This is a genomic window from Acinetobacter sp. AOR41_HL (assembly GCF_027854645.1).
GTDB lineage: Bacteria > Pseudomonadota > Gammaproteobacteria > Pseudomonadales > Moraxellaceae > Acinetobacter > Acinetobacter nosocomialis.
In genome coordinates, this window is record NZ_JAKTHZ010000024.1 from 57,672 (window position 1) to 110,351 (window position 52,680).

Below are 52,680 nucleotides of genomic sequence, written 5' to 3' on the forward strand. Positions count from 1 at the left end.
AATTGATTACGCGCAGACTCATTTACAAATGGTGCTGGTAATAGGGGATCATTCATGAGTAAAGCAATCGTTTCCCTACCTAAAAGAAGGGCTTTAACTGCAGCATCATTTAAGGAGAGGTGAGTATAGTTTTCAAGCCAGTGCGTGATATCTCGACTATACATTTCATAATTTTTTTCGAGTTGTTTGGTATCCCACAAAGAAAAAATTTGCTTAAGCGTTGAGGGTTCGAAATGCTGAATAATACAAATTTTTGCTTCTTTCTCTAGCCCAGCTAAAACAAGCTCCTCACAGGTTTTTTCAAAACTATAAGCTAAATTGTCTGGGCGGATGTAAATACCAGTTTCTAATTCTTTAAAACCAAATTGACGCAGTACACGTTCACGCTTTTTAAGAGCAGTTCGGTCTATACGGCCCAGTGTGCCTGTAAATACAGCAAGATAATGTTGCTGCCATTCTTTAGTTTGTTTAATACCATTTTTACGATTGAGTATTACTTTTGCCCAATCTTTCGTAGAAGGTGAAAGTTGATAAATTCCGCGTTCTACGCTTTCAATCATGCCTTCATTTAATAAACGGGTTGTCGCAACTCGAATACCATTTTCACTTAAGTTAAACAGTTTGGCAGCCACCAAAATTTGTTTAATCGTAAGTTGAGGGTAAGCAGAGGAAAGAAAGAGATCGATAATCAGATGACGTGCGTTGATTTTAGTATTTTTCATTCTGTTTAAATTTTAAATATAAATGACATATGCTTGAAATAATATCATGTTTGTTTGATGTTTTAAGATGGTTTCTTGGCCTGCTTAAGTTTAAGAGCTTTTATTTATAACTAGAAGACGATTTGTTTTTGATTAGATTTTATCTTTTTACGATAGTTAACCTAAGTTTGTCATAATGATGTGATACATTATTGCACTTTAAATAATCGGTCTTTAATTAAAGGCAATAACCAAAATGCTAGAAATGATCTGATATTGAACATGAACTTGGCCAAAATGTTGGTTCGTTCATGATATAAAACAAATTTTTAGACCTTTCTAGTGATTAACTTTTTGAGCAAGTGATGGAAAATTTTGAAGTTATAAAAGCACTATTTCTAGGGTTTGTTGAAGGTTTAACTGAATTTTTACCAATTTCCAGTACTGGCCATTTGATTTTATTTGGTCATATTATCGATTTCCATTCAGATGGTGGTCGTGTATTCGAAGTAGTGATCCAGTTAGGTGCTATTTTGGCAGTATGCTGGTTATATCGACAAAAAATTATTAACTTGATTAAAGGCTTCTTTAGTGGCGATGTAGAGTCGCGTCATTTTGCTTTTAGTGTATTAATTGCTTTTTTCCCAGCAGTGATTATTGGTGTTTTAGCCGTCGATTTTATTAAAAGCGTTTTGTTTAGCCCAATTGTGGTTGCGATCGCCCTCATTGTTGGTGCACTGATTATTTTCTGGGTTGAATCTAGACAGTTTGAGCATAAAACACTAGATGCGACAAAAATCACGTTTAAGCAGGCACTTTTAGTCGGTCTTGCTCAATGTGTTGCGATGATTCCGGGAACTTCTCGTTCAGGTGCGACAATTGTAGGCGGGATGTTTGCAGGTTTATCACGTAAAGCCGCAACAGAATTTTCGTTCTTCCTTGCAATGCCGACCATGTTAGGTGCAGCGACATTTGACTTAATTAAAAATGCTGATGTGTTGACCTCAGACAATATGATTAATATTGGTGTTGGTTTTGTTGCAGCATTTATTGCAGCTTTATTTGTAGTAAAGGCACTGGTACTTTTTGTTGAGCGCCATACGCTACGCGTATTTGCTTGGTACCGTATTGTGCTTGGTGTCATTATTTTGATTGCAGCAATGTTCTTTAACTTATCTGCTTAATCATCAGATTGAATGTAAAAACCTAGAATCTTCTAGGTTTTTTTATGCCTAAAAATAGTTTTAACTTGCTTATTTATACAAAGTACTACCAAGAAACGCTTTTTCCTTTTAGTTTGATTGATATAGTAAATCTTAAATAGCCTGTAAAAAATAAAGCAATGCAACAGAAAGACTTGATGAAAAGTTTGGTAGAGGCTTTTTTATATTTAGCTCCTCAAGAAGGGCTATATCCCACCTATATTTCAAATATCACTCTTATGAGGGTTGATCATTCCACACAGCCTGTTGCTGTATTACAAGAGCCTTCAATTGTTTTAGTCATACAAGGCGTAAAGCGTGGTTATATCGGGAAAGATACTTTTCAGTTTCAACAAGGCCAGTGTTTACTCATCTCGATTGCTATTCCTTTTGACTGCGATACATTGGTTGAAAATGAACCGATGCTGGCAATTGCAATTAAATTTGAATCACAAATGATGGCTGATTTAGCCACTAAAATAAACAAAGAGCAGCAGTTATCTATAGATGAACTTGAAAAAAGAGATATAAAGCTCAGTTGTGGTTTAAATATTATAGAAATGAACTCTGTTATATCTGAAGTTGCTTTACGTTTGTTGCATTTACTTCGTTCTAAACAAGACACTGCAATATTAGGAGAGCAGATAAAACGAGAACTCATTTATCGGGTTTTACAGGCGGGTAGTCGTGATTTAATCGAAAATCTTTCGGCTATGATAAGTCGAAATAGTGTGATTTATACAATTTGTGAAATTATTCAAAGAGATTACTATCATAATTTAACGGTTCAGGAACTTGCTAAACAAGCAGGAATGAGTGTCTCTCTTTTTCATCAAGCGTTTAAGAAAGTCACGAACTATTCTCCATTACAGTACATTAAGATTACTCGATTACATAAAGCACGTGATTTAATCTTAAATAATCAAATGGGTGTTGCGGAAGCTGCCTATCAGGTTGGGTATGTAAGTGCCTCACAGTTTAGTCGAGAGTTCAAACGGCTGTTTGGAGTTCCACCTAAATCTTCAATGAATTAAAGTAAATCAATACATTTAAAATATAAACCAAACATGGAGCATATCAATGAGTCTTCCAACAACCATGAAAATTGTTGAAATTACGGTTCCTGGCGGACCTGAGGTCTTAAAACTTCAAGATTCAGATGTTCCAGTTCCTCAAGCAGATGAAGTGTTAATTGAAGTAAAAGCTGCTGGAATTAACCGCCCAGACGTATTGCAGCGTATGGGCTTATACCCAATGCCAAAAGGTGTTACGCAAATTCCGGGTCTTGAAGTCGCTGGGGTCGTAGTTGCTGTAGGTGATCAAGTGCAACACTTCAAAGTTGGAGACAAGGTTTGTGCTTTAACCAACGGTGGTGGTTATGCAGAGTATTGTACTGTCACTGCAACGCAAGTACTTCCCATACCTGAAAATCTAACATTTACTCAAGCTGCTGCAATTCCGGAAACATTCTTTACAGTTTGGGCAAATCTGTTTGATATCGGCCGTTTAAAAGAAAATGAAACAGCACTGATTCATGGTGGGGCAAGTGGTATTGGGACCACCGCTTTAGCGATTTGCCATGCTTTAGGGATTAAAACTTTTGCTACAGTTGGAAGTGAAGATAAAGTTGAAGCACTCTCTAATTTAACGACTGCAATTAACTATAAAACCCAAGATTTTGAGCAAGAAATTTTGAAACACACCCAAGACCAAGGTGTTGATGCGATTTTGGATATTGTGGGTGGTTCGTATTTCTCGAAAAACTTAAATCTATTAAAGCGTGATGGTCGACTGGTCATTATTGGTTTTATGGGAGGGCGAATTGCAAAAGAATTTGATTTACAAAAACTGATTTTAAAACGTGCAACTATTACTGGCTCAACCATGCGAGCACGTAATAGCCAAGAAAAAGCTCAGATTGCTCAGTCCTTACATGAACATGTATGGCCGCTCTTAGCTCAAGGCAAGTGTTTACCGCAAATCTATAAAACCTATGATTTTTCAGATGTACAAAGTGCCCATGCATGTATGGAGCAAGGTGACCATATTGGAAAGATCGTTTTAGAAATCAATACCTAATTTAATCTGTGACAGTTTAGGTGAACGGCATGTTTGCCTAAACTGAAATTTATAATTATTAATTGTGCCTATTCCTATATAAAAATTGCCAAATTCTATTGGCGTGTTGCATCAGTTTCTTGATCTGAATATACATTTACTAAGAAATAATAACTGGCTTAAAGCTGTTATTTCGTTCTTCAATTCTAAAGGATGGTAACAATGAATACCCCAGCATCAAATGATAAAAATCCGACTCCAGATTTGGCAGAAGATAATGCATTCTTCCCATCACCGTACTCACTGAGCCAATATACATCTCCTAAAACAGATTATGACGGTACGACCTACCCAGCGCCGTATACGGGCAATAAAAAGGTCTTAATGATTGCAACTGATGAGCGTTATATCCAGATGCAAAACGGTAAGTTCTTTTCTACAGGAAACCATCCAGTAGAAATGCTTTTGCCAATGTTCCATTTAGATAATGCTGGTTTTGAAATTGACGTTGCGACACTTTCCGGTAATCCAGCCAAACTTGAAATGTGGGCAATGCCAAAGCAAGAGCAGGTGGTATTAGATACTTTCCATAAATATGCAGATAAACTAAAAAATCCACTAAAACTTGCTGACATTTTAGAAAATGTAGTAGGGGAAAACTCACCATATGCAGCTGTATTTATTCCGGGTGGGCATGGTGTTTTAGCTAAGATTCCACATAGCTTGGATGTGAAAAAAGTTCTGAAATGGGCAGTTGAACAAGACAAATTTATTATTACTTTATGTCATGGACCAGCTTCGCTGCTTGCTGCGGCAGTAGATGAACAGCCTGAAAATTATATTTTTAAAGATTATCAAGTTTGTGTATTCCCTGATTCATTAGATAAGGGGGCAAATATTGATATTGGTTATATGCCGGGAGCTTTACCGTGGTTAGTCGGTGAGAACCTTGAAAAACTCGGTGTGAAGATTTTGAACACTGGTATTACCGGACAATGTCATAGAGATCGTAAATTGCTAACAGGCGATAGTCCGCTTGCTTCTAATAATTTGGGCAAGCTTGCAGCTGAAACATTGTTGGCTGAAGTGAAGGATTAAGTTATTCAATATGTGCGCCCTGCGGGACTCGAATTTAATAGTTAAGATGCTGTTTTGTAATATTATTTTATTTTTAATTATTTTTGATACCGTAACTTGTACCGTAAAAAGTAAAACCCTCAAACAAATAAGGCATCCTATTTAGGATGCCATTCTGTGCTTTTCTATCCAACAGTCTATATCAGATTCAAGCCATCTCGCAATTTTTCTTTTGCCCTCTCCAAATAACATAGAAGGAGGGAAGTAGCCTGTTTTCATCCAGTCATAAATAGTTGACTTTGGAAGGCTGGTTTTTAATTCAACCGCCTTCAAGTCAAGCAAACGACTTTGCTTTTCTGACATCACCCCTCCTTACTTTCCGCTTTAACAAAATCTGCACCTTCTGGATCTATCCCAAAGTGTTTGCAAATTTGGCGTGCTTTTGTTGATCCTGGACCTAATCTGCAAACATGAACCCAATTGGCGTCATGTTTACGTTTCTTAGGCGCATTTTGAAGTGCCATATAATAAAGTTGCTCAAAATCGAGACCATTCATTCCAACACCTCGGCGCTTTTTTCAATGTACCCATTAGCCCATTCTTGTAAGATTTCTTCTTCAACAAAACTTTGTTTTTCAAAGAAACCTAAAGCATTCCACTCTTGCTCTGAGATGTATTCACTTAGCAACACATCTAATTCATGATTACCAACCGCAAAGCCGATAGAGAGCTTTAACCGCACTTTGATAGAATTGAATTCACTCATCCCTCAGCTCCCGATTCAACATCCAACAACATGCTGCCTTCCTCTGGATATTCGCTCATCCAAAAGTAATAGCCTTTGCCGCTGTGCCCATCTTCAAAGAATTTAATAGTTAGTTCAGTTTCAAGTTGATCTAAATCATTTTCACCATCTGGATTTACAAATTCGAGAAGGCTTTTTAGTTGATGACCGCTAAGTGTTATGCTCATTGTTCAGCTCCCGATTCGATTGCTTTAATCATTGCTTGATAAACATCTTGCACCTGACCATTTGTATAGAATCCGTCATGTGCTTCATATCCAGCATTGACCATTTTCTTATTTGCAACTTTCGGCACCAAAACATAACCCTCTGGCACCGCCTGAGCTTTGGCTCTTTCTAGCTCTGCTCTAAGTCTGCCAATTTCACATGCCGCATGGTTACAAATAACACGTAATTCATCTTCGTTATATTCATCTGCATGCATCATCATTAAATGACTTATTTCGGTGCCAAATTGACTATCACCATCGAACACCCAAACAAAACCATCATCTTGTTCAAAGCGTAAATTAACTTCTCTTTCCTTATTCAAATCTGTCATGTCGTCACCCAATTACTGTAAATTTAAAATTCTTTAAGTTAATAGCAGTCATCTTGTTGCAGTGCTGACACTTGGTTCTTGCTCTTTTTTTAAGCTCCTCAAGGTCTTCACTAATCTGCTTTTTCTGCTCTGTAATCTTTGTTTGTTGTCGGGACCAATATTTCATAGTGTCTTTGATCCACATCAGAGGATTTACTTTTGCTCCGCACTTCATGCATGTAAGTTCCAAAGCTTTTGTGTCAATTTCAACTTGGGCATGCTGACACTTACGCAGATTTGTTCTTGGGAAAGGAACTACATTTTCTTCGACATTCAAGACGATGTGATCTTGAAAAGGGTAGTTCATATTCCCTCTGTATTCTTGATCTGTCATGCTGCTGCTCCCAAAATCACTTGTTTCCGCTTGTCCAGTTCTTCTAAGAATTGATCAACACGGTTATTAATTTCTGTTATTACTTTCTCGTCTCGGTATAGGCGCTTTACAAACAAAGGCATTGAAGGGCAGTAGCTAATGAAATCAATCCACTCACGTTCTGCTGCTGAAATCCCGCCCATGCATTGGTAGTAATGCTCTGGTGGTAAAACGCCTTCATAAAGGATTTGAGCTTGCAGCTTTGGCAGTTTGGATTTAACTTCTGTCAAACCATTTGCACCTACTAGGCCGTCGGGGCTATAGCCGAACTTCTCTCCAATAATGAACCCGCATTTACCAACTTCGTGACCTGTCTGCATTTCATAAAGTTCAATTGCCATTGGCTCATGAACATGCCCACGCTCTGTATGAAATCCTGAGAAGCTTTCTTTAGGCTCACCAGTAATCTGCTCACCAATCAACTCATACATGTAAGTGATTGCACCTTTCCCAAATGGGTTTTTACCTGTGCCTTTAGAAAAAACCGCCTCAAGCTCTGAGCAGGTGATTAAACCCGCTCTTGCTTGCAACCATTCAGGTGAACCCTGTTCACAATCAAGTATTAGCATTGCCATTTCCTTGTTTGATCAACTTATTTAATGCAGATTGAGCTTTGGTAAATAGAGACTTATTAATGTTCTCAATTGTCCCGAACTGCTCAAAGAATAGTTGTTGTTGGAACTGGTCAAGACGATCATGTAAGCCTGTTAGCATCTGGATTTGCTCAGGTGTCATCGGGCAGAAAGGCTTAGCTGCAAACCCGTTGTCATCTTCTTTTGCAGTAGTGATATTTAACATTGCGCAAAGGGTATAGCGTTTGCCATAAGACACGCTTGAGCCTAGAGCCTGTACAGCATTTTTAGATCCAGAAGTATCAGCATTTAGTTCCATGCTTGTATTTTCACGGTGGCCATCTTTATGCATCAAAACACATGTAACCTTAACCTTTGTTGATTCTGGATGCTCAACACGGAATGAAGTAGCAAAACCATACTTTGAAAGGATTGGGCGAACTACAGCATCAATAGTCTCAAGTGCTGCATATGTAATGTTGTGACCGTTTGATGTCTCTGCAATTACTGGAATTTCTTGAGCCATCATCGCAAAGTCACGGTTAAAAGCCATTTCTGCTTGTTTAGCTAAAACACGCTCCTGCATGTCTAACATCTTTTCAATGATTGCCATGTCTGGCGTTGGACTACTTAGCACACGCTCCACAAGACCAAAGAGTTGATTATTCTGATCTTGAACCATTGGAACTTGTGTATTTACTGGCGCATTCATAATCTTCTCCTAATCCACTTCACGTTCTAACTGAGCAATAAAGTCTTCTTCAGATGGCAAATTATCTAAATCAAATGATTCCAAGAACTTCACTTGGTAGTAACCTTCATTGCTATCTGGTGAAGTAACAGATGCAAACCTTTCGCTGCTATCTAATGGGGCTTTATTGAAGCCCTGAAAAACTTCAAAAGTGTTTTTATCTAGGTCAATTACATAAGCCCATTCGCAAAATAGCGATTCAGCAGCAAATTCAAGATATTTGCGTATTGGAATAGGTGATTCAGAATTTTGGATAATCCCCAAAATGTCTGATCCAGCATCACGCGAAAAAGAAGGGTAGTTAGCCGAAAAACGTTTAGATACGTCAAAGTCAACATAACCATCATCACGAGTATTACCAGCTTCTCTGTACCAAGCTTTAACTTGCTCATCTGTAGGTTCAAAAATGTTGTCGAGCTTCTGAATAAAAAGAGATTTGTTAAATTCTCCCTTTAGAAATTCCAATATTCCAACACCTTGACCTTCTGGATAACCATCCCATTGACCGTATTTCGCAACTTTGTATTCGTTGTTGTGCTGCACACAAATTAAATGTCTAGTTCCCATCACCCACTCCAATTTCTTCATCCGCCAATTCTTCGGCGTAGTATTCAAGCTGTTTGTTTAAGTCAGCCACTTGTGTTGATGTGAGTTGAAATAGAAGGCCTATTGGAGTTTCGACATATTCAGTACCAACCACTTCTACATGTGTGCGGTCATCTACAACGAGTTGGTCGTAAAACTGGTCTTGGCTGTCCTCTGGATTCATAAGAGAACCAACCACACGAACTTGTTTACTAACCTCAGCAACAATTTTGCATTTCAGAGTTGCGCATCCGCTTTCCAGTTCAAATGAAACTGTATTGTCTTTAACTTCAAACTCACTAGACACTTGAAGCATTGGAAAAGAAGGGCACAGCAACTCAGGTTTGTTAACTAACATATTCATTAGATAATCCCCCAGTACATTGCTAAGAAGACATTTAGGAACAAATCAAAAGCTACAATTGCAATGAAGTTATCCATGAGAGGGCTCCTTGTCTTCTTCCAACTTCTTAAGAGCTAACTCCCATGCAGCTTTTTCAGTTTTAGCTGAGTTAGCAAAGAAGTATTGACCTTCAAAGATTTGGTAGAACTGGAACATGCCAGCGCCAATAGGCTTGCAGTAAAGGTTCGGGTTAGCCTGTAGGCATAATGCTTTAGAGTTCATTAGTTAGCCCCCTCAACCTGAACGCGGACATACATGTTCTGTTTTGCTTTGAGTTCGTTGACGTGTTGCTCGTCGGCACAGCCTTTTAAAAAAGCAAATGCAATGAAGGTGATAATCCAGAAAGCTATGAAAGCTTTAGAGCCATCCCTAAAGGCTTGGCTAAACTTGTACTTTTCAATTCTTTGATTCATACTTATCTCCGCATTAGATGCAAACCGCCTAGACTCTGACCCCTATGGCGGTTTTTGTTTGTCGATGAGAAGATAGTAAGGTAACTTACCAGAATGGTCAAGAGAAATGGTAATTAAAATTACTTTTTATTTTTGTTAACTTACTTTTTATTTGATAGATAAAAGAAAACCCGCACATGGCGGGTAATGAAAATTAGCTAATTTTAGCCTGCGCGCCACACCTGGCGCCCAATAACCTTAAAATTCAATCCATTTTGTTCAGTAACAATCCTATCGCGATACTTTTCATTAAAGCTATGCAGAACTAAAGAGCCATCAGCTTCTTTGAAAATCTGTTTTATCATTCCTTCACCTGCAAAGTAAATTGCATAAATCTCACCATCTATGATTTCGGTTTGAGATAAGTCGATACCCACAAGGTCCTGATCATGAATGTAATCAGCCATACTGTCGCCTTTAGCTTTAATGAGCCTTAAGCATTTAGGGTCCACCATCTTTCTTTGAAAGAACGAAGGAGGGAACGGATATTTTTCATTAATTACATCAAAATGGAATTCAATTGATTCCCCAGTACCACACGAAAAGTTAGCTTCCACAACATCAATCCATATATAACCGTTGACCTCATCAAACTCGACAACATCAGGTTCAATGATACTGTCTGTGTCAAATGAAGCTTCTTCTTTAGTAGTTAGTCCATGCTTATTAATAAAGTCTTGAATATTAAAATTAGTAAGATTTTTAGGCTCTTTACCTTTCAAGAGGTACTCTGTAGAGCTACCCAAGGCTTTGGCTAATGCCATTAAGCTTTCATGCTTAGGTACGTTTTCGTCTTTTTCCCAGTAAATAACAGAAGTTTTAGACACACCAACAAGATCAGCTAAAGCTTGTTGTGTAAGTTTTTTCTGTTTACGCAGATTTTTCAAGCGAATACCAAGCGTTTCCATTTTAATTCCACCAGCAGAACGTAAGTTATCTTACCAATTGACTTGGTAAGTTTTATGTAGTTTAATAAGGTAAGTTAAATTACTTTATGGGTAAGTTAGATGACTAAGTCAGAAGCTTTAACCCTGCTTAACTGCACTGTTACACAGTTAGCAGCGAAGTTAGGGATTTCTCACAATGCAATCAGTCAGTGGGACGAGTCAAAAATCCCATTAGCACGTGAATACCAAATACGTGACCTTGCTGATGGTAAACAACCATTAAAAAGAACTGCTGCGGCATCTTAAGGAAAGTTTTATGAGTCTTGATAAAAAATCTACGCATGTGCGTTTATCTCCCGAAATCCATGAACGAGCAAAAATACTTGCTCATGTTAAAGAAAAGGATCTCGCGGCCTATCTAGGTTTTCTTATTGAAAAAGAGATAGTTGGCGAGTGGCATGTATTCAATATACAAGCAAAATCTTTCGAGCGTTTGGGAATGTCAGCTTTAGTGCGGGAATTGAGTACAGAAGTCAGCTTTTCAGAGGGATCGGAAGGGATTAACGGGATTTTAGACAAATAAAAAAGCCTGATTTCGTGGATCAGGCTTAGTGTTCAAACAAGGTGGACCAAATGAACTATTCAATATTAGCAGAAAAAACTGAAAAACCAAAGCGAAAGCCAATTGGTGACAAGTTGCGTTTTGAAGTTTTTAAACGTGATCAATTTAAATGTCAGTACTGTGGCAAGTCTGCTCCAGACGTAATTTTACATGTTGATCACATCAATCCAGTAAGTAAGGGAGGAGATAACGACATTCTCAACCTAATTACTTCATGTGTGGATTGTAATTTGGGCAAGAGTGATCGACTGCTATCTGACAACACAGTTCTTGATAAGCAAAGAAAAATGCTTGAGGAGCTAGATGAGCGAAGACGACAACTTCAGATGATGCTCAATTGGCGAGACGAATTAAAGGGATTTGAGAGTGAAGTCGCTCAAAGTGTTGCTGATTATTTTGAACAATCAATTCAGAACCAAACTCAAGTAAATGAGACTGGTCTAAAAAACATTAACAAATGGCTTAAGAGATTTGAAGTAAATGAACTACTTCAAGCTATTGATGACCTTAATCCGATTTATACAAAAGATCAAAACTTAGATGCTGGCGCAATGTTCGCAAATATTCCAAAGGTCGCAAACTTTAATAGAAAGGGTGACCTTGAGAAATCAGCCTGTTACATCCGAGGGATTCTTAAAAATCGCATTTCATATGTTGATTACCAAAAGTCATTAGCTTGGCTTGTAGAAGCTCTCGAGTGTGGTGTTGATGAGGAAGAATTAAAGGATCTAGCGAAGTCAGTAAAAAACTGGACTCAATTCCGTACAGCAATGGAGGAAATATTAAATGGCTAGAGCTAGAAACATTAAACCTTCATTTTTCACTAATGATGAATTGGGCGATGTTAATCCGTTAGCGCGCTTATTGTTCATTGGAATGTGGACAATTGCTGATTTTAAGGGCTGTTTTGAATACAAACCTAAACGTTTGAAGGTTCAGCTATTGCCTTATGACGACTGTGATATCGAGCAACTCGTGAATGATCTAGAAAAATCTGGATTTATCTCGATTTATTCGGTACGTGGACGGAAGTACATCAAAGCTATTAATTTTGCCAAACATCAGAACCCACATAAGAATGAAAGGGAAGGTGGAAGTGAAATTCCAGATATTGATGAAGCCGATGTTGAAGAAGAGGAAAAATCCTTAAAAAACAATGAGTGGGCGAATATCGAGAATAATCTAGAGCAAGACGGAACTGATCGTGCTGATTCCCTTAACCTGATTCCTGATTCCCTTAACCTGATTCCCTCTACCCCAGAGCCGAAAATCGGGAAGACAGTTGACGAAATGTTCACTGAATTTTGGGAAATATATCCAAATAAAAAATCTGGACCAAAAGCAGCCAAGGAAAAATTCAAAAAGATTAATTTCAAAAAACACAGCTTTGAATTAATCATGACTTCACTTGAAAAACACATTCAGTCACTTGATTGGATCAAGGAAGGTGGAAAGTTTATTCCTCATGCCACTACTTGGATTAATCAAGAGCGTTGGAATGCTGATATTGGATCTACTCAGCAAACAAGTGGATTCAACTCAAACTATGGGTACCAGTCTTCACAACAACAAACCATTTCTGAACAAGCGAAATGGGATAAGTTCCTAAATCAAAATCAGGTTTGGGATGTCACACCAAAAAAGCCGTTACTGATTGAGGGGGTGGGTCATGCGTGAGTTCACCTTTGAAGACGCTATTCGCCTAATCGGGAAAATGCGTGGGTTTTACGGAAAGAAATTCGCAGATCAATGGGCAGGTGTAGATCCTAAAGATATCGCTGAATCAATGGTTGAGTGCTTTCAAGGATTAACAGCAGAAGATTTCAAACGTGGTGTAACCAAGATGATGAAATCAACTTTCTGCCCATCAATTCCAGAGTTTCGCTCTTGGTGTGAGCCTAAAGCATCTGACTGGTTAGACGCTCATGAAGCTTGGGCAATAGCTAAAAACTCAATCGAATATGGCACTGGTCGTGAAATGACAGTGGTGTGGACTGAGCAAGCCGCTAAAGCATTCGAGAAGTGTGCAGACTTGGTTGCTACAGGTGACAAGTTCCAATTGGCAGAAGCTAAGAAGATCTTTGTTTCTATCTACGATCGCTTGGTGACTGAAGCAAAAGACCAAGGATTAAAACCAGTCTACAACGTGAGTTTAGGTTTAGATCCAGACCAACGCATTACAGCAATCAAACAAGCTGAGGTAGCAGGTTTTCTCTCTACTCAAGAAACACAGCTTCAACTTGAGCACAAGCAAACCAAGGAAGAGCAACAAGCTGATAACGAGCGGTACAAAACGATTGCACAGAAAGCAATTGCGGAGTTGCGCGAGAAGCTAAAGATCCAAGCGCCAGTCAACAAAATGGCTGAGGAAATTAAGGAAGTTCAACCTTGGGAACTCAAACCCGACACTGAATATTGGCCCGATCCATTCGACCAGAAAGAAGAGTTTAAGCAAATGCTTGAAGCCGATGGTCTTAAGTTGCCTATGGCGTTGAGAGGTGCAGCGTGAGCGTACAAGTGCAAGTAACTTCGATCGATCGCCAGAAGATGCAATTCAACGTAGAGGCGATAGATGGTTCAAGAGTAATTCTCAAACGCGCATTCAACTTCAAGACTGAAACGAAAAAGCATATTGAGTCAGTGATTAATAAAGAACTTAAGACATTCAACAAGCCTTCATATGGCGGCATCGAAATTGTCTTTATGTGTCCAGTAGGAGTGTTCTCATGAGATTAGCAAATGATAAGCAAACACTAGATTGGATTGAGGAAATTGGCGGTGAGCAGTACGAAGCTAAATTCACTCATGGGACAGTCTACGGATATAACAAGTTCAAATGTCGTTGTGAGTTTTGTAAGGAAGCTAAAGCATTAAGCAACCAACGTGCAGCTTTGAAGCGAGCAGTTAAAGCAAACCTGCCTGAATCAGCTTTGATTGTTGGAGGCGCTGTATGAAATCAATAAGTAAAACCAAGAAACTTAACTTTGATGATCAACTTAGCTTGCTCATGTTCGGTTGTCATGCAACTGCGCCTTTCAATGTCAAAGACGTGAAGGAATCAGTGTTTGATTTCAATCGAGGAACAATTTATAGCGCTCTTCAAAGGTTTGTTGAGTGGAACTATTTCGAGCGTGTCGGCAAGAACCATTACAAAGCTACCCAATACGCTAAAGACATCCTGAATGTTAAAGGGGAGCTTGTAGCATGATCGAATTTGTTGATTACACCTCAATGATGAAGCTGCGTAGAGATTACAACCTAGGCACTCGTAATAAAGAAACAAGAGCAGCAGCAAATCTATACGAGAAATTAAGAAAGCTGAAAATGCTAGACCAGCTCAAGCAGGAAGCCATGACTAAACGTTACAAGGAGTCGGTATGAAACCAGAACATTTTATTCGTGAGCAAGGATTGGATAAGGCGCGAGAAGTTGTTTCTACAGGCTCTGATACTTATGTCTTTAAACCAGAGGGAAAGAAGAAGTATGTGCATCTTTCAATTGCTGACCTCAAGCGTCTGGTGGAGTCTTTGGACATCATTTGGAAGTTTGGTTCTGACATCAAGGGAGCTAAGCAACTTTTAGAATTTGTGAAGGACTGCGAGTCAGTATCCATTGGGCAACGAACAATTCAGGTAGAGCGTTTGGCTCAAGCCATCCGCGACCACGAATCAATATACGGAGGCAGTCATGAATCTTAAACAATGGCAACGAAGTAAAAAGATAAAGGCTGAGGCAGAAGCAGCAGCTAAGCGCACAGTTGAACGTGTATTGAATGCGGTAAAGGAGCCAGCCATGAGTGAGTTTAAAGTCGGGGATTGGGTCAAGATGAAGGATGATTCTTCTGCATGGATGGGTAAGGTTGCAGCTATAGAGTACAAGCCGTGTTTCGACTCAAAGTGGAACAGATACGAGATTGAGATTCTAGTTTTTGAAGATGGTACGAAATTGGGTTCTGGGTGGGCAATTCATGTTGTTAAAGCTGTAGACCGCCGCATTGATAAACCATCGAATCCGAGGGAATTAGAAACCCTAGACAAACCAGAAAACCACATTTCGCCTAACTGCCAATCAAAGGATGTTTGAGATGGATAAAAAGAGCAGAAACCTAGAACTAGAAAAATGGCTAATTGAAGCTGCTGGCGAAGAAATGATGGCTAATCATCTCGGTCCTAACTGGAACAAATTTAATGAAGAGTTTGGCTTTTATCCAAATATGGCTATGACAGTTGCGGATTTAGTATGGCAGCACCAGCAAGCGAAAGTGGAGGAGCTGCAAAAGCGGGTGGATAAAGCCCTAGAACTTTGCAAGAAAGGTGGTGCTCTCAGTGCATGTTTAGCTTTTCGTGTAGAGCAAGCGCTCCACGGTGAGTGCACACATGAGTCCGACGGTAGTTATCTTCTTAGTGATCCACCACGAACTAAATGCAAGAAGTGTGGCGAATTCTATTTCAAAGCCCTTAATCCAAATAATGAAGTTTTGAGAGGGCAAGTGGTTAAGAAAATAGAGGGACTTGTCCAAAAAAATGAACAAGAACGTAAGTTGTGGGATGCGATTAATGGTGGTGAGCAAGCGCTCAAGGGGGGAGGATCATGACAAAACTAATCGTAGCTATTGCAATCACGGCATACCTAACAGCTTTAACTATCGTGTTTGTGAAAGCAGGTACAAGTGCCTCTGAAGGTGGAAGTGACTTTGTTAGCTTTGCATGGTTTGCCCTTGGATTATTTATGGTAGTGGCACCTGCTACATTTTTTGTTACTGGGAGCTGATATGACCACATTCAAAGAGGCTCAACGCATTAGATCAAAACCAGTGGCGCGTTCTAGCGTGCCATTGAAGCATAGACAAGGTGTTAGCAAAGGCGAAGCAATGCTTTGCCGTCAGCTAGATGTGATGAAGATAGCTTATGAGCAGGAGTTTAGATTTCATCCAGAAAGACGTTGGAAGGCTGACTTTCGAATTGAAGGATACATGATCTTAGTCGAAGTCGAGGGTGGAGCATTTAGCAATGGTCGTCACACACGAGGCGAAGGCTACACGGCAGACTGCGAAAAATACTCAGTTGCAGCTATCCAAGGATGGACTGTAATTCGTGGCACTACAAAGCAAGTTCAAAGTGGCTTAGTGCTCAATTGGATTGAAGAAGCAATGAAACGGTTGAAGGTGGCGTGATGGTCTTTTACGAAGTTGGGACATACGAACAATACGAAGAAGGTTTTCATGCTTTCTTTCGCACTCGATATGAAGATAAAGCTGAACAAGTCAAAGCATGGGCAGAGGAGTACCAAGCTAAGACACCTGAATGGCCTACAGGTGAGACTGATGAAAAGCAGATTCAATATATGGATCTTGTTCGAAAAATTGATGATGAGTTTGCAGAGCTAATAGGCAAGAAGTTCCCAATATCAAACTATTCAAAAGACATGTACTCAATACTTATAAACAAAGCAGAACTAGACGATTAGGGTGACGGTATGAATGCGGCAGTAAATCACATTATGCAAACAACGGACTGGACTAAATACAGTCTAGAAGAATGGCTTTATCAATTTGGGGCTTGGATGTACTCAAATTCTGGAACTTGTGGGAAGAGCATAAACCCGATTGCTGTCGCTATGGATCAGGCTGCTAAGAAGCGCAAGCAGGAGGTGAAAGGTAAAGAGCAGATCATGGCTGATTGGCTGTGTTCAGATGATCCAGTTATCCCTAAAGGTCGTGGGCGTATAACATGTGAAATCACAGACAATGAAGCGCGTGCAGTTCAACGCCTCATCTTGGATATGCAAGGGCAGTCTGAAATCCTTGATGAGTGGCTTGATGCTGTAATCAAAAGATACTTCTATAACAACTCTTGGTCAGAAATGGTTGTAACTCAAATGAATGCTGTAGGAGATATGGTTGTTGTCTATTCCCAAAATGATGCTAGAGCAGATGTTAAATGTGGTTTAGCTGCTATTCACTGTCGTTATAGTTTTATTAAATACAAATAGGTATAGAACTTGACCTTGTACAAGGGATGTGGCATATTTATGTTAGAGTGGTGCGAAGTGTAAGTAAGGCATCACTGAATTAGTTGGTAACCCTTGCAACATAAGCAAGAAGGTGAAACTAGAACGAAGCCTGTCATTAAGTTGATGGGCTTTTTGGAGGTTCACATGCTCCGAATAATTAAGCAGGTCTTTTGCATACATGTTTGGGAATATGAATCCGACATGTTCAATCAGAAAGAATGCAGAAAGTGTGGAAAGATTAAAGTAATTTAATTTACTATTGAGAATTCAATAACTTAATTTGACCAATTCATTTAAATTCGGTACCCTTGTTGAATAAATTTTATTCATAAATAGGTGTCTTATGAAGCATGGGAAATTTGAGGAAGGGAAAGAGGTTTTCTTGAAGGGTTGTAAACAAAGAATGACTCTAGTTTCAATCGATCAAAAGGCTGAAACTGGCTTATGTAAGTGGACTGATCCTAATGTTCCAAAAATCCACCAAGAAGTCTTTAATCTTTCTGACCTTAGAGCAGCAGGATCAAATATAAATTGGGCTGAGGTGAATAAGGAGTTTGAAGCCCAGTCACGATTTAGATGATAGATTTTTAGTTTTGTTGGCCGAACGGATTACGGCATATATGGCCCCGCTGAATACTAGTTATTGGCGGGGCTTTTATTTTTTACGCCATTCGTCTAATTGGATAAGACATCATAATTCTAGTGTGATTGATGCGGGTTCGAGTCCTGCATGGCGTGCCATTTAATTTAGAGAAGTGAATATACGCCAATGTAGTAGAGCGGCTCTGGTATTGGACGCAATAGTGAAAACAGAGTGGTTGTCGTGCCTTAGGGGCTGTTCACTTCATCTAAGTTAAAAACAGGATTGTATATGGACACAATCGAAGCGAAGAAGAATTTAGAAATCTATAAACGTAATCTTAGCCGGTTAGAAAGTTATAACCACTTATTTAGCAGCCATACGTTTAAGACTGAATGTCAGCGTGAAGTAAATACTCTCAGAACCAGAATAGAGAACCTAGAAAATGCGTTCGACAAAGAGGCTAAACGAAATAAGAGCGCTACCATGCGTTAGATGTGGCTATCCTCACTCACAGGCTGCTCATTCTAATTCTGGTAAGCATGGCAAGGGGAAAGGAATTAAGGCATCAGATGCGTTTACAGTGCCGTTATGCCACAAGTGCCATTTCCTATTCGACACCTATCAATTAGGCACAAGACAAGAATCGGAAGCCTTATTCGATGGTTGGTTAGAAAAAACAGAGCGGATGTTGAATATTGATGGAAAATCACAAGATTTATTTTGATATAGTGAATACTTATTAAGCAATACAGGTAGTTAATCGATGAAAGTATTCAAAGCTGATTTAGAAGGTGGTCGCTTTAAGTTCCAAGAACTGGATTCTATTCCAAGTGATATTCAATGGGATTATTCAAAAAAATGTTTTGATCCAGTTAATCAAATATATATTTTTCATAGGCATAATCTTTCATTTAATGAGTTAGATGAATTAAAAAGACAGTTCTTTGATGAAAAATAGAATAAAGCCACCCTCGGGTGGTTTTTTATTGAGTTGATGATGATAAACAATAATTATGTCCCTCAATGGTATGAAACCCCATTCCAGCACATTAAATACACCCTCGTAAGAAACCAAGACCAATTAGATATACTTTTTGACAGTGTGAAAGCTCCTTACGATTTTCTTGAAGGTGGGGCAGATGCACGAGTCAACTTGCAAGATGGGTATGCAGTTGTACAAATTGGCGATTGTGATAACTGGGACTTAATACAAGTTCATGGCTTATTGCTACATGAGGCTGTACATATTTGGCAAGAAGTAGCTTTAGTAATGGGTGAAGAAAACCCAAGCGTTGAGTTTGAGGCTTATTCAATTCAAGCAATTGCTCAAGACCTATTTGAAATGTTTGAAGCAAGTACGCTAAGGGAGCTTACAGATGAGCAAAAAGAAAACAAAACCCTTGCATGAAGTGAGCTGGCTTCATATGGGACGCACCAATGATTTTGAAGAACTCAAAGCAGATATCCAGCATGTTTGCAAAGACGTTCAGGGTTTTATTAAAGAAATTGCAGTAAATGATATTGTGCAAACTTTTTTAAAGCATGGATATGTAGTTGTTAAGAAAAAAGATTAGTTCGCGAGGTCAAAATGGAATTCCGACAAGTTGTTAAGAACCATTGCGACATTTCACCAGTAACTAACTTTCTTAATGTGAATCATGCAAAGGCTGCGAGTGAAGGGAAACCTTTAGTCGTATTGATTGCACCACAAGAGAAAGATCGTTCAAAAGCTCAAAACCGGTTGTACTGGATGTGGCTTAATCAATGGGCCAAGAAGCAGGGAACAGACAAAGACTACGAGCATCTGTTCTTTAAGAAGAACTTCCTATCAAAAATCTATGATCGTGATGACGTTGGTCAATACAAGAAAACATTCAAGGCTGTTAGAGAATTGAAGGATTCTAAGCATCCAGCCTATCAACAAGTAGCTGATGGACTTTGTGAGTTAATGAGCACGACAGACGCAAGTACAGCTCAATTCACTGAATACCTAAACGACATTCACGCCTTCTGCAACAAACAAGGGTGTTATTTGGAAACTCCTGATGATCTTAAGTATGTGCTTGAATAATTGCCAATTTCATATTATTAATGTCTCTCACTTTATAAAATGAGAAATTAACAAATGACAATGAATAACCTTGAATATGAAGCAGTAATTGAATGTGAAAAAATTAAAGGTAAAGCAGCAATCCTGTGGCAATATTGAATCACGCTTGTTCTGGGACGTCGGGGTTCAACGGTATAAGTGATGAAACTAAAGAAGACTTAATTAAATTTATAACTGATGTCCAGAAAACATTAGATGAATAATACGAACCGCCCAAGTGGCGGTTTTTTTATGAGGTAAATAAATGGAAGAACAAATCAAAGGCGCAGAACCACTTGAAGATGAACGCCATGAGAAGTTCTGCCAAGAATATATTGCAAATCCTAAGCTAAGAATATCTGAGGCAGGAGAAGCAGCAGGATACGAGCATCGTCAAAATGCTTGGGCTGTCTATAAGCGTCAGGACGTTCAGGATCGGATTGCTTATCTAAATTTAGAACGAATGGCTGACTTACGTGTTGATCAGTACTTAGTAATTAAAAACCTTCGAGATATTGCAGAACGAGCTATGGAAGAAGGTGAATATTCTGCTGCAAACAAGGCTAACGAATTGCTTGGTAAGCATATGAATATGTTTACAGATAAAGTTCAGCACGAACATTCAGGAAAAGTTGATATTAAACAATTAGCCGATGATGACTTAGATAAGCGCATCAAAGAGCTTGAAAGTAAGGTAATGCAAGATGACAAGAGAGGAGAAACTTGAATATTTAGCATTACTTGAAGAAAAGGCTCGTCGTTTAGAAACTTATAGATATAAAGATTTTGGCGACAAGTTATATCCATTCCAAAAAGAATTAATCAAAGCGACTAGTCAATATTCCCAAGTCATGTTAATGGCTGCCAACCGTGTCGGGAAAACAATGACCGGTACTTATGTGGATACTATTCATGCGCTTGGACATTATCCGGATTGGTGGGATGGGCATACTTTTGATAAAGCTCCTTTAATCTGGCTATTAGGGTACTCAGGCGAAAAGATCAGAGACCTCTTGCAAACTCCTATTTTTGGTAGACGTATTGAGAATAATTGGACTGGGGGGCTAATCCCGCCTGAATACATTCTTGAGCATGAGTCAATGACAGGTACACCAAATGCTATGCGTACTGTTTATGTGCGTCATGGTGGTGGTGGTGATGTTCAATACCAAACTTCAAAAGTTCAGTTGTGGTCCTACTCTCAAGGGCAGCATGCATTGATGGGTGACAGTGTTGACTGGTATCACATTGACGAAGAGCCAAAAGATCAGCAAATTTTCCCACAGGTTTTGACTCGTACTGCAACAGGCGATCAAGGTAGAGGCGGTAGAGGAATTCTAACGTTCACGCCTGAGAATGGTCGAACTGATCTGGTTATTCAGTTTATGGATACTCCATCAAAAGGTCAGTATCTGATTCAAGCTGGTTGGGATGACGTAACCCATTTATCTGAGCAAACTAAACAGACGCTTCTTGAGTCATTTCCTCCACATCAAAGAGAAATGCGTACCAAAGGTATCCCAATGCTTGGGCATGGACGTATATATGACTTAAGTGAAGACTATATCACCTGTGATCCATTTGAGATTCCAGACCATTGGATGGTTATTGATGGAATGGACTTTGGTTGGGATCACCCGCAAGCACAAGTGCAATTAGCAATTGATATGGAAACAGAAACTATCTATGTCACTCATGCATGGAAGCAAAACCGCTTATCTCCAAATGATGCGTGGGGCGCTGTTAAGTCTTGGGCTAAAGATGTACCCACAGCATGGCCTTTGGATGGGCTACAAACCGAAAAGGGTTCAGGTAAGCAGCAAAAAGCCTATTACAAAGAGGCGGGTTTTAACATGCTTCATGAACATGCAACTTGGCCTGATGGTTCAAACGGGGTTGAGGCAGGCTTATTTGAAATACTTGATCTTATGCGTAAAGGGCAGTGGAAAGTTTTCAAGGGGCTTAGAGCATTTTTAGACGAGTTCCTTCAATACCATCGTGACGAGAAGGGCCGAATTGTAAAGGTTGGCGATGATGTCCTTGATGCTGCACGTTATGCCTACATGATGCGTCGTTTCGCAATTAGAAAAGGCCTAGTAGGCAAACCTAAAAAACCAAAAGTAACAGTAATTCCAACAGCACATCGCTGGTAATAATTCAATTTAAGTGAGGTCAAGTTGTGACTAAAAAAGAACAACTTGCGACCATTCACGCCCGTGCAAAAGCTCATTTCGACAAAATTCAAAGTGCTGTGCGTGATGAGCGTCAACAGTGTTTAGAGGATCGTCGTTTTTATTCAATCGCTGGGGCGCAATGGGAAGGCAAGCTAGGCGAGCAATTCGCAAATAAGCCGAAGTTTGAAGTCAATAAAATCCACTTGGCTGTCATTCGAATTATTAATGAATATCGAAATAACCGAATCACAGTAGATTTCGTTTCTAAAGACGGTTCACAGAATGATGAGCTAGCAGATACTTGCGACGGCTTATACCGGGCAGATGAGCAGGATTCTGGTGCAGAAGAGGCATATGACAATGCTTTTGAAGAGGCTGTAGGTGGTGGCTTCGGTGCTTTCCGTTTACGTGCTTGTGAAGAGGATGACGAAGACGAAGAGAATGAACGTCAACGTATCAAGATTGAGCCAATTTTTGATGCTGACTCATGCGTGTTCTTTGACTTGGATGCTAAGCGTCAAGACAAGGCAGATGCAAACTTTTGCTTTGTCCTAACTTCAATGACTCATGATGCCTACATAGAAGAATATGGTGATGATCCAGCTAGCTGGAATAAAGACATTTCAAATGCGGAATTTGATTGGTGCACACCAGACATTGTCTATGTAGCTGAATACTACGTTGTTGAAAAGGTCAAAGAGAAACAACACATCTTTGTCTTAATCGATGGTACTGAACAGCGCTACATGGCTGATGAGCTTGAGAATGATCCTTCAATTCTAGAGCGTCTGAATGCAACAGGTGCACAAGAGTTAAGAATTAAGACTCTTGAGCGTCGTAAAGTACGAAAGTACATGATGAGCGGCTCTCAGATTCTTGAGGATTGCGGATACATTGCAGGCCGTTATATCCCGATTGTTCCTGTCTATGGCAAGCGTTGGTTTGTAGACAATGTAGAGCGTTGTATGGGCCATGTACGCCTTTGTAAGGATGTGCAACGCCTCAAGAACATGCAACTTAGCCGGTTAGGTGAAATTGCAGCTTTATCGCCAATCGAAAAGCCAATCATGGCACCTGAACAGGTTGCTGGCTTTGAACATATGTGGGCGAATGACAATATCGACAATAACCCGTATTTGCTTGCCAACCCACTAACTGACATCAATGGCAATGTGATTGCGCAAGGTCCAATTTCATATACAAAGCCACCTCAGGTTCCACAATCTTTAGCAGCTTTGTTGCAATTAACAGATGTAGACATTCGAGAGCTTTTAGGCAATCAAGAACAGGGAGAAAAGATCAATGCCAATGTGAGTGCAGAGGCGATTGACTTAGTTCAAAACCAACTTGGAATGCAGTCTTACATCTACATTGACAACTTTGCAAAGGCTATCAAGCGTTGTGGCGCAATTTGGCTCTCAATGGCCAAAGAACTTTATGTTGAAGAAGGTCGTCGAATGAAGACGATTGGAAAGCAAGATGAGGTGGATAGTGCAGAGCTTTCAAGACCGGTAATTGGTGAAAGTGGCATTGAATATGAAAATGACTTAACAAAAGCATCATTCGATGTTGGTGTAGATGTCGGCCCGACTTCATCAAGCAAGAAGTCCGCAATCGTACGTCAATTACAAGCCTTACTTCCATTCACTACAGATCCGCAAGACATGAAGATTCTACTTGCAATGATCTACATGAACATGGAAGGCGAAGGAATCAAAGATTTCCGCAATTACTACCGCAAATGGTTAGTTCAAATCGGTGTTGTAGAGCCTACCGAAGAAGAGCAACAGGAATTGATTGCTGCAGCGCAGAATCAACCGCCTGATCCTCAAGCAGAACTTGCAAATGCATTAGCTATGGAAGCCCAAGCTAAAGCGCAGAAAGCACAGGCTGACACATTCTTAACGGCTGCAAAAACCGAACAAACCAAAGCTGACACAGCAAAAACTATCGCATCAATGGAAAACGAGCAGAGAGATTCTGTTGTTAATGCCATTGAAAAGATTAATCAAAACATGGCGTCCGCTCAGCCTATGAGTGAGGGAGTAGCAAATGTCTGAACAAGATCTAGAGCAACAAGACGAACTTCAAGATGACGAAAATCTTGATATTGAAACACCGAATGATGATGAAGATCGAGATGATGCCGAATCAACTGAAGGTGAAGATACTCAAGAAGAAGGTGAAGAGTTCGACATTGTTGTAGGTGATGAAAAGCCAGAAGAGCAGCAAGAAGATGACTTTCATGGTAAGCCTGCACCACAGTGGGTAAAAGATCTCCGTAAAGAGAAGAAAGAATCTGATCGTCGTATCAAGGAGCTTGAGGCCAAGCTTAATGAACAGAACAAACCAGAAGCTATTGAGTTAGGCGAGAAGCCTACTCTAGAAAGCGTTGGTTACGATGCAGATGAATTCGAAAAGCAACTTGTTGAGTGGACTGCAAAGAAAGCCCAGTTCGAGCAACAAGAAGCAGCTAAGCGTGCAGAGCAGGAGAAGGCACAAAAGGTTTGGCAAGAAAAGCTAAACAACTATGAAGCCAAAAAGACTGCAATTAAATCAAAAGTTCGTGACTTTGATGAGGCCGAAGAATTTGCACGAGATGTGCTAAATCAGACTCAACAAGGCATTTTGATTCACGCAGCAGAAAAACCTGAACTTCTTATCTATCACCTAGGTAAAAACCCTCAAAAAGCAAAAGAATTGGCAGCACTAACCGACCCGATTCAATTCGCTTTTGCAGCAGCAAAAATTGACGCTCAGATTAAGGTTACGACTCGTAAGCCATCTACAAGCCCTGAAAGAAAACCAAGTGGTTCGGCTCCGTTGAGTGGCACGGTGGATACAACGCTTGCAAAGTTGCGCGCTGAAGCAGAAAGAACAGGCGATTACACCGAAGTAAATAAATACAAGCGAAAGCTTAAACAAAATCAATAATGGAGTAGGCAATAATGTCTAATAGTTTCTCTAAAGAAGAACGCGTTGCCTTTGAGGAAATGTTGGAAGGTTTTCAAGACCAACTTGTTCTATCAAAGTTAGTAAATAAGTACCGAATGAGTGATGTTGAAGCTGAACGCTCTAACAACACTATTTGGCGTCCTATGCCTTACATTGCCACTTCTTACGATGGCATGGACCAAACAGGCAACTTTAAAGATAAAACACAGTTATCTGTACCAGCTACCATTGGCTATAAAAAATCTAGTCCATGGATTCTTGATGCTCAAGAACTACGTGACCAACTTCAAGAAAATCGCTTAGGCGATGCTGCAAAACAGAAGTTAGCTTCTGATATCAACGTTGCAGTAACAAAAGTAGCTTCTTTGCAAGGCACATTAGTTGTTAAGCGTACAGGCGCAGCTACTGGCTTTGATGATGTGGCCCTTGCTGATGCAATCATGAATGAGCAAGGCATCCCAATGAATGATCGTCGTATTGCTTTGGCAACGCGCGATTACAACTCAATGGCTGGAGACTTAGCTAAACGTCAAAACGTTGTCGGTAAAGTTCAGACTGCTTATGACCGCGCATACATCGGTGATGTGGCTGGTTTTGATGCGTTTAAACTCGACTACTCAGAGCGTTTAGGTGCTGCTACAGCAACAGGCGTGACCATTGGTGCTGCTAACCAGTTCTACGTTCCTAAAGCCACTTCTACAGCAGCGACTGGTGAAGTAGGTAATGTAGACAACCGTTATCAAACAATCACTGTTGCGGTAACTGGTGGAGCATTGAAAGAAGGTGATGCATTCACAATCACTGGTGTTGAATCAGTTCATCAAATCACTAAGCAAGCAACTGGTCAGTTAAAGACTTTCCGTGTTGTAAAAGTGAATAGCCCAACATCGGTTGTAATTTCTCCTCCGATTATCTCGGCTCAGGGTGGTTCAGAAGCAGAAAAGCAATATCAGAATGTAAGTGCTACACCTGCAAATGGTGCAGTTATTACAATGCTGAACACTGCAACAGCTTATGCAAACCCATTCTGGCATCGTGATGCAATTGAGTTGATTCCTGCTCGCTATGCAGTTCCTACGAATGCTGGTGCAGCTGTAATGCGCGCAACAACAGATCAGGGAATTGAGCTGGTATTCCAGAAGCAATATGACATCAACACAATGAAGACTAAGTATCGTCTAGATACTATGTTTGGTGTTGTGATGGTGAATCCAGAAATGGCTGGTATTGAATTATTCAACCAAACCTAATCTAACCCAGTGACGACAAATGCCCGCTATATGCGGGCGTCGTCATTTTTGGAGGCTGAAATGTCAGATGAATATCCTAAAGCTCTATATCGTGGCGACACTAAATCATATGAACATGTGATTGCAGACGGTGAAGATCACGAACAGCATTTGCGTGAAGAAGGCTACGTTAATTATTCAGAACTAAAAGAGCCTGAAATTGTGGTGGTTGGCAAGGTAGCTGGTTCAAGTGGTGAACTTAAGCAGGTCCAAGAAGAACTACTTGAGGCTTTAAAGAAAAACAAATTTCTTGAAGAGCAACTTGCCACAGCAACAGGTGAATACATTGTTCAAATCAATAAGCTCAAAAAAGAGAATGACGGCTATAAGTATTCAGCAATGGATGCAGGTGAGTTAAAAGCTATTCTTGATGAGAAGGGCATTAAATATGGCTCACGCGATGGCAAAGATGTTCTTGTAAACCTTGTGCTTGAAAACCTTTACCCAAAAGAAGGTGAATAATCATGTCATGGACAAAGCGGCAACTTGTCGAAACTGCATTTGAAGAAATCGGAATGGCTGCTTATGTCTTTGACTTACAGCCTGAACAGGTAGAGAGTGCGCGTCGATCTATGGATGCAATGGCTGCATTATGGTCATCCAAGAACATTCAAATTGGCTACCCATTGCCAACCGAGGCAGATAGTAGCGATTTAGATCAAGACAGTTACATACCAGATTATGCTATTGAAACTTTCTATTTGAATTTAGCAAAGCGTTTAGCATCAAAATTTGGCAAGGTCTTAGCACCTGAAAAAGTAGTGTTGGCGAAAGAAGGTTATGAAAACCTTTTGCGAATGGCAGTATCTCACCCACCTCAAATGAAATACGCATGTTCACTCCCATCAGGGGCAGGCAATAAACAATGTGATCCATTCATTGTTAATACACAAGACAATGTAGTTTTAGCACCTAATCAAGATGCGGAGTTTTTCAATGAGTAGACGTCTTAATGAAACTGATGCTTTAGGTGTTGGTGACCAATTCGTTTTATATAAAGGGAATTGCACAGATTTTCGAGCAGTACCTCAAGATAGAACTTTCTAATTAAGTTTGAGAAAATTGAGCATAGAGTCCAAGAGTTAGAAATTCTGAATGAATTAAAAGATAAAGATATTAATGATTTAGAAAATAAAATTCGAAATCTTGAAGAAAAACTTTTTAATTATGAGAACCCTCATTCATAAACTTTAAAAAAGCACCCAAGGGTGCTTTTTTAATAATAAATCTAATTTTTGATGTTATTTCCAAGGTATTCTTCGAAGGCCTTTTCATCCAATTCTAATTTACTATTTTGTTGATTATCGAGTTTAGAGTTTCGCTCATTTTCAGACATATTTAAAAACTTTTCGACAACACCAGACATAAACACTTCAAACTGCTCTTGGAGAGAGCGATTATTTTTTTGAGCTTCATATTCGATAAATTCAACAATTTTTCGGGGGAACTCATGAATATTATAGGTTATTGAAAAATTACCATCTGGTTGTTCTTTTGCATCACCACGTGTTTTTGGAATTAGATTTGAAGAATCAATCCCTAACGCATCAGCTATTTTGTAAAGGTTAGAATCTCTCGGGATGACATCAAGCTTAACCTCATAATCTGAGATTATTTTTCTACTTAAACCTGTCTTGTCTGCAAGTTGTTGCTGAGAAAGACCGGCCTTTGATCTAAAAAATTTAAGACGAGCACCAAAAGAATCTTTCATAAAAAATAAATCCACGAGTTGACAAGGTTTAAAACTTATCGTAACTTATCAATAGTTATCAAAAATAGAGAGGTTATGATAACAATGTACACTTGTTCCTATGATGACGAATTAGCAGATATTGTCAAGGCTGCTGCCAAGAGAGAAAACCGTACCTATCGAGGTCAATTCAATCATTACTTAAAACTGATTCTTCAACACGAAGGTCTTCTTGAAACTCCAGAAAATAAAAAAGCAGATTGCACTCGCCAAAGTAACCAATCTGCTTCTGTTTAACCCACACAAAGGAATTAAACCTATGACTATAGTAGCAGAAAAAATTGATTTACAACATACCTTAACTGGAGATCAGGTACTTGATCTGGTTGAGGTGGATATTGGTGGTGACAAGCAGTTTGCTGTAGATGCCAGATCATTACATTCATTTTTGGAAGTTGGTCGTGATTTTGCTAACTGGATAAAACAACGTATATCTAAGTACAAATTCCAAGAGAATGTAGACTTTGTTTTAACGGTCGCCAAAACGGGCGTCCGTTCAAATGTTGTTCAAAAAGACTATTCATTAAGTCTAGATATGGCAAAAGAACTTTGCATGGTTGAGAACAATGATAAGGGGCGCGAAGCTAGACGATATTTCATTCGTTGTGAAAAATTAGCATTTGAAGCTATGAAAGAAAAGTTTATGGGTAGTGCAATTGAAACACGAAAAGTAATTACACCTGAACAAAAAGATTCATTGCAGAAGATTGTAGATGCTAAGGTAAACGGCAAAAATGGATTAAGGGCACAAGTTTGGACTCGACATAATCGGCATTTCAAAATTAACTCTTATCATGAACTTCTAGCCATTCACTTTGAAGACTCTGTGCAGTATCTATTAAGTATGGAGCTAAAAGGGAAGGTAGAAAATCCTTTAGTACCAATGCAAGTAAATAATGAGCCGTGGAACGACACCGATGTTCAGTTCTTAATGTGGTTTGTGCCTAAGATTTCAAAAATTATTAAGAACGATATTTATCCTGCATTGAGTATCTTGCGCAGTGAATGTGCTGCACAGGTAATAGGGATAACTCAAGAGATGGCGGTACATGCCAATGCATTAAATCGAAGAGCATTGAAACATGGTATGACGCACTATTCACAATTAGGTGGGCAACCTATCCATACAATTGAATGGTATTTATCATAGATAAACAAAAACCGCCGAAAGGCGGTTTTTTAATATCCAAAAACAAAACCCCGATGTTGACGCATCGGGGTTTTTGCATTTCCACCAACCGACGAAAGTAAGAGGAAAATAAATCTATATGGAGCATTTTAAACCAATAGTGGAGCTTATGAAAGTGTCTATTGAAAAATATGGTTTATGGCAAACAATTTTTGCCTTTTTATTACTATTTTCTATACCAATATTAATCTGGAAACTTCCAGAAATTATTTCAGCGATTAAAGCCTAAAAGCCGACCTATAAATGGTCGGTTTTTTATTGCCTGAGGAAAAGTTATGGCAACAAGAGAAAACTTCGAAAAGCTATTAGGCTCCCCAAATGTGCGGAAGATGCTTGACTTGATTGCCAATGCTGAAGGCGTTCAACATGGCTATAACACATTGTTTGGCAATGAACGTTTGGATGATCTATCAACTCATCCAAATATTAAAAAGCAATTTAAACAAACTGATGGACAGATAAAAAATACAACCGCCGCAGGCCGCTACCAATTTCTCAGTGATACTTGGAATGGTGTTGCTAAACAGCTTGGTTTAAAAGATTTCTCACCTAAAAACCAAGATATCGCAGCAGTTGCGCTTTTGGCTCAGAATGGTGCTTTGCCATCAGTTTTGAAAGGCGACTTTAAAACAGCAGTTCAAAAGTCTGGTAGTACATGGGCTTCTTTACCATCTTCTCCTTATGCACAACCAAAAAAGTCTTGGAGTGATTTGGGACTAGACAATCCTGCACGTGATCAATATCAATCACAAGCTTCAAAAATTGTTGCTGCATACAAGCAAAAACAGAAGGAGCAAGAAGTAAAAGCTCAATCTGTAGATCAAGCAGCACGCTCTCAAAGAATTGTGGAAGCTTATCAAAAAGCTCAACAAAACGGACAAATTAAGAGTGCTGCCAATCAACCACAAGGGCTACCAGACTTCGATGCAAATGGCGTGATTACTTATGATCAACCGCAAGCAGCTCCACAAGTTCCAGAACCATCTTTTGCTGATAAAGCACTTGGATTAGGTGAAACAGCACTATCTGCTGCCACTGGTGCAACTGGCGGCACACTCGGAATGATTGGCGGAACTATAGGGCAAGCAGGCCGCGAAATCCTAGCCGGTAATTTCGGTACACCTGAAGCAGCTCAGCGTATTTCACAAAATGCAGCAGAAGGTGCAGCAGATTTAACATATGCGCCAAGAACGCAAACAGGTCAGGAATATGCTCAAACTTTGGGGGAAATCTCCGAGCCATTAGTTGCTTTAACTCCTGCTTTAAGTGAACTAGCTTTAGCAGGACAAGCCGCTCGTGGTGTTGCTCCAATTGCACAAGGCCAAGCTATTAGAGCAGGGCAGGCAGTTGCTCCTGTAGCTGAGCGTGCAGGGAAAATGGCAGCGAGACCAGTTCAAGCTGTAGCTAATGCCACTCGTTCAGGCGTACAACGTATGGGCGAAATGGTTGGTTCAAGAACACCAGAAGCAGAAAGCCCAGCACCTGCAAACGTCGGTGCAGCACAAGTAGATCAAGCGACAATACGACAAGCACTTTCTCAAGACTTGCCTTACCCAGTGCAACTTACTGAAGGTCAAATGACGCGTGATCCTGCACAACTTAAGTTTGAAGTTGAAACTGCTAAGGATTCAGACTTAGGTGCTCCACTACGGCAACGTCAAGAAGAGCAACATCAAGTTATGCAACATAACTTGGATGCGTTTATTGATATGACTGGTGCTCAGGCAACCAATATGCGTGAAACAGGTATAGCGGTTGATAAGGCTTTACAAAAGCAACTTCAAGCCGATAAAAACCGTGTACGTGTGGCTTATGCAAAAGCTGACAAATCAGAGGAAGCACAAAGACCAGTAGACCTTACACAACCTGTGAGATCAGGTGAAAATGATCCAATGTCTGTGATTGATTATCTGAATTCACAACCTGAATTACCAACTACACCAATTTTAACAAGTGCTAAACGTACTGCTGAATCTCTAGGAATCGCAAGACGTGGCGAAAAGGGCGAATTGATTCCCAACAATCCAACCATTAAGCAAATGGAGAAGTGGCGACAAGAGATCAATGCCAATACCAATCAGGAAGCGCCAAATATTAGGCAAGCTGCAATTCTAAAAGACATGATTGACCAACATGTTGAGCCGGTTGTAGGTAATCTCTATAAAGCGGCACGGAATGAACGTAAGCGCATGGCAGACCATTGGGAAAATCGCACAATTATTCGTGATTTAACGACAAATAAAGCTGGAACCGAAGACCGTCGTGTGGCTCTTGAAGATATTCAAAAGCGAATTATTCATGATGGTTCACTTGATGATCTTCGTGTTGCAAAACGTGCTCTCCTTACAGCAGGGGAAGAAGGTAAGCAAGCATGGCGTGATATCCAAGGTCAAACGCTTCAAGAGATTAAGAATGCTGCTACAGCTGGCGTTGCACCAGATGGGCAGGGCAATCAAATGGTAAGTGCAGCTGCCTTGAATAAAGCGATTAAACGTTTAGATGACGCAGGAAAACTTGATTATGTCTTTGGTCCACAAGGTGCCGAAAAGCTTCGAGCAATAAATGAAATTTCTAAGACTTTATTTACCACCCCTACATCCGCAGCAATCAATCATAGCAACACTGCCGCAACACTAGCCGCTGCAATGGATATCGCAATGTCTGGTTTATCTGGATTTCCTGCGCCTGTTGCTACAGCTTTGCGGCTTGCCACTAAACACATTAAGGACAATAAGGTTAGAGCTAGAGTGATGAAAGCTCTCAATCCATCCCGTCCAAATTCCTAATCCAAACAAATAACTGAACCCCGCTAAATGCGGGGTTTTTCTTTTCCAGATTGCAAAAACAGGCTCTAAATTCAGGAGTTTTCGAATGACATTGTCAATTTCAAATCAGTACACAATATTGAATGATCTAGACGGCAAGCCATTAGATTCAGGTTATTTGTACATTGGAGAGGCTGGTAAAAATCCTGAAGTTTATCCGATCCCTGTTTTCTGGGATGAAGATTTCACCAAGCCAGCTCATCAGCCAATTACAACTAGGAATGGCTTTATTTATAACAATGGTGGTCCATCTAAGCTTTATGCAAATGTTGGCAGTTGCTCCATTATTGTGAAGAACAAGAAAAAAGTTACCGTTTATACAGATCTAAATGTAACTGCTACAAGTGCCTCATCTATTTTTGATGGCGATGAAAATCAGAAAGACATCAATGACAAGACAGCACAAGTAGTTCCAACTATAAGTGACCTTTTAAATGTGGCAGTTCGTAAAAATCAACAGACTGTTTATGTTCAATCATACAACGCGCCGATTTTTGCAGAACTATATCCGTATAAAGGGGGTGACAACTTTACTTATGTTGACTCATTAAAAGATCAGTATAACGGTGTAACGATCTTTAACGGATGGTTAAGGGATTTAACTGACAAACAAATCAGCACATACGATGCGGGCTTAACTGGCGATATCTCAAAAGATGGAGATTCGACAGTAAAGCTAAATACAATTGCAAGTGTAATTTCAGACGGATTTGAAGTTATTTTTGCTGGAAAGTTCTCTATTAGCACGAATATTAGCTTTAAGAATCTGTATAACTTAAAAATCACAGGTATAGATTCACTAATTTCAGGTAATAAAGCAACGTGGGTCTTTGGTGAAAAGATTAATGGCTCTACCAACCACAGGGGCATGATTTCATTTAATAATTGTCCAAACTTGAAAATTAGTATGCTGGGTGTTAAAGGAATCCAAAAAAATATTTTTGGTTCATTTCAAGATGGGGATTCATGTATACAAATCGTGAATTGTCCAAATTATGAAATACGACTTTGTACATTAACAAACTGCTTTGCATGGCCAATTATTGCCGAAGGAAGCCCATTTCCAGTTATTGAATATAATGTTATTGCTGATGCGGTGCACCAAAGCGGTATTAACGCATGTGTTGGAAGTGGCGTAAACTCAAAGATTAACTTCAATCATATTTCGAATTGCGGGCTCTATGGCATTGAGTTTGAAACATATACATATCATGAGACAGATACATTTGAGTGTATGGGCAATGTTATTTCTGACTGTTTTGTTGGCATTACTCCGACTGGCACGGGTGTAACTAACGGTTTGATAATTGGTAACCGAATCACAAAATGTGGTTACACTGGAATGCTATTCCAAAACTTGCCGAATAGTTTATCTCTATCTGTTTTCAACAACACGTTAGATGAGAACTATCGCGGATTTATTTTTAAATCTTCTCCGAACACGTTTGCACTAATGAATAATATTCGAGGGCGTGCAAAAACTGATCTTTATTTAAAAATAAATGTAGATTACTTTGTATTAAAAGTTATTGATGCACATAGCTTTTTAATCAAGAGAGGGGCTGTAAGTGGTCCGGGTTCTATTTATGTTAATGGGTATCAGTTTACTGTTACATCAGTTACAGATTATACAGACCCAACTGGTGAATTCGGCTCAGATACTGATCTCTCTAAAGTTACAGTATCAGAGAATATAACTGAAGACCTTGTTCTAAATAAGCATTTGCAGAGAAAAGTTACAGCTGGCAGTGTTACAGAAGCTAACATTTCTATGCTTAATGACAGCAATAGTCTTATTGTTAAGAACAATATCTTAAGCGGCGGTAGTTATGGTTTCTTTTACACTCAGAGCGAAGATATTGTAATTCCTGCAGGAACAAAACAATATGTCTATGATAACGAGATATTAGATTTTGATATAAATGCTGTGCTTCACACACAGTCTACAAGCCATGTTTATTATCGCGGCAATAAAGTTAGAACTAAGTCAATTGCAGCATATGTTTTGCATCTTGATCTCATCTTAAACGGATCATTTGCAACAAAATCACTTTTACAAGTTAATGACGGTAAGGCCCATACAAATACTGATAAACCGATACATTATTTTAGTGCATACAATGACGAGTTGATTATCGGTGTTTATGCTAGTTATTTGAATGGTGCGACAACTGGGCAACCAGCAGTTAAGTTAAATTCTGGTGCTGCTGTAATTGAATCAACGCCGGATCAAACGTTAACAACAGGTCGATTTTTCAGAATTAATGCTGTACTGAAAAAGGGAGTAAATACTGTCGAAATGCTAGATACAGTTGGCGATTTAATTTACACAAATACTTTTATTGATTTAATTGTACCAGCGTAGGCAAATATTATGAGCGAAGAACTTTCAACTGAAGATGTTAACGTTTCTGAAGTTAAAGCTGAAGAAACGCTTATGAGTGAGAATATTTCAAAAGATTCTTCTGAATATATTCTTGAAATGCGGAAAAATCTTATTTTTATAGAATAGTACACAACAAATCACCACAAGCCCTTTGCTTCAATAGCTTAGGGCTTTTTTTTGCCGAAATTAGGGGGCTGCATGGCAGACAATCAGCAAATTATAGATACATCGACCGCTTTGGCGGCCAGTAAGGGTGCAACATACGGGGGAAGTGTGGCAGGAGCAGTTTCGGCGTGGATCGGGTCAATCGATTTAGCATTTTGGGTCAGTATCATCATTGGTTTAGCTGGTTTTTTAATGAACTGGTACTACGCCAGAAAGAAAAATAAGCGCGATGAAATTGCACTTAAAGCCTATTTAGAAAGCTTGGAAAATAAAGGTGACTGTAATGTCAAACAAGACTAAATATGTCGCCGCATTCTTAGCAGCTTCGGCTGCTTTTTTTGTGGGCGTAAAAAACGATGAAGGGTTTACATCAAAGCCAGTAATTCCCGTTAAAGGGGATCGGCCAACACAGGGCCATGGTTCAACATTCAAGCCAGATGGCTCACCCGTAAAAATGACAGATCCACCAATTACACGTGCGACCGCAGATAAGTGGTTGCGAAATGATGTGGCCAAGCGTGAAGTCGCGTTTAAAGATTCATTGAAGGGCGTGAAATTATCACAAACTGAATATGACCTTTACTTGGATTTTTCATATCAGTACGGGGTACCAACATTCGCAAAATCATCAATGCTTAAACACTTGAAAGCTGGTCAATATAAAGCGGCTTGCGACTCATTACTTAAATATAAGTACGTTGCAAAGCGCGATTGCTCTATTCGTAAAAATGGATGCTATGGCGTCTGGACTAGACAGCTTGAACGACACGCAAAATGTATAGGAGCGCAGTGATGTGGATTGTATTTGCTGCTAAATATTGGCGAGAAATCATTATTGTGTTTCTCGCTTTTTTATTGGCCATATCTTTGGCCGTACTCAATTACAAAACTGGTCAGCTAAAAGAAGCTGAACAAAAGTGTCAATCTCAGATCCAAGAGATTGAGCGCAAGAATTTGAAAGCTCTTGCAGAAAAGCAAAATCAGATCAATAAAGTGAGCGCAGACTATGAGCAAGTCAAAGCAGAGCAAAGCACTAAAGTCGAAACAGTTACACGTGAAGTGCAAAAGATCGTGGAGCGTCCTATTTATAAGTCTAGCTGTATTGACGATGCTGGGGTGCAGCAACTCAATGAACTCATTAAAGCCGGTAATACCAGCTAACTTAATGCAGCCATGCCCAAATCTAAATGAATTGGCGGGAACAACGGGCAAAGATTTAATGATCTGGTCAGTTGATACAGTTGCAAAATATAATGACTGCAAAGCAAGACACGGTGCGATTGTGAAGGCTCTTGAGTAAGAGCCTTTATTAATGTGCAATTATTTGCTCAATAATCTGGATAATTGCACATTTTGAGCAAAATTATTCTCAATTTCTTTTACTCTTTCCACCATAAATAGCTCATCCAGATCAAACTCTTTAGCTAACTTCATATTTTTAAAATAAGACAATGCACAGTCTTCCGCTAAACCAAGATCAAGACTTCCATTCATATCGCGTATACAAATATTGAAGTCTATAGCATCTTTAATTACTAAAAGATCAGCAAATATGTCGTTTGGATATTCTGCTGACAATCGAGCATATTCTTTCTTATATGCTGAAAGCAGCTTCATAATTTCATCATCTGACATAGCATACAGATATGCAGAAAATTCATCTTGAATATAAGCCTTACCTTTACGTTTCATTTCTTCAATAATAATCAAGTGACGCTGTTCTTTAATTTCAAGCAAAGCCCCTTGCAATCCCATCAAACGCGATTCAATGATCTTTTGAATATTGGCCCAAATGCCAACTGGAATAGGTTTCTTTCCAGTCATCCAGTCAGTTATCGTTGGTCGAGCGACTGGCAATGCATCTGCCAAAGAAGCTTTCCATGCATTACCAAATGCAGCAATTCCTAGCTTTTCAAGCAATTCAATCTGGTTAATCATTTTCATATTTCCAAAAAAAAGTAAAAAGGCTCATTTCTGAGCCTTCTGAATTAGTTCATAGCATTACGGAATGCTGAAACAACAAGAGAAAATTTATCGCCATAAGCATCTGATGTATTAACAATTTCATCCATTGTTTCTTTTGATACGCTTACTGCATCACGACCAATTGCAACTTTTAGTGAACGAGGTGAGTATGAAACAACTTCACCACGTAAAAGAGTATTGAAAGATTTAGCGAATGGTTTTGCAATTTTAGAAGTATTCATTTTTAAAGCCCTTTGCTTTTTGACTGATGACCAGTTCATCTGTCTATGAGTCAATAATAGACTAATTATAATTAGTCGTCAATATCTGTTTGTATTATTTTTAATCTTTTTTATAATTTCATAAAAATGGAGATAGCAATGCAAGTCATGATCATGGTTTCGGAAGCGGGGAGAATGGAGAATACTTGCAATCTACCCGCTGATTTAGATAAGAACGGGAATGTTCTTAAAATCTATGACTACTCATTAAAAGAGTTGCCGATTAATTTGGATGGAACTGTCACTTACAATGGCAAAAGATGGTCCTTTGATAAGAAGCAATCGTCTACCTAGACGGTAAAGTCTTGGCATAATCTGCTTTTATTTGATCACAATAATCTGCCCAGCTTTGCATCATCTCTCTTCTTTTCTCTAAATGCTTTGTCCGGTTGTATGCTCGACCATGCATATCTTTAACTTTGTGTGCTAATTGCTGCTCAATGATTTCAATAGGGTAGTTAAGTACTTCCTCTAATATTGTTCTTGCAGAAGCTCGGAAGCCATGTCCGCAAACTTGTTCAGATGTATAGCCTAACCTGCGTAATGCTTGGTTAATTGTATTTTCTGACATTGGTTTAAGTTTGCTAGTCATAGAAGGGAATACATACTCACTTTCCCCGTCAGGATCATAAGTCAGTTCCTTTATTTTCAGCAACAGTTCTTTAACTTGTTTAGGAATAGGCACAAGGTGTTGAACGCCAGTTTTGTTTCTAGTTTTCGGTGGAGTATATCTCCAAAGATCAACTTCTAAATCAATGTCTGGCCACTTTGCATAACGTAATTCACCGGGGCGAACAAATACATAAGGAGCAATTTTTAAAGCAATTTGGGTAATGAATGTACCCTCATAAAAATCGATGTCGTAAAGTAGTTGAGCAAATTCATTTGATTCAGTTAGAGCTGATAAATGTTTTACCTTAGGTGTTTTTAAAGCGCCTCTTAAATCTTGGGTTACGTCTCTCTCACATCTACCAGTGGCAACACCATATCTCATGATTTGTCCGCATTTCACTTTAACTTTTTTTGCTGTCTCTAATTTTCCTTGTTTCTCATAAATACGACAGATATTTAAGACTTCTACTGGGGTGACTTTATCTATAGGTTTTTTCCCAATATTGGAGTTTATGACTTGAAGTAATCTTTTATGCCCACGGATAGTTGATTCGGCAAAATCCTGTTTTGATTCCCATTCTGCAGCAACAGCAGCAAAAGTATTTTTCTCTGAGTTTATATGTTCTTGTTCAACTCTTTTACGTTCGACTTGAGGATCAATATTCTGAGCCAGTAAGGTTCTAGCTTCATCGCGTTTAGATCGAGCATCCGCAAGACTTACTTCTGGATATGAACCGAAACCAATGGTGTTTCTTTTTTTTGTATATGGGCGTGAATAATCAAAACGCCAAAATTTATTTTGGTTTTTATCTATAAGCAAATAGAGACCCGAACCGTCAGATAGTTTCAGGGATTTTCCATTTTCTGATTTAGCTTTCTTTATCTTAGTATCAGTAAGTGGGACAACGGTTTTAGGCATTTTTGCGGTACCAATTTTGCGGTATTTTATGAGGTACTGTAATAAGTACCGTAAAAAAACAAGAATTATCTCGGTCTATGTCGGACTATTAAAGACTATAAAAATTTAATAATCAATTATAGATAAAGGGTCCCCGCACTATTTCGGACTAAGGTGTAATTTAATTTGGTGCGCCCTGCGGGACTCGAACCCACGTCGGTCGCTTAGGAGGCAACTGCTCTATCCAGTTAAGCTAAGGGCGCATAATTTTATGATTATAAACAAAAAAGCTATTGCTAAGGCAATGGCTTTTTTCATGTTTTAGGTATTAAAAATTTTGCCATAGTTGTTAATAAAAAGTTAGATCATTCAAAGGTTTTATAATTATTCATGTCTTATATAAAAAATAGAGTTTATAAAGCTAAAAAATCACAAAAAATTCATGTTTGCCTTTCTATGATCTGAAGCAAAACACGAAAACATTCAAGGCAAGCGATCGGGTAAGTGAAGCTATTTTCGGAAGGTTGTTTGTTAAAGAATCAGATTTGGCTACAACATAATTTAAAAGGGCATAACATGAAAAAAATTGATGAACAGGACCTATCTAGAATTATTGAAATGGCATGGGAAGATCGAACCCCATTTGAAGCAATTGAGCGAGAGTATGGCTTACGTGAAAGTGAAGTTATTCGTTTAATGAGATATAACTTAAAATCGAGCAGTTTTAAACTCTGGCGTAAGCGTATGGCAGGGCGTAAAACCAAGCATCAGCAATTACGTTCACCAGAAGTTGAAAGAGCTTACTGTTCTCGTCAGTATAAATATGCTTAAGACCATCAAATATAATCAATTGAAATACAACTGATTCAACAATGAAGAGTAGTGTTGAATCAGTTAAAACAACCCGGTGAAATATTTACTTATTTGAGCGAGCCTGTCGTTTACATCTTTCAGAGCAATATTTTACTTCTTCCCAGCAACGTTCCCATTTTTTTCGCCAGTCAAAAGGGCGTTGACAATAGACACATATTTTCTGGGGTAGATGCTGTTTTTTCATGATCTTAAAGCTTATCAAGTTGATGAATAAGTAACTTTGCATGCTTCATGACAGAAGCTTTATCTTTCATACGATCAAGATTTTTGTAGACCATAGCCATTCGCGGATTTTGACGAAATATGGGCTCATGCTGGCTCATAAAATACCAATACAAACTGTTAAATGGACAACTGTCTGGTTCAGTTTTGGTTTTGACGTTATATGTACAGTGCTGACAATAATTTGACATTTTATATATGTAATTACCTGATGCAGCATAGGGTTTACTTGCCATGATGCCGCCATCTGCATACATCGCCATGCCTAAAGTATTCGGTAATTCGACCCATTCATAAGCATCTACATAGACAGCTAAATACCATTCGCAAATTTCTGATGGATTTACACCTGCTAAAAGCGCAAAGTTGCCTGTAATCATTAAACGCTGAATATGGTGAGCATAGCCATGTTCAAAGGTAGTTCTGAAACACTCGGCCATACATGCCATTTTTGTATCACCTGTCCAGTAATATTGTGGCAGCGGCGTGGTGGCATGAAGGGTATTTTGATCGCTATAGTCAGGCATAGACAACCAATAGATTCCACGCACATATTCCCGCCACCCTAAAATCTGACGAATAAATCCTTCTACTGCATTTAAGGGAGCCTGTCCGTTGTAATAAGCTGTTTGAGCAGCGTCACACACCTCTTGTGGCAATAACAATCCACAATTTAAATAAGGCGAGAGCAGACTATGAAACATAAAATCTGAACCATAAACCATGGCATCTTGATAATCGCCAAAGTGGGGCAGGTTATTAGAAATAAAATGGTCTAAAGCAAGTAAGGCATTTTGACGGGTTGTTGCCCATTGAAAGGAATTGAGATTGCCGATATGTTGAGAAAATTCTTTCTTGACCAGTTGAATAACATCTATATCAATTTGATCATGCTCAAAGGTTAATTTTGGTGGCAAAGGTGGATTGCCTGACCACGCTTTTCGATTGGCTTGATCAAAGTTCCATTGCCCGCCTACGGGTTGTTTGTCATGCATTAAATAGTGAGTTTGCTTGCGCATTTCTCGGTAAAAGTATTCCATCCTTAGCGTTTTATATTTGTTTGCCCATTGCTTGAATTGTTCTACGCTACAAAAGAAGCGATCATCTTCTAAACAAATAACAGGTAGTTTTAGTGAGTTAGACCATGAAGTATCGATTTCATGCTGTAAGCGATACTCACCACATTGGGTAACGACGAGAGCATTCGGGAAGAAGTGTTGCTGTTGCAAAGCAATAAAGTCGACTAACTTTTTTATATGACTTTCGTGCTTAAATATGTGATAACGGATTTTCCAGCCCTGTGCTTTTAATTCTTTTGCAAAGTGTCGCATTGCACTAAAAATCAGCGCTATTTTTTGTGGATGATGAACAACATAAGATGTTTCCTCAAGCACTTCAGCCATCAAAATAACGTCTTCATTTCGGTTTAAATACTTGAGCGTTGCGAGTTGGTGATTTAATTGATCACCCAGAATTAAACCAAATCGCATATTTTTTGCTTCATGAGATGGAACTAACACTAGTCTAAGTTTTCATAGATCAATTTTATGTGAAGCAGTGCTTCTAAGTTCATCACTGGTCAGTTAGCTATAAAGTCATAGTTATAACTTAAAAGCATAGTATGCGTGAATAAAATGTGATTTTAATCAAAAAGATACAAATTAAATAAATTGAAGGTGTTTACCAATATGCGTAAGATTTTTGAAAAATATGTTTTAAGTCTGATCCTTTTGAAGGAGCTATAGAGGCCGTCGAAAGGTTCTTCACTCGAGTATATAAATGGATACCGACAACCTTTCTATTGCTTATATTTTTCAGCAGCAACAACTTTTGGTTGATGCGTATTTTAATCTGCCTTGCCTTAAACAGCAGGAACATGATTTACATATACAAGCAGACCCTCAAGTAATAGCAAGAGATTTCCAAGAAGGTGAACCTATACCAAATGGATATCAATTCATACCTATTCGCCAACTCTTGCAGTATTGGACTAAACCGCAATTTGAACAAGCGAGTCGTGCTTTTCAGTTACTCGAGTGGCGTCGTAATCATCAGTTTTGTAGCCGTTGCGGACATAAAACCCAGCAGCATAAGACTGAATATTCTATGACTTGTCCTGTATGTAATTTCAGTCAATATCCTAGAGTTAACCCTTGTGTGATTACTATTATTACACGTGGAGAGAACGAGATTTTGCTGGCTAAAAGTGCCAGAAATACGGGCCAGATGTACAGTTTAATCGCTGGCTTTGTCGAGGTGGGGGAAACACTAGAAGATGCTGTGCGACGTGAAACATTAGAAGAAGTTGGATTACACATTAAGAATATTCAGTATTTGGCGAGTCAACCATGGCCATTCCCGAGTAACTTAATGTTGGCCTTTAAAGCCGAATATGAAGCGGGCGAAATTGAAATTCAGGAGAAAGAACTCAGTGATGCTCAGTTTTTCAAATTTGATCAGTTACCTGAAATTCCATTTAAGGGCAGTATTGCGCATGCAATGATTATGCATGTTATTCATAGCACACCTGTTGCTGATGACACAAAACAGTGGCTCTAAGCAGACATTCAGATATGCTTTTAATTTTATAGCCTTAAATAAAAAAGCCATTGTCGAGACAATGGCTTTTTTCATGTTTTAAGTACAAGGGGTCAGATTATTGTTCTTTAGCATTAAGTACTTTAAACAAAATAAACATAAGAATAATCCAGATCGGAATCATCATTACAGACTCTTTAAAGCCTTGGCTCCACATAATGTAGAGTACAACAGCAATGAAACCTAAAACCAAATAGTTACTAAATGGTGCCCAAAGTGCAGGGAAGTGAGTTTTTTGACCGAGTTTTTTCATTGCTGATTTAAACTTAAGGTGAGTCATACTGATCATCGCCCAGTTCAATACCAATGCTCCAACTACAATGTACATTAAGTGACTTAAAGCATCTTCAGGTACAAAGTAATTTAAAAGAACACAGCCAAAAATAAGTAATGCAGATAATAAAACTGCTGGTACAGGTACACCTTGTTTATTTACTTTCTTGAAAATTTTTGGCGCGTTACCCTGTTGAGCTAAACCGTAAAGCATACGGCTATTGGCAAACATCCCACTGTTATAAACAGAGAGGGCCGCGGTTAAAATAATAAAGTTCAGTAAATGTGCAGCCCAACCAATACCCATTTGGCTAAAAATCATAACAAATGGACTTTTATCGAGACCGCCAAGATCTAACTGGTTCCATGGCACTAATGAAAGTAAGATCGCTAGTGAACCGATATAGAAAATCAAGATACGGAAAACAACTTGGTTAATTGCTTTTGGAATGGTCTTTTTCGGATCTTTTGCTTCTGCCGCAGCCATACCAATCAGTTCAATACCACCAAAGGCGAACATCAAGAAAGCCAACATGTAGAAGAGGCCACTAAAGCCATTTGGAAAAAATCCACCATGAGACCACAGGTTACTAAATGAAATGCTTGAACCCACATCTGCTGTAAATAGCAAATAAAGGCCAAATACAATCATAGAGATAACAGCAGCAACTTTAATAATAGCGAGCCAGAATTCGGACTCACCATAAAATTTGACGTTTGTTAGGTTAATTGCCGTAATCACGACAAAGAAGAATAAGACAGACGTCCACGCTGGAATATGAGGCCACCAATAATTAATATATTTGGCTACCGCGGTGAGTTCACTCATCGCAACCAGAACATAGAGCATCCAATAATTCCATCCAGCTAAAAATCCGGGAAATTTCCCCCAGTATTTATAAGCAAAATGGCTGAACGATCCTGCAACAGGTTCTTCAACAATCATTTCTCCCAGGTGGCGCATAATTAAAAAAGCAATTAAGCCACCAATGGCATATCCTAAAATAATGGATGGTCCCGCAGATTGAATCACTTGCGCCGAGCCTAAAAATAATCCGGTACCAATTGCTCCACCCATAGCAATTAATTGGATATGTCGATTTTTTAGTCCTCGTTGCAGTGTAGAAGATTCGTTGGTCAAAGGTCTTCACTCACTATGAATAAGTAAATTATTCTAATAGATGGATTTATTTTAGCCTAGACTACAAATTAACAAGCGGTGACTGAAAAGTAACACTAAAAAATATTTAAAATCATTAACTTGCTTTTAATAATTTAAAAATGATTAAAAAATATTCTAAAAATATATTTTTGATAGACTCTTTTTTTCATGATTTTGCTTAATTCGGTCATTGCGAGCATGAATCTAAATTCTCAAAATAAGTCTGCGTCAATACGATTGATGTATAAAAGCATAACGCTATCTCTAGATCACAAAACGATTTAAGATGAAGTGGATGACTAAACGAGTCTGTTTGTTTCGAGATATAAAAACACAAGAGTAAGGATAACAGTTGATATGAGCTCAGTACCGCAAATTAAAATTCCAGCAACATACATGCGTGGTGGAACCAGTAAAGGCGTATTTTTTAAACTTGATGATTTGCCGGAAAGAGCTCAGGTGGCAGGTCAAGCAAGAGATCAACTCTTACTACGTGTCATTGGTAGCCCAGATCCTTATGGAAAGCAAATTGATGGAATGGGTGGAGCGACTTCAAGTACCAGTAAAACCGTTATTCTCGCTAAAAGCACACAGCCAGATCACGATGTAGACTATTTATTTGGACAGGTTTCAATAGATCAGCCTTTTGTAGACTGGAGTGGTAACTGCGGTAATTTGACAGCTGCGGTTGGTTCATTTGCGATTTCAAATGGTTTGGTTGATGCCGATCGTATTCCTGAAAATGGCCTCTGTACTGTTCGAATTTGGCAAAAAAATATTCAAAAAACCATTATTGCCCATGTACCTATCACCAATGGTCAAGTTCAAGAAACTGGTGACTTCGAACTGGATGGAGTGACTTTCCCTGCTGCTGAAGTTCAAATTGAGTTTTTAGACCCAGCCGATGATGGTGAAGAGGGCGGTGATATGTTCCCGACAGGGAATATTGTTGACCAATTAGATGTGCCTGAGATTGGTAGTTTTCAAGCCACATTTATTAATGCCGGTATTCCAACCATTTTCTTAAATGCAGAAGATTTAGGATACCAAGGTACAGAACTGCAAGATCATATTAATGGTGACGCAGCAGCACTAGCACGTTTTGAAAAAATTCGTGCATATGGGGCGGTACAGATGGGTTTAATTAAAGATATTTCAGAAGCAGCTGCACGTCAGCACACACCAAAAATTGCTTTTGTTTCTAAGCCGAAAAATTACACAGCTTCAAGCGGTAAAAACGTTTCAGAAAATGATGTCGACTTACTGGTTCGTGCGTTGTCGATGGGTAAATTACACCATGCCATGATGGGAACAGCAGCGGTAGCAATTGGTACGGCTGCTGCTATTCCGGGCACATTGGTAAATTTAGCAGCTGGTGGTGGCGAGCGTGAAGCAGTGCGTTTTGGACATCCATCGGGAACATTACGTGTGGGTGCTCAAGCTGAACTTACAAATGGTCAATGGGTAGTGAAAAAAGCCATTATGAGCCGTAGTGCACGTGTCTTAATGGAAGGTTGGGTACGCGTTCCGGGTGACAGTTTCTAAAAGTCATTTAAATGAAAAGCCTCTCTACGATAGAGAGGCTTTTTTACTTCTGACATCCATAACTCATCACGCACTTTTTACAGTGAATCGTGTATGATGTAGCACATGAATGTTTCATCACATTCAATAAAATTTCTCTACTGATTTTACGAGGCGACTGTGTCATCACTCTCTCAAGTTAATGCGGATGTTTTAAAACAAGCTCAACAACGTATTCAACAAGATTTATTGACAACACTCGCCGCATTTTCAATTCCTGAACCTTTAAAAAGCGCAGTACACCATGCAGTTATGCTTGGTGGAAAACGTGTGCGTCCAGCTTTGTGTTACGCTACAGCTTCTTTACAAGACAATCCAAATTTTGCTGCGGCTCGCCGTGCGGCAGTTGCGGTTGAACTTATTCATTGCTACTCGCTAGCGCATGATGATTTGCCTTGTATGGACAATGATTTACTTCGTCGTGGTCAGCCAACTTGCCATGTAGCATTTGGTGAAGATACCGCTTTACTTGCAGGCGATATTTTACAGTCGATGGCTTTTGAGGTTTTAGGGAGTCGTTTGTTTGATGAACAAGGGCAGGGAACTGATGCTGCAATTGTCTTAAAGCAAATTCAAATTTTAGCAACAGCCAGCTCTAAAATGGTTTGTGGACAGGTGTTAGACCTACAAGCTGAAGCTAAGCAAATTTCTCAAGATGAACTAGAAAATATCCATCGTAATAAAACGGGTGCGCTTATTCAGGCTGCCATTATGATGGGTGCAGTGACAATTTTCTCTGGAACAGATCAGGCAATTCCGAAATTACGCCAATATGGACAAGCAATTGGACTGGCTTTTCAGGTGCAAGATGATATTTTGGACATTACCTCAAGCACTGAAACTTTAGGTAAAACTGCGGGTAAGGATGAACAAGTACAAAAGTCGACTTATCCTGCTTTAATGGGACTTGAGCAAGCACAGGTTTATGCAAAAGAGTTGCATGATCAAGCTTTTGAGGCTTTAGCGCATTTTGGTGAAAATGCAAAAGAATTAGTTGAGATTTCACAATTCCTTTTAGCCCGTACCAACTAATATAAAATCAAATTAATAATCCTGCTTGTATTCATATTCAATGAATAAAGGAGATAAGAATGAATGGTGATCAGCTCCATCAAGTTGCAATAGAGATTGCGTGTAATCTTCCTTTTAGTGAGCAAAGCCAACCCTTTGGTCCTGAATGCGACGTCTTTAAAATTTTAGAAAAGGTGTTTTTATTAGTAGGGGAAGGAACGGGCACAAAAATGATTACTGTTAAATGTGATCCATATAAAAGTCAGGAATATCAGGAGCTTTATCCTTTTATTATTCCGGGGTATCACATGAATAAAAAACACTGGATCTCTATTACTCCGCATAAAAACTTAACTCGTGATTTACTTCAAGATTTGATTCGAGATTCTTATGACTTAGTCGTAAAAAAGCTACCTTTGAAAGATCAAAAAAGATTAAACAACCAATAATACTCAATATGAAAACGGCGACCATCAGGTCGCCGTTTTTATTTCAATGACTTATTGAAAGGAGTTAAATTAATTATGCTTTCCCATAATGCCACGGATTGTATTTAAAACATCAGCAGGTAATACAACAGTTTTAGCATTACTCGATTTAGCCATGTCTTGCATTGCTTTAACGTACTGTTCACCTAATAGATAAGCGACAGGTGTTTCTTTATCGCCGACTGCGCTTGTTACCATTTCAATCGCTTTTTGAGATGCTTCTGCTAAGACAACTTGTGCTTCTGCATCACGGCGAGATGCTTCTAAACGACCATCTGCTTCTAAAATTGCAGCTTGCTTTTCACCGTCAGCTCTAGTCACTGTAGCACGACGTTGACGTTCAGCAGCAGCTTGAGCTTCCATAGCAGCTTGCATGGTTGAAGATGGCTGAATATCTTGAATTTCTACAGTTTTTAAAGTGATACCCCAATCCGAAATATCATCAGAAATTGCAGCTTTTAGTTTAGCTTTAATGTGATCTCGAGATGATAAAGCATCATCTAGATCCATTTCACCCACAATAGAACGTAATGAAGTCTGTACAAGGTTTTGAATGGCCCATGTATAGTTTTCAATACCGTACACTGCTTTTTCAGGGGTTGTTAAATTGATATAAGCTACTGCATTCATAAGCAATACAGCATTGTCACGGGTAATCACTTCTTGAGATGGAATATCAAGCACAATATCTTTAGTCGTGACTTTATAAGCTACGTCATCAATATAAGGAATAACAAAATTCAACCCTGGGTTAAGCGTGGAATGATATTTCCCTAAACGCTGAACAATCCATTTATAACCTTGAGGAACAATACGTACCCCTTTAAAAATAGTAACTGCTACAAAAGCCAAAAAGGCTAAAACAATAATGGTACCAACTGGCATGAAAATAACCTCTCTTTATCTTTAATGTTTATGAAGTACTGTGGGGCTGGACAATTAAGTCATTGCCCGAAATATCAATGACACGGACTCGATCACCGACTTTCACAGGGCTAGTGCTGCGACAGTTCCATTCATCGGCCCCTAAAATAGGCATAGGGAAACGGACAATAATTTGGTCATGAGCAAGTCCGGTCTGAATCACCATACCAATTTGTCCAATGGTCGCCTCACGAGGTAAACCTGCTTTAGTTCTATCAATCGACAAGGGTTTAATAAATTTGAACCAGAGAATGGTGCATAACACCGATAAAATAATCCACAATACAATTTGGGTTGTAAGGCTAATATCTGGAAATAACCAATAGAGAAAGCAAACCATAATGGCTGCAATACCAAACCAGAGAGCGGCAAAAGCAGGGATAATCAGCTCAGAAAGAATAAGTAAGATACCCAATACAAACCAGTGCCAAGGTTCTACAACAAACTCCATAGATCTGCTCTTTTATATATCTTTATGATGGGTAAAAGTGATCTCATATCACTTTTACCACTGTAGCAGATGATAGTAAGTGTGGATAGAAAAAAACCACCTCAATTAAAATTTAGGACGTGGTGCTGGCTTAAATGCGGCTGGAGATTTTTTGAAATTCGCAATTGCAGTTTCAATTTGACGAATTTGGCCTTGAGCAGCTTTCTCACCCTCTAAAATAGCTTCATTACTTGATTTTAAATCGAGTGTACCTAAGTGCCCAACTTTAGGCTGAATGACTACGTTTGCTAGCTTTAACTCTTCATTAATACTTTGTTGACCCATAATATTAATGGTTTGATCAAGTAATCCCCACATATTCGCCGGGCGATTTCCTGCTGGACGTGCTGAAATATCAACCGCAATCACGATATCTGCACCCATATCACGTGCTGTTTTTACAGGAATTGGGCTAACTAATCCGCCATCTACGTATTTTTGATTGCCAATAGTGGCAGGTACAAATACGTTTGGAATACTACAAGACGCACGTACTGCTTGACCTGCATTACCTTTAATAAAGTCAGCTTTTTGACCATTATCAAGACGGGTTGCTACCGCGGCAAAACGAATTGGGAATTTTTCAATAGGCTTATTGCCCACGTTACGGTTCACATAATCTTGTAGCTTTTGTCCAAGAATAATGCCTTGGCGATTAAGCGTTAAATCACGAATATCCGATTCTTGTAATTTAAGTGCAAGATTTTGGAGCTGATAAGGTGTTTGCCCACTGGCATAGATACTTCCTACAAAACTACCGGCACTTGTACCCGTAACAATTTTAGGTTTAATACCATGTGATTCTAAGACCTTAATAACACCAATATGTGAAAATCCTTTTGCTCCACCGCCGCCTAAGGCAAGTGCAATAACTGGTTCGCGTGCTTTAACTGAAGTGGTCGGTGTTGGTGTTTTGCTGAATTTATCACAGCCAAATAAGGCTAAAGAGATAAATCCGATACTGGCAAATTGAGCAATTTTCATCTTTGAAAAACAATCTATAGCAAGATAAATTAAGATGGCCCATCAGACCAGATTCGTTCAATTTTTGCTAGGTTTTTTTCACAAGATTTTGTAAAGGTTCTGCAAGCCAATTACGATTTTTCGGTGATATTTTTCCATCATAACGCTCAAAAATTTTGGCGAGATCTTCATCATAATTTCCGCTAGGAGTTAAATAGCCTAAGCAGTGAATAGTCTTGCGATCATAATCAAAAGAGAACATTACAATCGGAATATGGGCCTTTGCAGCAATATGGTAAAAGCCACTCTTCATTTTTTTTGCTTTCTTACGTGTGCCTTCTGGCGCCATTCCAATCCAGATCTTGTCATAATCCTGAATGGTTGCAACCACCTGTTCAGTTAGTCCATTGGCAGAGTCACGTTTTACCGGAATAACACCTGCCCAATCTAAAATACGTTTAAAAGGAGGCTTAAATAAGCTGTCTTTACCTAGTACTGTAATTTGAATGCCAAGCCCAAAAATAGCTAAAAAACCATACCAGCCATCAATATTGGATGTATGAGGAGAAATAATCGCTACAGCCTTGGGAAAGTTAGGAACTTCACCTTCTATGGTCCAGCCTTGAGCCAAAAAAAGTTTTTTAAATAATGCTCGACTTAAAGCATTACCACGTTGAGGGACCTGTGGAGGTAGCTTAGGGAAATGTTGTTCCATATTTTTAAGTTTTAAATCATCCTTTGTTTTATCTTAATCTTTTGAAATCTATGCTTCATTGGCAAAATGTAAGACTACGCATGGTATTTCATGTTATTACCGCACAAAGAAATAAAAGTAGGTATATATGTTTCGACAGCAAAATCTTTATCTTTTGCTATTTTCCTTATATTGGGCGCAAGGTTTACCTGTGGGTTTTATGACCCATGCTTTGCCCGTAATATTAAGAGCTCAAGGTGTATCACTCGCGCATATTGGTGGTTTTGGGCTGCTTATGTTGCCTTGGTCAATCAAAATATTTTGGGCACCGTGGGTGGATCGACACGCAATTTCCCATTTAGGTCATTATCGTAGCTGGATTTTACCCACTCAGCTTTTAACAGTGGCAGTACTTTGTATTTTATCTTTTTTTCCTATTCAGGCTTTAGATCAGCCTTTGTACTTATTTATATTTTTTATTGCACTGTTATTTATGAACTCGACGGGCGCAACTCAAGATATTGCAACCGATGCTTTAGCTGTCAATTTATTACAACATGATCAGCAACATTGGGGAAATACATTTCAAGTTGTAGGCTCTCGGCTTGGTTTTATTGTAGGTGGGGGAGCTGTGTTATGGTGTTTAGATTGGTTGTCATGGCAGCCAACTTTTTTATTATTAGCGGCTTTAGTATTTATCAATACTCTACCTGTTTTACTATTCAAAGAACCTCCTCATACTTCTCATTCTGACAATCAATCTAGCCAGCCAAATTTATTGATAAAAATTAAGTCTTATTTGAGTTATTTTTCTCAAAATAAAGAGCTTCGCTCTTGGTTAATGGTACTTATCACTTTTAAAGTGGCAGATGGCTTAGCCGGGCCATTACTTAAACCCTTAATGGTTGATATGGGATTAAGCTTTACCCAAATTGGTGTTTACATCACTATGCTAGGTGCTGTTGCTGCTTTAGTGGGAGCATTTATTGCAGGGTGGGTGCTAAAGCACTTTTCTAGACCAGCTACATTAATTAGTTTTTCAATATTAAAAATCATGAGTTTAGGTGCGTATGTTTATTTGGCTTATGCTTATGAGCAGAAGATAAAAATAAATACATGGCTTATCTATTCTGTAAATGCTTTGGAAGATGCTTTTGCTGCCATGCTATTGGTTGTAATGCTAACCTTGGTTATGCATTACAGTCGAAAGAACTATGCGGGTACCGATTTTACTTTTCAGGTTTCGATTATGGCGACTGTAAGTGGGGGACTTTATACCTTGAGTGGAATCATTGGAGATGTACTTGGTTATTTCCATTATTTGATAGCTATTGTCACTATTGCTGTACTATTTTTAATTCCTATTTACGTATGGAAGGCAGCAAAAGCTGTATAAAAAGTGATATTAAGCTGATGAAATAAAGAAACTTAATTCATATTAAGTTAAGCTAAAAAGTTGTGCTTATAACTTTACTCATTCTTTTAAAAATGTATATTTTTAGCTATTCAAATGGCTTATTAATTGTGCCATCTTGTTTGGGTAGCAAATGGACGCTAGAAAGGAAAAAAGGGTGGAAGTAACAAGAAAAATTATGTGAATCAAGCAACGTCGGTAAAAAAATATTCACTTAGACGGTTTATTAGCCTAAAGTCTAAAAAAGAATAATGAAATAATGATTTAATCATTCTATAAGATAAGAGAGTTGTGTAGGATTCGTTACAACATGAAGTCAAGGTAAAAGTTCTGTAAACAAAAGTATGTCTTCATTCTTTTGATTTGGAATTTTTAATCTTACCCAGCGTTAAAATTGGTTTTGATTGCGGTAATAAAATTAATGCAATCAAATTTGGAGAATAGTTGATTTTTTAGTGCTCAATGGTCACCGAATCAACTTGGCATGGATAAGCAACATAAAATATATTTTTAGGAGTTTTTGATGGATCTATTCCTTAATCGTAAATCGTTTGTTGTTAAAAGTTTAGCTATTACAGTAACAGCTTTAATGATGAGTGGGGCAAATGCGGCAACCTCTGAAAAAGAGGAAATTCAAAAACTTCGTCAAGAAGTTGAAGCATTAAAAGCATTAGTTAAAGAACAGCGCCAAGTACAGCAGCAACAGCAACAAGTACAGCAACAACAGCAAGTGCAGTTAGCTGAAGTTAAAGCACAGCCTCAACCTGTTGCAGCTCCTGCTTCTCCATTAGCTGGTTTTAAATCTAAAGCTGGTGCTGATGTAAACCTTTATGGTTTCGTTCGTGGTGATGCTAACTATATTATCGAAGGTGCCGATAACGACTTTGGTGATGTTAGTAAAACTGATGGTAAAACAAAAGATAAATTACGTTCGACTGCTAAAACCACACGTCTTGGTTTAGATTTTAATACACCTGTTGGCGATGCTAAGGTAGGCGGTAAACTCGAAGTCGATTTTGCTGGCTCAACAACAGATTCGAATGGCTCATTACGTATTCGTCATGCTTATTTAACGTATAACGACTGGTTATTTGGTCAAACAACGTCTAACTTCTTGTCAACTCATGCACCAGAAATGATCGATTTCTCGACAAACGTTGGTGGTGGTACAAAACGTGTTCCTCAAGTACGCTATGGCTACAAGTTGGGCCCAACTACACAATTGTTTGTTTCTGCTGAAAAAGGTGATAGTACTTCAGCAGCAGCTGGCGATAGCATCAAGTATAGCTTACCTGCATTAACTGCTAAAATTACTCAAGGTTATGCAGATGGTAAAGGTTCTGCATCAGCTCGTGCTTTGGTAGAAAATTATAAATCATCACTTGGCGATGATAATAAAACTGGATGGGGTATTGCTGCAGGTACAGACTTCAAAGTTTCTGATCCTTTAAAAGTTTTTGCTGATGTTTCATATGTAGTTGGTGATAGTAGCTATTTATATGGTAGTAATGCTGCCTATACTTTAGTAAATAATAATATCGAGCAAAATAAATTTGTTGCTGTACAAGTAGGTGGTACTTATAAAATTTTACCTAACTTACGTTCAACTTTAGCGTACGGTGCAGAGTTTGCTGATGACGGCACTGATTATGCAAAAGCATATACAGCTGGTAATGAAAAAGTTCAGCAAGCATGGATTAACTTCATCTATACGCCTGTTAAACCAATTGATTTAGGCCTTGA

General features: G+C 38.9%; 76 protein-coding genes and 2 tRNA genes (2 of these 78 running past the window's edge). 52 read left to right on the forward strand and 26 right to left on the reverse strand.

Annotated features, from left to right (window positions below; all coding sequences use genetic code 11):
- Positions 1-722, reverse strand: partial view of a PaaX family transcriptional regulator C-terminal domain-containing protein gene (locus MKL35_RS09120; RefSeq protein WP_004885424.1) — the 5' portion only. 79 nt of this gene lie to the left of the window's left edge; 722 of the gene's 801 nt are visible here — the first part of the coding sequence; it begins with the start codon at positions 720-722; its stop codon lies off the left edge, out of view.
- A gap of 344 nt (positions 723-1,066) precedes the next feature.
- Between MKL35_RS09120 and MKL35_RS09125 the strand changes: the two genes are divergently transcribed.
- The 4 genes from MKL35_RS09125 to hchA all read left to right on the forward strand — a co-directional run bounded on the left by MKL35_RS09125 (position 1,067) and on the right by hchA (position 5,059).
- The gene (locus tag MKL35_RS09125; RefSeq protein ID WP_002051555.1) at positions 1,067-1,885 is read left to right on the forward strand and encodes an undecaprenyl-diphosphate phosphatase; all 819 of its coding nucleotides are present in this window, start codon (positions 1,067-1,069) and stop codon (positions 1,883-1,885) included.
- A gap of 158 nt (positions 1,886-2,043) precedes the next feature.
- Positions 2,044-2,937, forward strand: coding sequence for an AraC family transcriptional regulator (locus tag MKL35_RS09130; protein WP_032010116.1), 894 nt, complete (start codon positions 2,044-2,046; stop codon positions 2,935-2,937).
- Positions 2,938-2,983: 46 nt separating this feature from the next.
- Entirely contained in the window at positions 2,984-3,982 is a 999-nt protein-coding gene (locus MKL35_RS09135; protein ID WP_032010118.1) for an NAD(P)H-quinone oxidoreductase, read from the forward strand.
- Between the two features lie 201 nt (positions 3,983-4,183).
- Positions 4,184-5,059: a glyoxalase III HchA gene (hchA, locus tag MKL35_RS09140; RefSeq protein ID WP_032010120.1), complete on the forward strand. Its 876-nt coding sequence runs from the start codon at positions 4,184-4,186 to the stop codon at positions 5,057-5,059.
- Positions 5,060-5,200: 141 nt separating this feature from the next.
- Here hchA and MKL35_RS09145 read toward each other — a convergent pair whose 3' ends face one another.
- From MKL35_RS09145 to MKL35_RS09205, 13 genes are all read right to left on the reverse strand, one after another.
- Positions 5,201-5,401: a helix-turn-helix transcriptional regulator gene (locus tag MKL35_RS09145; RefSeq protein WP_001291525.1), complete on the reverse strand. Its 201-nt coding sequence runs from the start codon at positions 5,399-5,401 to the stop codon at positions 5,201-5,203.
- Positions 5,401-5,595 (reverse strand): hypothetical protein, encoded by a 195-nt coding sequence (locus tag MKL35_RS09150; protein WP_270913426.1) that lies wholly within the window; start codon positions 5,593-5,595, stop codon positions 5,401-5,403. Before MKL35_RS09150 ends, MKL35_RS09145 begins: the two co-directional genes overlap by 1 nt.
- The gene (locus tag MKL35_RS09155) at positions 5,592-5,804 is read right to left on the reverse strand and encodes a DUF7167 family protein (RefSeq protein WP_200462772.1); all 213 of its coding nucleotides are present in this window, start codon (positions 5,802-5,804) and stop codon (positions 5,592-5,594) included. Before MKL35_RS09155 ends, MKL35_RS09150 begins: the two co-directional genes overlap by 4 nt.
- Positions 5,801-6,010 (reverse strand): hypothetical protein, encoded by a 210-nt coding sequence (locus tag MKL35_RS09160; protein ID WP_034120613.1) that lies wholly within the window; start codon positions 6,008-6,010, stop codon positions 5,801-5,803. The genes MKL35_RS09155 and MKL35_RS09160 overlap by 4 nt, the downstream gene beginning before the upstream one ends.
- A complete protein-coding gene (locus MKL35_RS09165; RefSeq protein WP_270913430.1) occupies positions 6,007-6,384 on the reverse strand; it encodes a hypothetical protein in 378 nt (125 codons plus the stop codon). Before MKL35_RS09165 ends, MKL35_RS09160 begins: the two co-directional genes overlap by 4 nt.
- Positions 6,385-6,388: 4 nt before the next feature.
- A complete protein-coding gene (locus tag MKL35_RS09170; protein ID WP_270913432.1) occupies positions 6,389-6,757 on the reverse strand; it encodes a hypothetical protein in 369 nt (122 codons plus the stop codon).
- Positions 6,754-7,365, reverse strand: a complete 612-nt coding sequence (locus MKL35_RS09175; protein WP_270913434.1) for a lambda exonuclease family protein — start codon at positions 7,363-7,365, stop codon at positions 6,754-6,756. Before MKL35_RS09175 ends, MKL35_RS09170 begins: the two co-directional genes overlap by 4 nt.
- The gene (locus MKL35_RS09180; protein ID WP_270913435.1) at positions 7,352-8,080 is read right to left on the reverse strand and encodes an ERF family protein; all 729 of its coding nucleotides are present in this window, start codon (positions 8,078-8,080) and stop codon (positions 7,352-7,354) included. The genes MKL35_RS09175 and MKL35_RS09180 overlap by 14 nt, the downstream gene beginning before the upstream one ends.
- 9 nt (positions 8,081-8,089) lie before the next feature.
- The gene (locus MKL35_RS09185) at positions 8,090-8,686 is read right to left on the reverse strand and encodes a hypothetical protein (protein ID WP_270913437.1); all 597 of its coding nucleotides are present in this window, start codon (positions 8,684-8,686) and stop codon (positions 8,090-8,092) included.
- Entirely contained in the window at positions 8,676-9,068 is a 393-nt protein-coding gene (locus tag MKL35_RS09190) for a hypothetical protein (RefSeq protein WP_270913439.1), read from the reverse strand. Before MKL35_RS09190 ends, MKL35_RS09185 begins: the two co-directional genes overlap by 11 nt.
- Positions 9,069-9,137: 69 nt before the next feature.
- Entirely contained in the window at positions 9,138-9,329 is a 192-nt protein-coding gene (locus MKL35_RS09195) for a hypothetical protein (RefSeq protein WP_119689415.1), read from the reverse strand.
- Complete coding sequence (locus MKL35_RS09200; protein WP_270899677.1) at positions 9,329-9,520, reverse strand: hypothetical protein; 192 nt, start codon at positions 9,518-9,520, stop codon at positions 9,329-9,331. Before MKL35_RS09200 ends, MKL35_RS09195 begins: the two co-directional genes overlap by 1 nt.
- A 203-nt stretch (positions 9,521-9,723) precedes the next feature.
- Positions 9,724-10,467, reverse strand: coding sequence for an XRE family transcriptional regulator (locus MKL35_RS09205; RefSeq protein ID WP_057066897.1), 744 nt, complete (start codon positions 10,465-10,467; stop codon positions 9,724-9,726).
- A 99-nt stretch (positions 10,468-10,566) separates the two neighbouring features.
- Here MKL35_RS09205 and MKL35_RS09210 point away from each other — a divergent pair, with 99 nt between their 5' ends.
- From MKL35_RS09210 to MKL35_RS09355, 30 genes are all read left to right on the forward strand, one after another.
- Positions 10,567-10,752: a Cro/CI family transcriptional regulator gene (locus tag MKL35_RS09210; protein ID WP_024437069.1), complete on the forward strand. Its 186-nt coding sequence runs from the start codon at positions 10,567-10,569 to the stop codon at positions 10,750-10,752.
- Between the two features lie 10 nt (positions 10,753-10,762).
- Positions 10,763-11,029 carry a hypothetical protein gene (locus tag MKL35_RS09215; protein ID WP_057066895.1) on the forward strand — a complete coding sequence of 89 codons (267 nt, stop codon included), beginning with the start codon at positions 10,763-10,765 and terminating at the stop codon, positions 11,027-11,029.
- Between the two features lie 50 nt (positions 11,030-11,079).
- Complete coding sequence (locus MKL35_RS09220; protein ID WP_002052507.1) at positions 11,080-11,862, forward strand: HNH endonuclease; 783 nt, start codon at positions 11,080-11,082, stop codon at positions 11,860-11,862.
- Positions 11,855-12,745, forward strand: a complete 891-nt coding sequence (locus MKL35_RS09225; protein ID WP_057061338.1) for a hypothetical protein — start codon at positions 11,855-11,857, stop codon at positions 12,743-12,745. Before MKL35_RS09220 ends, MKL35_RS09225 begins: the two co-directional genes overlap by 8 nt.
- Positions 12,738-13,577, forward strand: coding sequence for a hypothetical protein (locus MKL35_RS09230; RefSeq protein ID WP_270913444.1), 840 nt, complete (start codon positions 12,738-12,740; stop codon positions 13,575-13,577). Before MKL35_RS09225 ends, MKL35_RS09230 begins: the two co-directional genes overlap by 8 nt.
- 217 nt (positions 13,578-13,794) lie before the next feature.
- The gene (locus tag MKL35_RS09235) at positions 13,795-14,022 is read left to right on the forward strand and encodes a hypothetical protein (protein WP_151818877.1); all 228 of its coding nucleotides are present in this window, start codon (positions 13,795-13,797) and stop codon (positions 14,020-14,022) included.
- Positions 14,019-14,276: a hypothetical protein gene (locus tag MKL35_RS09240; RefSeq protein ID WP_151818876.1), complete on the forward strand. Its 258-nt coding sequence runs from the start codon at positions 14,019-14,021 to the stop codon at positions 14,274-14,276. The genes MKL35_RS09235 and MKL35_RS09240 overlap by 4 nt, the downstream gene beginning before the upstream one ends.
- Positions 14,273-14,449: a hypothetical protein gene (locus MKL35_RS09245; protein ID WP_270913446.1), complete on the forward strand. Its 177-nt coding sequence runs from the start codon at positions 14,273-14,275 to the stop codon at positions 14,447-14,449. Before MKL35_RS09240 ends, MKL35_RS09245 begins: the two co-directional genes overlap by 4 nt.
- Positions 14,446-14,766 (forward strand): hypothetical protein, encoded by a 321-nt coding sequence (locus MKL35_RS09250; protein ID WP_270913448.1) that lies wholly within the window; start codon positions 14,446-14,448, stop codon positions 14,764-14,766. Before MKL35_RS09245 ends, MKL35_RS09250 begins: the two co-directional genes overlap by 4 nt.
- The gene (locus MKL35_RS09255) at positions 14,756-15,151 is read left to right on the forward strand and encodes a hypothetical protein (protein WP_270913450.1); all 396 of its coding nucleotides are present in this window, start codon (positions 14,756-14,758) and stop codon (positions 15,149-15,151) included. Before MKL35_RS09250 ends, MKL35_RS09255 begins: the two co-directional genes overlap by 11 nt.
- A gap of 1 nt (position 15,152) precedes the next feature.
- Positions 15,153-15,662: a hypothetical protein gene (locus tag MKL35_RS09260; protein ID WP_270913452.1), complete on the forward strand. Its 510-nt coding sequence runs from the start codon at positions 15,153-15,155 to the stop codon at positions 15,660-15,662.
- Positions 15,659-15,838, forward strand: a complete 180-nt coding sequence (locus tag MKL35_RS09265) for a hypothetical protein (protein WP_152631330.1) — start codon at positions 15,659-15,661, stop codon at positions 15,836-15,838. Before MKL35_RS09260 ends, MKL35_RS09265 begins: the two co-directional genes overlap by 4 nt.
- 1 nt (position 15,839) lies before the next feature.
- Complete coding sequence (locus MKL35_RS09270; protein ID WP_151823418.1) at positions 15,840-16,241, forward strand: hypothetical protein; 402 nt, start codon at positions 15,840-15,842, stop codon at positions 16,239-16,241.
- Positions 16,241-16,534 (forward strand): hypothetical protein, encoded by a 294-nt coding sequence (locus MKL35_RS09275; protein ID WP_004888449.1) that lies wholly within the window; start codon positions 16,241-16,243, stop codon positions 16,532-16,534. Before MKL35_RS09270 ends, MKL35_RS09275 begins: the two co-directional genes overlap by 1 nt.
- Positions 16,535-16,543: 9 nt before the next feature.
- Positions 16,544-17,059 (forward strand): hypothetical protein, encoded by a 516-nt coding sequence (locus tag MKL35_RS09280; RefSeq protein ID WP_151823419.1) that lies wholly within the window; start codon positions 16,544-16,546, stop codon positions 17,057-17,059.
- 364 nt (positions 17,060-17,423) lie between these two features.
- The gene (locus MKL35_RS09285) at positions 17,424-17,660 is read left to right on the forward strand and encodes a hypothetical protein (protein WP_031963733.1); all 237 of its coding nucleotides are present in this window, start codon (positions 17,424-17,426) and stop codon (positions 17,658-17,660) included.
- Positions 17,661-17,744: 84 nt separating this feature from the next.
- Positions 17,745-17,821: transfer RNA gene (locus MKL35_RS09290), tRNA-Arg, on the forward strand.
- 130 nt (positions 17,822-17,951) lie between these two features.
- Positions 17,952-18,155: a hypothetical protein gene (locus MKL35_RS09295; RefSeq protein ID WP_105918659.1), complete on the forward strand. Its 204-nt coding sequence runs from the start codon at positions 17,952-17,954 to the stop codon at positions 18,153-18,155.
- A complete protein-coding gene (locus MKL35_RS09300) occupies positions 18,106-18,387 on the forward strand; it encodes a DUF968 domain-containing protein (RefSeq protein WP_254956404.1) in 282 nt (93 codons plus the stop codon). Before MKL35_RS09295 ends, MKL35_RS09300 begins: the two co-directional genes overlap by 50 nt.
- A gap of 39 nt (positions 18,388-18,426) precedes the next feature.
- A complete protein-coding gene (locus tag MKL35_RS09305; RefSeq protein ID WP_000862382.1) occupies positions 18,427-18,621 on the forward strand; it encodes a hypothetical protein in 195 nt (64 codons plus the stop codon).
- A 39-nt stretch (positions 18,622-18,660) separates the two neighbouring features.
- On the forward strand, positions 18,661-19,071 hold the full coding sequence (locus MKL35_RS09310; RefSeq protein WP_254956414.1) for a hypothetical protein: 411 nt from the start codon (positions 18,661-18,663) through the stop codon (positions 19,069-19,071).
- Positions 19,040-19,237, forward strand: a complete 198-nt coding sequence (locus MKL35_RS09315) for a hypothetical protein (RefSeq protein WP_105918655.1) — start codon at positions 19,040-19,042, stop codon at positions 19,235-19,237. The genes MKL35_RS09310 and MKL35_RS09315 overlap by 32 nt, the downstream gene beginning before the upstream one ends.
- Positions 19,238-19,251: 14 nt before the next feature.
- Positions 19,252-19,734, forward strand: coding sequence for a hypothetical protein (locus tag MKL35_RS09320; RefSeq protein ID WP_182638795.1), 483 nt, complete (start codon positions 19,252-19,254; stop codon positions 19,732-19,734).
- Positions 19,735-20,017: 283 nt separating this feature from the next.
- Complete coding sequence (locus tag MKL35_RS09325; protein ID WP_270913460.1) at positions 20,018-20,479, forward strand: terminase small subunit; 462 nt, start codon at positions 20,018-20,020, stop codon at positions 20,477-20,479.
- Complete coding sequence (locus MKL35_RS09330; protein WP_270913462.1) at positions 20,457-21,905, forward strand: phage terminase large subunit family protein; 1,449 nt, start codon at positions 20,457-20,459, stop codon at positions 21,903-21,905. Before MKL35_RS09325 ends, MKL35_RS09330 begins: the two co-directional genes overlap by 23 nt.
- A 26-nt stretch (positions 21,906-21,931) precedes the next feature.
- Complete coding sequence (locus MKL35_RS09335) at positions 21,932-23,986, forward strand: portal protein (protein ID WP_270913463.1); 2,055 nt, start codon at positions 21,932-21,934, stop codon at positions 23,984-23,986.
- Positions 23,979-24,860, forward strand: coding sequence for a hypothetical protein (locus tag MKL35_RS09340; RefSeq protein ID WP_270913464.1), 882 nt, complete (start codon positions 23,979-23,981; stop codon positions 24,858-24,860). The genes MKL35_RS09335 and MKL35_RS09340 overlap by 8 nt, the downstream gene beginning before the upstream one ends.
- 14 nt (positions 24,861-24,874) lie before the next feature.
- The gene (locus MKL35_RS09345) at positions 24,875-26,131 is read left to right on the forward strand and encodes a P22 phage major capsid protein family protein (protein ID WP_270913466.1); all 1,257 of its coding nucleotides are present in this window, start codon (positions 24,875-24,877) and stop codon (positions 26,129-26,131) included.
- Positions 26,132-26,191: 60 nt separating this feature from the next.
- On the forward strand, positions 26,192-26,632 hold the full coding sequence (locus MKL35_RS09350; protein WP_270913468.1) for a hypothetical protein: 441 nt from the start codon (positions 26,192-26,194) through the stop codon (positions 26,630-26,632).
- Positions 26,633-26,634: 2 nt separating this feature from the next.
- The gene (locus MKL35_RS09355) at positions 26,635-27,114 is read left to right on the forward strand and encodes a packaged DNA stabilization gp4 family protein (RefSeq protein WP_270913470.1); all 480 of its coding nucleotides are present in this window, start codon (positions 26,635-26,637) and stop codon (positions 27,112-27,114) included.
- Between the two features lie 284 nt (positions 27,115-27,398).
- On the opposite strand, the gene MKL35_RS09360 is transcribed toward MKL35_RS09355, so the two are convergent.
- Positions 27,399-27,881 (reverse strand): helix-turn-helix domain-containing protein, encoded by a 483-nt coding sequence (locus MKL35_RS09360; protein ID WP_270913472.1) that lies wholly within the window; start codon positions 27,879-27,881, stop codon positions 27,399-27,401.
- 84 nt (positions 27,882-27,965) lie between these two features.
- Here MKL35_RS09360 and MKL35_RS09365 point away from each other — a divergent pair, with 84 nt between their 5' ends.
- The 10 genes from MKL35_RS09365 (at position 27,966) to MKL35_RS09410 (ending at position 35,785) form a co-directional block, all read left to right on the forward strand.
- The gene (locus tag MKL35_RS09365; RefSeq protein WP_141991726.1) at positions 27,966-28,157 is read left to right on the forward strand and encodes a hypothetical protein; all 192 of its coding nucleotides are present in this window, start codon (positions 27,966-27,968) and stop codon (positions 28,155-28,157) included.
- Positions 28,158-28,179: 22 nt separating this feature from the next.
- On the forward strand, positions 28,180-29,070 hold the full coding sequence (locus MKL35_RS09370; protein ID WP_270913474.1) for an antA/AntB antirepressor family protein: 891 nt from the start codon (positions 28,180-28,182) through the stop codon (positions 29,068-29,070).
- 118 nt (positions 29,071-29,188) lie between these two features.
- On the forward strand, positions 29,189-29,338 hold the full coding sequence (locus MKL35_RS09375) for a hypothetical protein (protein ID WP_270913475.1): 150 nt from the start codon (positions 29,189-29,191) through the stop codon (positions 29,336-29,338).
- 46 nt (positions 29,339-29,384) lie between these two features.
- A complete protein-coding gene (locus tag MKL35_RS09380; RefSeq protein ID WP_270913476.1) occupies positions 29,385-31,895 on the forward strand; it encodes a glycoside hydrolase family protein in 2,511 nt (836 codons plus the stop codon).
- An 85-nt stretch (positions 31,896-31,980) separates the two neighbouring features.
- Complete coding sequence (locus MKL35_RS09385) at positions 31,981-34,299, forward strand: right-handed parallel beta-helix repeat-containing protein (protein WP_270913478.1); 2,319 nt, start codon at positions 31,981-31,983, stop codon at positions 34,297-34,299.
- 9 nt (positions 34,300-34,308) lie between these two features.
- Complete coding sequence (locus MKL35_RS09390) at positions 34,309-34,446, forward strand: hypothetical protein (protein WP_270913480.1); 138 nt, start codon at positions 34,309-34,311, stop codon at positions 34,444-34,446.
- Positions 34,447-34,518: 72 nt separating this feature from the next.
- Positions 34,519-34,785, forward strand: a complete 267-nt coding sequence (locus tag MKL35_RS09395) for a holin (protein ID WP_000774828.1) — start codon at positions 34,519-34,521, stop codon at positions 34,783-34,785.
- Entirely contained in the window at positions 34,769-35,278 is a 510-nt protein-coding gene (locus MKL35_RS09400) for a lysozyme (RefSeq protein WP_109428865.1), read from the forward strand. Before MKL35_RS09395 ends, MKL35_RS09400 begins: the two co-directional genes overlap by 17 nt.
- Positions 35,278-35,646 carry a hypothetical protein gene (locus tag MKL35_RS09405; protein WP_042755603.1) on the forward strand — a complete coding sequence of 123 codons (369 nt, stop codon included), beginning with the start codon at positions 35,278-35,280 and terminating at the stop codon, positions 35,644-35,646. Before MKL35_RS09400 ends, MKL35_RS09405 begins: the two co-directional genes overlap by 1 nt.
- Positions 35,615-35,785 (forward strand): hypothetical protein, encoded by a 171-nt coding sequence (locus MKL35_RS09410; RefSeq protein WP_165757083.1) that lies wholly within the window; start codon positions 35,615-35,617, stop codon positions 35,783-35,785. Before MKL35_RS09405 ends, MKL35_RS09410 begins: the two co-directional genes overlap by 32 nt.
- A 20-nt stretch (positions 35,786-35,805) precedes the next feature.
- Here the strand turns inward: MKL35_RS09410 and MKL35_RS09415 are convergent, their stop codons facing one another.
- Positions 35,806-36,423 (reverse strand): hypothetical protein, encoded by a 618-nt coding sequence (locus tag MKL35_RS09415; RefSeq protein ID WP_270913482.1) that lies wholly within the window; start codon positions 36,421-36,423, stop codon positions 35,806-35,808.
- A gap of 50 nt (positions 36,424-36,473) precedes the next feature.
- Entirely contained in the window at positions 36,474-36,692 is a 219-nt protein-coding gene (locus tag MKL35_RS09420; protein WP_255005918.1) for a hypothetical protein, read from the reverse strand.
- 138 nt (positions 36,693-36,830) lie between these two features.
- Between MKL35_RS09420 and MKL35_RS09425 the strand changes: the two genes are divergently transcribed.
- On the forward strand, positions 36,831-37,025 hold the full coding sequence (locus MKL35_RS09425) for a hypothetical protein (protein WP_270913484.1): 195 nt from the start codon (positions 36,831-36,833) through the stop codon (positions 37,023-37,025).
- Here the strand turns inward: MKL35_RS09425 and MKL35_RS09430 are convergent.
- Entirely contained in the window at positions 37,018-38,262 is a 1,245-nt protein-coding gene (locus MKL35_RS09430) for a tyrosine-type recombinase/integrase (protein ID WP_016803951.1), read from the reverse strand. The genes MKL35_RS09425 and MKL35_RS09430 overlap by 8 nt on opposite strands.
- A 166-nt stretch (positions 38,263-38,428) precedes the next feature.
- Positions 38,429-38,504: transfer RNA gene (locus tag MKL35_RS09435), tRNA-Arg, on the reverse strand.
- A 313-nt stretch (positions 38,505-38,817) separates the two neighbouring features.
- Here MKL35_RS09435 and MKL35_RS09440 point away from each other — a divergent pair.
- The gene (locus MKL35_RS09440) at positions 38,818-39,072 is read left to right on the forward strand and encodes a TIGR03643 family protein (protein ID WP_004705831.1); all 255 of its coding nucleotides are present in this window, start codon (positions 38,818-38,820) and stop codon (positions 39,070-39,072) included.
- 85 nt (positions 39,073-39,157) lie between these two features.
- Here MKL35_RS09440 and MKL35_RS09445 read toward each other — a convergent pair whose 3' ends face one another.
- Both MKL35_RS09445 and MKL35_RS09450 read right to left on the reverse strand, forming a co-directional pair.
- Positions 39,158-39,340, reverse strand: coding sequence for a DUF2256 domain-containing protein (locus tag MKL35_RS09445; protein WP_425340120.1), 183 nt, complete (start codon positions 39,338-39,340; stop codon positions 39,158-39,160).
- A complete protein-coding gene (locus MKL35_RS09450) occupies positions 39,303-40,826 on the reverse strand; it encodes a cryptochrome/photolyase family protein (RefSeq protein ID WP_032010122.1) in 1,524 nt (507 codons plus the stop codon). Before MKL35_RS09450 ends, MKL35_RS09445 begins: the two co-directional genes overlap by 38 nt.
- 289 nt (positions 40,827-41,115) lie before the next feature.
- On the opposite strand from MKL35_RS09450, the gene nudC reads away from it, so the two are divergent.
- Positions 41,116-41,895, forward strand: coding sequence for an NAD(+) diphosphatase (nudC, locus tag MKL35_RS09455; protein ID WP_032010123.1), 780 nt, complete (start codon positions 41,116-41,118; stop codon positions 41,893-41,895).
- 97 nt (positions 41,896-41,992) lie between these two features.
- On the opposite strand, the gene MKL35_RS09460 is transcribed toward nudC, so the two are convergent.
- Positions 41,993-43,348: an amino acid permease gene (locus tag MKL35_RS09460; protein ID WP_002014084.1), complete on the reverse strand. Its 1,356-nt coding sequence runs from the start codon at positions 43,346-43,348 to the stop codon at positions 41,993-41,995.
- A 378-nt stretch (positions 43,349-43,726) separates the two neighbouring features.
- Between MKL35_RS09460 and prpF the strand changes: the two genes are divergently transcribed.
- The 3 genes from prpF (at position 43,727) to MKL35_RS09475 (ending at position 46,413) form a co-directional block, all read left to right on the forward strand.
- Positions 43,727-44,914, forward strand: a complete 1,188-nt coding sequence (prpF, locus tag MKL35_RS09465; RefSeq protein ID WP_032010125.1) for a 2-methylaconitate cis-trans isomerase PrpF — start codon at positions 43,727-43,729, stop codon at positions 44,912-44,914.
- 159 nt (positions 44,915-45,073) lie between these two features.
- Positions 45,074-45,985 carry a polyprenyl synthetase family protein gene (locus MKL35_RS09470; RefSeq protein WP_000097114.1) on the forward strand — a complete coding sequence of 304 codons (912 nt, stop codon included), beginning with the start codon at positions 45,074-45,076 and terminating at the stop codon, positions 45,983-45,985.
- Positions 45,986-46,044: 59 nt separating this feature from the next.
- Positions 46,045-46,413 (forward strand): MmcQ/YjbR family DNA-binding protein, encoded by a 369-nt coding sequence (locus tag MKL35_RS09475; RefSeq protein ID WP_004885440.1) that lies wholly within the window; start codon positions 46,045-46,047, stop codon positions 46,411-46,413.
- A 69-nt stretch (positions 46,414-46,482) separates the two neighbouring features.
- Here MKL35_RS09475 and MKL35_RS09480 read toward each other — a convergent pair whose 3' ends face one another.
- The 4 genes from MKL35_RS09480 to MKL35_RS09495 form a co-directional block, all read right to left on the reverse strand.
- Entirely contained in the window at positions 46,483-47,337 is an 855-nt protein-coding gene (locus tag MKL35_RS09480; RefSeq protein WP_002051299.1) for an SPFH domain-containing protein, read from the reverse strand.
- Between the two features lie 28 nt (positions 47,338-47,365).
- Positions 47,366-47,827, reverse strand: a complete 462-nt coding sequence (locus tag MKL35_RS09485) for an NfeD family protein (protein WP_004885442.1) — start codon at positions 47,825-47,827, stop codon at positions 47,366-47,368.
- 105 nt (positions 47,828-47,932) lie between these two features.
- Complete coding sequence (locus MKL35_RS09490) at positions 47,933-48,850, reverse strand: patatin-like phospholipase family protein (protein ID WP_004705841.1); 918 nt, start codon at positions 48,848-48,850, stop codon at positions 47,933-47,935.
- A gap of 67 nt (positions 48,851-48,917) precedes the next feature.
- A complete protein-coding gene (locus MKL35_RS09495; protein ID WP_032010128.1) occupies positions 48,918-49,544 on the reverse strand; it encodes a lysophospholipid acyltransferase family protein in 627 nt (208 codons plus the stop codon).
- A gap of 127 nt (positions 49,545-49,671) precedes the next feature.
- Here MKL35_RS09495 and MKL35_RS09500 point away from each other — a divergent pair, with 127 nt between their 5' ends.
- On the forward strand, positions 49,672-50,919 hold the full coding sequence (locus MKL35_RS09500) for an MFS transporter (RefSeq protein WP_032010131.1): 1,248 nt from the start codon (positions 49,672-49,674) through the stop codon (positions 50,917-50,919).
- A gap of 541 nt (positions 50,920-51,460) precedes the next feature.
- Positions 51,461-52,680, forward strand: the 5' portion of a protein-coding gene (locus MKL35_RS09505; RefSeq protein WP_004712196.1) for a DcaP family trimeric outer membrane transporter. It continues 85 nt past the right edge of the window; 1,220 of the gene's 1,305 nt are visible here — the first part of the coding sequence; it begins with the start codon at positions 51,461-51,463; its stop codon lies beyond the right edge, outside the window.

Bases quoted from the DNA above. Each gene is read 5' to 3' on its own strand.
- MKL35_RS09365 (WP_141991726.1), top strand. From the start codon at position 27,966: ATGTACACTTGTTCCTATGATGACGAATTAGCAGATATTGTCAAGGCT.
- MKL35_RS09480 (WP_002051299.1), bottom strand. From the start codon at position 47,337: ATGCCAGTTGGTACCATTATTGTTTTAGCCTTTTTGGCTTTTGTAGCA.
- MKL35_RS09220 (WP_002052507.1), top strand. From the start codon at position 11,080: ATGAACTATTCAATATTAGCAGAAAAAACTGAAAAACCAAAGCGAAAG.
- MKL35_RS09230 (WP_270913444.1), top strand. From the start codon at position 12,738: ATGCGTGAGTTCACCTTTGAAGACGCTATTCGCCTAATCGGGAAAATG.
- MKL35_RS09490 (WP_004705841.1), bottom strand. From the start codon at position 48,850: ATGAAAATTGCTCAATTTGCCAGTATCGGATTTATCTCTTTAGCCTTA.
- MKL35_RS09340 (WP_270913464.1), top strand. From the start codon at position 23,979: ATGTCTGAACAAGATCTAGAGCAACAAGACGAACTTCAAGATGACGAA.
- MKL35_RS09215 (WP_057066895.1), top strand. From the start codon at position 10,763: ATGAGTCTTGATAAAAAATCTACGCATGTGCGTTTATCTCCCGAAATC.
- MKL35_RS09415 (WP_270913482.1), bottom strand. From the start codon at position 36,423: ATGATTAACCAGATTGAATTGCTTGAAAAGCTAGGAATTGCTGCATTT.
- MKL35_RS09355 (WP_270913470.1), top strand. From the start codon at position 26,635: ATGTCATGGACAAAGCGGCAACTTGTCGAAACTGCATTTGAAGAAATC.
- MKL35_RS09190 (WP_270913439.1), bottom strand. From the start codon at position 9,068: ATGAATATGTTAGTTAACAAACCTGAGTTGCTGTGCCCTTCTTTTCCA.
- MKL35_RS09195 (WP_119689415.1), bottom strand. From the start codon at position 9,329: ATGAACTCTAAAGCATTATGCCTACAGGCTAACCCGAACCTTTACTGC.
- MKL35_RS09500 (WP_032010131.1), top strand. From the start codon at position 49,672: ATGTTTCGACAGCAAAATCTTTATCTTTTGCTATTTTCCTTATATTGG.
- MKL35_RS09400 (WP_109428865.1), top strand. From the start codon at position 34,769: ATGTCAAACAAGACTAAATATGTCGCCGCATTCTTAGCAGCTTCGGCT.
- MKL35_RS09225 (WP_057061338.1), top strand. From the start codon at position 11,855: ATGGCTAGAGCTAGAAACATTAAACCTTCATTTTTCACTAATGATGAA.
- MKL35_RS09265 (WP_152631330.1), top strand. From the start codon at position 15,659: ATGACAAAACTAATCGTAGCTATTGCAATCACGGCATACCTAACAGCT.
- MKL35_RS09155 (WP_200462772.1), bottom strand. From the start codon at position 5,804: ATGAGTGAATTCAATTCTATCAAAGTGCGGTTAAAGCTCTCTATCGGC.
- MKL35_RS09495 (WP_032010128.1), bottom strand. From the start codon at position 49,544: ATGGAACAACATTTCCCTAAGCTACCTCCACAGGTCCCTCAACGTGGT.
- MKL35_RS09410 (WP_165757083.1), top strand. From the start codon at position 35,615: ATGAACTCATTAAAGCCGGTAATACCAGCTAACTTAATGCAGCCATGC.
- MKL35_RS09150 (WP_270913426.1), bottom strand. From the start codon at position 5,595: ATGAATGGTCTCGATTTTGAGCAACTTTATTATATGGCACTTCAAAAT.
- MKL35_RS09160 (WP_034120613.1), bottom strand. From the start codon at position 6,010: ATGAGCATAACACTTAGCGGTCATCAACTAAAAAGCCTTCTCGAATTT.
- MKL35_RS09185 (WP_270913437.1), bottom strand. From the start codon at position 8,686: ATGGGAACTAGACATTTAATTTGTGTGCAGCACAACAACGAATACAAA.
- MKL35_RS09210 (WP_024437069.1), top strand. From the start codon at position 10,567: ATGACTAAGTCAGAAGCTTTAACCCTGCTTAACTGCACTGTTACACAG.
- MKL35_RS09395 (WP_000774828.1), top strand. From the start codon at position 34,519: ATGGCAGACAATCAGCAAATTATAGATACATCGACCGCTTTGGCGGCC.
- MKL35_RS09450 (WP_032010122.1), bottom strand. From the start codon at position 40,826: ATGCGATTTGGTTTAATTCTGGGTGATCAATTAAATCACCAACTCGCA.
- MKL35_RS09430 (WP_016803951.1), bottom strand. From the start codon at position 38,262: ATGCCTAAAACCGTTGTCCCACTTACTGATACTAAGATAAAGAAAGCT.
- MKL35_RS09240 (WP_151818876.1), top strand. From the start codon at position 14,019: ATGAAATCAATAAGTAAAACCAAGAAACTTAACTTTGATGATCAACTT.
- MKL35_RS09180 (WP_270913435.1), bottom strand. From the start codon at position 8,080: ATGAATGCGCCAGTAAATACACAAGTTCCAATGGTTCAAGATCAGAAT.
- MKL35_RS09370 (WP_270913474.1), top strand. From the start codon at position 28,180: ATGACTATAGTAGCAGAAAAAATTGATTTACAACATACCTTAACTGGA.
- MKL35_RS09360 (WP_270913472.1), bottom strand. From the start codon at position 27,881: ATGAAAGATTCTTTTGGTGCTCGTCTTAAATTTTTTAGATCAAAGGCC.
- MKL35_RS09285 (WP_031963733.1), top strand. From the start codon at position 17,424: ATGAAGCATGGGAAATTTGAGGAAGGGAAAGAGGTTTTCTTGAAGGGT.
- MKL35_RS09245 (WP_270913446.1), top strand. From the start codon at position 14,273: ATGATCGAATTTGTTGATTACACCTCAATGATGAAGCTGCGTAGAGAT.
- MKL35_RS09485 (WP_004885442.1), bottom strand. From the start codon at position 47,827: ATGGAGTTTGTTGTAGAACCTTGGCACTGGTTTGTATTGGGTATCTTA.
- MKL35_RS09235 (WP_151818877.1), top strand. From the start codon at position 13,795: ATGAGATTAGCAAATGATAAGCAAACACTAGATTGGATTGAGGAAATT.
- hchA (WP_032010120.1), top strand. From the start codon at position 4,184: ATGAATACCCCAGCATCAAATGATAAAAATCCGACTCCAGATTTGGCA.
- MKL35_RS09310 (WP_254956414.1), top strand. From the start codon at position 18,661: ATGATAAACAATAATTATGTCCCTCAATGGTATGAAACCCCATTCCAG.
- MKL35_RS09315 (WP_105918655.1), top strand. From the start codon at position 19,040: ATGAGCAAAAAGAAAACAAAACCCTTGCATGAAGTGAGCTGGCTTCAT.
- MKL35_RS09200 (WP_270899677.1), bottom strand. From the start codon at position 9,520: ATGAATCAAAGAATTGAAAAGTACAAGTTTAGCCAAGCCTTTAGGGAT.
- MKL35_RS09255 (WP_270913450.1), top strand. From the start codon at position 14,756: ATGAATCTTAAACAATGGCAACGAAGTAAAAAGATAAAGGCTGAGGCA.
- MKL35_RS09300 (WP_254956404.1), top strand. From the start codon at position 18,106: ATGCGTTCGACAAAGAGGCTAAACGAAATAAGAGCGCTACCATGCGTT.
- MKL35_RS09420 (WP_255005918.1), bottom strand. From the start codon at position 36,692: ATGAATACTTCTAAAATTGCAAAACCATTCGCTAAATCTTTCAATACT.
- MKL35_RS09145 (WP_001291525.1), bottom strand. From the start codon at position 5,401: ATGTCAGAAAAGCAAAGTCGTTTGCTTGACTTGAAGGCGGTTGAATTA.
- MKL35_RS09325 (WP_270913460.1), top strand. From the start codon at position 20,018: ATGGAAGAACAAATCAAAGGCGCAGAACCACTTGAAGATGAACGCCAT.
- prpF (WP_032010125.1), top strand. From the start codon at position 43,727: ATGAGCTCAGTACCGCAAATTAAAATTCCAGCAACATACATGCGTGGT.
- MKL35_RS09330 (WP_270913462.1), top strand. From the start codon at position 20,457: ATGACAAGAGAGGAGAAACTTGAATATTTAGCATTACTTGAAGAAAAG.
- MKL35_RS09135 (WP_032010118.1), top strand. From the start codon at position 2,984: ATGAGTCTTCCAACAACCATGAAAATTGTTGAAATTACGGTTCCTGGC.
- MKL35_RS09350 (WP_270913468.1), top strand. From the start codon at position 26,192: ATGTCAGATGAATATCCTAAAGCTCTATATCGTGGCGACACTAAATCA.
- MKL35_RS09275 (WP_004888449.1), top strand. From the start codon at position 16,241: ATGGTCTTTTACGAAGTTGGGACATACGAACAATACGAAGAAGGTTTT.
- MKL35_RS09170 (WP_270913432.1), bottom strand. From the start codon at position 6,757: ATGACAGATCAAGAATACAGAGGGAATATGAACTACCCTTTTCAAGAT.
- MKL35_RS09475 (WP_004885440.1), top strand. From the start codon at position 46,045: ATGAATGGTGATCAGCTCCATCAAGTTGCAATAGAGATTGCGTGTAAT.
- MKL35_RS09440 (WP_004705831.1), top strand. From the start codon at position 38,818: ATGAAAAAAATTGATGAACAGGACCTATCTAGAATTATTGAAATGGCA.
- MKL35_RS09305 (WP_000862382.1), top strand. From the start codon at position 18,427: ATGAAAGTATTCAAAGCTGATTTAGAAGGTGGTCGCTTTAAGTTCCAA.
- MKL35_RS09250 (WP_270913448.1), top strand. From the start codon at position 14,446: ATGAAACCAGAACATTTTATTCGTGAGCAAGGATTGGATAAGGCGCGA.
- MKL35_RS09130 (WP_032010116.1), top strand. From the start codon at position 2,044: ATGCAACAGAAAGACTTGATGAAAAGTTTGGTAGAGGCTTTTTTATAT.
- MKL35_RS09295 (WP_105918659.1), top strand. From the start codon at position 17,952: ATGGACACAATCGAAGCGAAGAAGAATTTAGAAATCTATAAACGTAAT.
- MKL35_RS09205 (WP_057066897.1), bottom strand. From the start codon at position 10,467: ATGGAAACGCTTGGTATTCGCTTGAAAAATCTGCGTAAACAGAAAAAA.
- MKL35_RS09270 (WP_151823418.1), top strand. From the start codon at position 15,840: ATGACCACATTCAAAGAGGCTCAACGCATTAGATCAAAACCAGTGGCG.
- MKL35_RS09345 (WP_270913466.1), top strand. From the start codon at position 24,875: ATGTCTAATAGTTTCTCTAAAGAAGAACGCGTTGCCTTTGAGGAAATG.
- MKL35_RS09390 (WP_270913480.1), top strand. From the start codon at position 34,309: ATGAGCGAAGAACTTTCAACTGAAGATGTTAACGTTTCTGAAGTTAAA.
- nudC (WP_032010123.1), top strand. From the start codon at position 41,116: ATGGATACCGACAACCTTTCTATTGCTTATATTTTTCAGCAGCAACAA.
- MKL35_RS09405 (WP_042755603.1), top strand. From the start codon at position 35,278: ATGTGGATTGTATTTGCTGCTAAATATTGGCGAGAAATCATTATTGTG.
- MKL35_RS09175 (WP_270913434.1), bottom strand. From the start codon at position 7,365: ATGCTAATACTTGATTGTGAACAGGGTTCACCTGAATGGTTGCAAGCA.
- MKL35_RS09165 (WP_270913430.1), bottom strand. From the start codon at position 6,384: ATGACAGATTTGAATAAGGAAAGAGAAGTTAATTTACGCTTTGAACAA.
- MKL35_RS09445 (WP_425340120.1), bottom strand. From the start codon at position 39,340: ATGCAAAGTTACTTATTCATCAACTTGATAAGCTTTAAGATCATGAAA.
- MKL35_RS09280 (WP_151823419.1), top strand. From the start codon at position 16,544: ATGAATGCGGCAGTAAATCACATTATGCAAACAACGGACTGGACTAAA.
- MKL35_RS09375 (WP_270913475.1), top strand. From the start codon at position 29,189: ATGGAGCATTTTAAACCAATAGTGGAGCTTATGAAAGTGTCTATTGAA.
- MKL35_RS09385 (WP_270913478.1), top strand. From the start codon at position 31,981: ATGACATTGTCAATTTCAAATCAGTACACAATATTGAATGATCTAGAC.
- MKL35_RS09125 (WP_002051555.1), top strand. From the start codon at position 1,067: ATGGAAAATTTTGAAGTTATAAAAGCACTATTTCTAGGGTTTGTTGAA.
- MKL35_RS09320 (WP_182638795.1), top strand. From the start codon at position 19,252: ATGGAATTCCGACAAGTTGTTAAGAACCATTGCGACATTTCACCAGTA.
- MKL35_RS09380 (WP_270913476.1), top strand. From the start codon at position 29,385: ATGGCAACAAGAGAAAACTTCGAAAAGCTATTAGGCTCCCCAAATGTG.
- MKL35_RS09425 (WP_270913484.1), top strand. From the start codon at position 36,831: ATGCAAGTCATGATCATGGTTTCGGAAGCGGGGAGAATGGAGAATACT.
- MKL35_RS09260 (WP_270913452.1), top strand. From the start codon at position 15,153: ATGGATAAAAAGAGCAGAAACCTAGAACTAGAAAAATGGCTAATTGAA.